At 45.7% G+C, this 57,671-nt stretch carries 59 protein-coding genes (1 of these 59 running past the window's edge); 19 read left to right on the top strand and 40 right to left on the bottom strand.

What is annotated here, in order from left to right; all coding sequences use genetic code 11:
• The 7 genes from KNP62_RS14280 to KNP62_RS14250 form a co-directional block, all read left to right on the top strand.
• Positions 1-50: the 3' portion of a GntR family transcriptional regulator gene (locus KNP62_RS14280; protein ID WP_214786144.1), read on the top strand. The gene continues 661 nt to the left of window position 1, outside the view; only the last 50 of its 711 coding nucleotides appear in the window; its start codon lies beyond the left edge, outside the window; its stop codon occupies positions 48-50.
• A gap of 153 nt (positions 51-203) precedes the next feature.
• The gene (locus tag KNP62_RS14275) at positions 204-551 is read left to right on the top strand and encodes a PTS lactose/cellobiose transporter subunit IIA (RefSeq protein WP_214786143.1); all 348 of its coding nucleotides are present in this window, start codon (positions 204-206) and stop codon (positions 549-551) included.
• Positions 548-856 carry a PTS sugar transporter subunit IIB gene (locus tag KNP62_RS14270; RefSeq protein ID WP_224863627.1) on the top strand — a complete coding sequence of 103 codons (309 nt, stop codon included), beginning with the start codon at positions 548-550 and terminating at the stop codon, positions 854-856. Before KNP62_RS14275 ends, KNP62_RS14270 begins: the two co-directional genes overlap by 4 nt.
• Before the next feature lie 15 nt (positions 857-871).
• On the top strand, positions 872-2,278 hold the full coding sequence (locus KNP62_RS14265; protein WP_214786141.1) for a GH1 family beta-glucosidase: 1,407 nt from the start codon (positions 872-874) through the stop codon (positions 2,276-2,278).
• 12 nt (positions 2,279-2,290) lie between these two features.
• Positions 2,291-3,619 carry a PTS sugar transporter subunit IIC gene (locus KNP62_RS14260; RefSeq protein WP_214786139.1) on the top strand — a complete coding sequence of 443 codons (1,329 nt, stop codon included), beginning with the start codon at positions 2,291-2,293 and terminating at the stop codon, positions 3,617-3,619.
• Between the two features lie 74 nt (positions 3,620-3,693).
• Positions 3,694-4,020 (top strand): hypothetical protein, encoded by a 327-nt coding sequence (locus KNP62_RS14255; RefSeq protein ID WP_214786137.1) that lies wholly within the window; start codon positions 3,694-3,696, stop codon positions 4,018-4,020.
• Positions 4,017-4,589 (top strand): hypothetical protein, encoded by a 573-nt coding sequence (locus KNP62_RS14250; protein WP_214786136.1) that lies wholly within the window; start codon positions 4,017-4,019, stop codon positions 4,587-4,589. Before KNP62_RS14255 ends, KNP62_RS14250 begins: the two co-directional genes overlap by 4 nt.
• A gap of 68 nt (positions 4,590-4,657) precedes the next feature.
• On the opposite strand, the gene KNP62_RS14245 is transcribed toward KNP62_RS14250, so the two are convergent.
• From KNP62_RS14245 to KNP62_RS14215, 7 genes are all read right to left on the bottom strand, one after another.
• Positions 4,658-4,903, bottom strand: coding sequence for a hypothetical protein (locus KNP62_RS14245; RefSeq protein WP_214786134.1), 246 nt, complete (start codon positions 4,901-4,903; stop codon positions 4,658-4,660).
• Between the two features lie 87 nt (positions 4,904-4,990).
• Positions 4,991-6,343 (bottom strand): GH1 family beta-glucosidase, encoded by a 1,353-nt coding sequence (locus tag KNP62_RS14240; protein ID WP_214786132.1) that lies wholly within the window; start codon positions 6,341-6,343, stop codon positions 4,991-4,993.
• A gap of 24 nt (positions 6,344-6,367) precedes the next feature.
• Complete coding sequence (locus KNP62_RS14235) at positions 6,368-7,297, bottom strand: carbohydrate ABC transporter permease (protein WP_214786130.1); 930 nt, start codon at positions 7,295-7,297, stop codon at positions 6,368-6,370.
• A gap of 3 nt (positions 7,298-7,300) precedes the next feature.
• On the bottom strand, positions 7,301-8,200 hold the full coding sequence (locus KNP62_RS14230) for a carbohydrate ABC transporter permease (RefSeq protein ID WP_015880663.1): 900 nt from the start codon (positions 8,198-8,200) through the stop codon (positions 7,301-7,303).
• 57 nt (positions 8,201-8,257) lie between these two features.
• Positions 8,258-9,559, bottom strand: a complete 1,302-nt coding sequence (locus KNP62_RS14225) for an ABC transporter substrate-binding protein (RefSeq protein WP_214786128.1) — start codon at positions 9,557-9,559, stop codon at positions 8,258-8,260.
• 202 nt (positions 9,560-9,761) lie between these two features.
• Positions 9,762-10,775: a LacI family DNA-binding transcriptional regulator gene (locus KNP62_RS14220; RefSeq protein WP_214696925.1), complete on the bottom strand. Its 1,014-nt coding sequence runs from the start codon at positions 10,773-10,775 to the stop codon at positions 9,762-9,764.
• Between the two features lie 146 nt (positions 10,776-10,921).
• Positions 10,922-11,794: a TetR/AcrR family transcriptional regulator gene (locus KNP62_RS14215; protein ID WP_214786126.1), complete on the bottom strand. Its 873-nt coding sequence runs from the start codon at positions 11,792-11,794 to the stop codon at positions 10,922-10,924.
• Positions 11,795-11,958: 164 nt separating this feature from the next.
• Here KNP62_RS14215 and KNP62_RS14210 point away from each other — a divergent pair, with 164 nt between their 5' ends.
• Entirely contained in the window at positions 11,959-13,455 is a 1,497-nt protein-coding gene (locus KNP62_RS14210; RefSeq protein WP_214786124.1) for a DHA2 family efflux MFS transporter permease subunit, read from the top strand.
• Between the two features lie 145 nt (positions 13,456-13,600).
• A complete protein-coding gene (locus tag KNP62_RS14205; RefSeq protein WP_214786122.1) occupies positions 13,601-14,224 on the top strand; it encodes a glucosaminidase domain-containing protein in 624 nt (207 codons plus the stop codon).
• Positions 14,225-14,422: 198 nt separating this feature from the next.
• Here the strand turns inward: KNP62_RS14205 and KNP62_RS14200 are convergent, their stop codons facing one another.
• Both KNP62_RS14200 and KNP62_RS14195 read right to left on the bottom strand, forming a co-directional pair.
• A complete protein-coding gene (locus tag KNP62_RS14200; RefSeq protein WP_214786120.1) occupies positions 14,423-15,436 on the bottom strand; it encodes an ABC transporter permease in 1,014 nt (337 codons plus the stop codon).
• Positions 15,429-16,157 carry an ABC transporter ATP-binding protein gene (locus KNP62_RS14195; protein ID WP_214786118.1) on the bottom strand — a complete coding sequence of 243 codons (729 nt, stop codon included), beginning with the start codon at positions 16,155-16,157 and terminating at the stop codon, positions 15,429-15,431. Before KNP62_RS14195 ends, KNP62_RS14200 begins: the two co-directional genes overlap by 8 nt.
• 171 nt (positions 16,158-16,328) lie before the next feature.
• Between KNP62_RS14195 and KNP62_RS14190 the strand changes: the two genes are divergently transcribed.
• A complete protein-coding gene (locus KNP62_RS14190) occupies positions 16,329-16,928 on the top strand; it encodes a TetR/AcrR family transcriptional regulator (protein ID WP_214786116.1) in 600 nt (199 codons plus the stop codon).
• A 40-nt stretch (positions 16,929-16,968) separates the two neighbouring features.
• Here KNP62_RS14190 and KNP62_RS14185 read toward each other — a convergent pair whose 3' ends face one another.
• The gene (locus KNP62_RS14185) at positions 16,969-17,352 is read right to left on the bottom strand and encodes a hypothetical protein (RefSeq protein WP_214786114.1); all 384 of its coding nucleotides are present in this window, start codon (positions 17,350-17,352) and stop codon (positions 16,969-16,971) included.
• 186 nt (positions 17,353-17,538) lie between these two features.
• On the opposite strand from KNP62_RS14185, the gene KNP62_RS14180 reads away from it, so the two are divergent.
• The 3 genes from KNP62_RS14180 (at position 17,539) to KNP62_RS14170 (ending at position 20,612) form a co-directional block, all read left to right on the top strand.
• Positions 17,539-19,035: a phytoene desaturase family protein gene (locus KNP62_RS14180; protein ID WP_214786112.1), complete on the top strand. Its 1,497-nt coding sequence runs from the start codon at positions 17,539-17,541 to the stop codon at positions 19,033-19,035.
• A 113-nt stretch (positions 19,036-19,148) separates the two neighbouring features.
• Positions 19,149-19,874 carry a hypothetical protein gene (locus KNP62_RS14175; RefSeq protein ID WP_214786109.1) on the top strand — a complete coding sequence of 242 codons (726 nt, stop codon included), beginning with the start codon at positions 19,149-19,151 and terminating at the stop codon, positions 19,872-19,874.
• Positions 19,875-19,883: 9 nt separating this feature from the next.
• A complete protein-coding gene (locus KNP62_RS14170; protein WP_214786107.1) occupies positions 19,884-20,612 on the top strand; it encodes an AAA family ATPase in 729 nt (242 codons plus the stop codon).
• A 110-nt stretch (positions 20,613-20,722) separates the two neighbouring features.
• On the opposite strand, the gene KNP62_RS14165 is transcribed toward KNP62_RS14170, so the two are convergent.
• From KNP62_RS14165 to KNP62_RS14100, 14 genes are all read right to left on the bottom strand, one after another.
• Positions 20,723-21,199: a hypothetical protein gene (locus KNP62_RS14165; protein ID WP_214786106.1), complete on the bottom strand. Its 477-nt coding sequence runs from the start codon at positions 21,197-21,199 to the stop codon at positions 20,723-20,725.
• Complete coding sequence (locus KNP62_RS14160; RefSeq protein ID WP_214786104.1) at positions 21,192-21,683, bottom strand: hypothetical protein; 492 nt, start codon at positions 21,681-21,683, stop codon at positions 21,192-21,194. The genes KNP62_RS14165 and KNP62_RS14160 overlap by 8 nt, the downstream gene beginning before the upstream one ends.
• Before the next feature lie 58 nt (positions 21,684-21,741).
• Positions 21,742-22,212, bottom strand: a complete 471-nt coding sequence (locus KNP62_RS14155; protein ID WP_214786102.1) for a hypothetical protein — start codon at positions 22,210-22,212, stop codon at positions 21,742-21,744.
• Between the two features lie 129 nt (positions 22,213-22,341).
• Positions 22,342-22,815 (bottom strand): DMT family transporter, encoded by a 474-nt coding sequence (locus KNP62_RS14150; RefSeq protein WP_214786100.1) that lies wholly within the window; start codon positions 22,813-22,815, stop codon positions 22,342-22,344.
• A gap of 12 nt (positions 22,816-22,827) precedes the next feature.
• Positions 22,828-23,487 (bottom strand): Crp/Fnr family transcriptional regulator, encoded by a 660-nt coding sequence (locus KNP62_RS14145; RefSeq protein ID WP_214786098.1) that lies wholly within the window; start codon positions 23,485-23,487, stop codon positions 22,828-22,830.
• 11 nt (positions 23,488-23,498) lie between these two features.
• Positions 23,499-23,924 (bottom strand): DMT family transporter, encoded by a 426-nt coding sequence (locus KNP62_RS14140; RefSeq protein WP_214786096.1) that lies wholly within the window; start codon positions 23,922-23,924, stop codon positions 23,499-23,501.
• Positions 23,925-23,936: 12 nt separating this feature from the next.
• Complete coding sequence (locus KNP62_RS14135; protein ID WP_251125736.1) at positions 23,937-24,875, bottom strand: DMT family transporter; 939 nt, start codon at positions 24,873-24,875, stop codon at positions 23,937-23,939.
• Positions 24,876-24,982: 107 nt separating this feature from the next.
• Positions 24,983-25,465: a hypothetical protein gene (locus KNP62_RS14130; RefSeq protein WP_214786092.1), complete on the bottom strand. Its 483-nt coding sequence runs from the start codon at positions 25,463-25,465 to the stop codon at positions 24,983-24,985.
• Entirely contained in the window at positions 25,440-25,940 is a 501-nt protein-coding gene (locus tag KNP62_RS14125) for a hypothetical protein (RefSeq protein WP_214786090.1), read from the bottom strand. Before KNP62_RS14125 ends, KNP62_RS14130 begins: the two co-directional genes overlap by 26 nt.
• On the bottom strand, positions 25,937-26,440 hold the full coding sequence (locus tag KNP62_RS14120) for a hypothetical protein (protein WP_214786088.1): 504 nt from the start codon (positions 26,438-26,440) through the stop codon (positions 25,937-25,939). Before KNP62_RS14120 ends, KNP62_RS14125 begins: the two co-directional genes overlap by 4 nt.
• 9 nt (positions 26,441-26,449) lie before the next feature.
• A complete protein-coding gene (locus tag KNP62_RS14115) occupies positions 26,450-26,908 on the bottom strand; it encodes a hypothetical protein (protein ID WP_214786086.1) in 459 nt (152 codons plus the stop codon).
• A 13-nt stretch (positions 26,909-26,921) separates the two neighbouring features.
• Positions 26,922-27,371, bottom strand: a complete 450-nt coding sequence (locus tag KNP62_RS14110) for a hypothetical protein (protein ID WP_214786085.1) — start codon at positions 27,369-27,371, stop codon at positions 26,922-26,924.
• A gap of 107 nt (positions 27,372-27,478) precedes the next feature.
• The gene (locus tag KNP62_RS14105) at positions 27,479-28,510 is read right to left on the bottom strand and encodes a flavin monoamine oxidase family protein (RefSeq protein ID WP_214786083.1); all 1,032 of its coding nucleotides are present in this window, start codon (positions 28,508-28,510) and stop codon (positions 27,479-27,481) included.
• Between the two features lie 5 nt (positions 28,511-28,515).
• On the bottom strand, positions 28,516-29,286 hold the full coding sequence (locus KNP62_RS14100; protein ID WP_251125735.1) for a nucleotidyltransferase domain-containing protein: 771 nt from the start codon (positions 29,284-29,286) through the stop codon (positions 28,516-28,518).
• A gap of 128 nt (positions 29,287-29,414) precedes the next feature.
• On the opposite strand from KNP62_RS14100, the gene KNP62_RS14095 reads away from it, so the two are divergent.
• On the top strand, positions 29,415-29,639 hold the full coding sequence (locus tag KNP62_RS14095) for a hypothetical protein (protein ID WP_074032549.1): 225 nt from the start codon (positions 29,415-29,417) through the stop codon (positions 29,637-29,639).
• A gap of 6 nt (positions 29,640-29,645) precedes the next feature.
• On the opposite strand, the gene KNP62_RS14090 is transcribed toward KNP62_RS14095, so the two are convergent.
• From KNP62_RS14090 to KNP62_RS14075, 4 genes are read right to left on the bottom strand one after another with little or no spacing between them, the layout of a single operon-like run.
• Entirely contained in the window at positions 29,646-30,110 is a 465-nt protein-coding gene (locus tag KNP62_RS14090; protein WP_214786081.1) for a hypothetical protein, read from the bottom strand.
• Between the two features lie 50 nt (positions 30,111-30,160).
• Positions 30,161-30,355, bottom strand: a complete 195-nt coding sequence (locus KNP62_RS14085; RefSeq protein WP_214786079.1) for a hypothetical protein — start codon at positions 30,353-30,355, stop codon at positions 30,161-30,163.
• Positions 30,352-30,672: a nucleotide pyrophosphohydrolase gene (locus tag KNP62_RS14080; RefSeq protein ID WP_214685677.1), complete on the bottom strand. Its 321-nt coding sequence runs from the start codon at positions 30,670-30,672 to the stop codon at positions 30,352-30,354. Before KNP62_RS14080 ends, KNP62_RS14085 begins: the two co-directional genes overlap by 4 nt.
• 15 nt (positions 30,673-30,687) lie before the next feature.
• Positions 30,688-31,062, bottom strand: coding sequence for a hypothetical protein (locus tag KNP62_RS14075; protein WP_214786077.1), 375 nt, complete (start codon positions 31,060-31,062; stop codon positions 30,688-30,690).
• A 135-nt stretch (positions 31,063-31,197) separates the two neighbouring features.
• On the opposite strand from KNP62_RS14075, the gene KNP62_RS15760 reads away from it, so the two are divergent.
• From KNP62_RS15760 to KNP62_RS14060, 3 genes are all read left to right on the top strand, one after another.
• Positions 31,198-32,178: a LytTR family transcriptional regulator DNA-binding domain-containing protein gene (locus KNP62_RS15760; RefSeq protein WP_214786075.1), complete on the top strand. Its 981-nt coding sequence runs from the start codon at positions 31,198-31,200 to the stop codon at positions 32,176-32,178.
• Positions 32,179-32,308: 130 nt separating this feature from the next.
• A complete protein-coding gene (locus KNP62_RS14065; RefSeq protein ID WP_074034792.1) occupies positions 32,309-33,157 on the top strand; it encodes an ABC transporter ATP-binding protein in 849 nt (282 codons plus the stop codon).
• Positions 33,154-33,861 carry an ABC transporter permease gene (locus KNP62_RS14060; protein WP_074034793.1) on the top strand — a complete coding sequence of 236 codons (708 nt, stop codon included), beginning with the start codon at positions 33,154-33,156 and terminating at the stop codon, positions 33,859-33,861. The genes KNP62_RS14065 and KNP62_RS14060 overlap by 4 nt, the downstream gene beginning before the upstream one ends.
• A 53-nt stretch (positions 33,862-33,914) precedes the next feature.
• Here the strand turns inward: KNP62_RS14060 and KNP62_RS14055 are convergent, their stop codons facing one another.
• Both KNP62_RS14055 and KNP62_RS14050 read right to left on the bottom strand, forming a co-directional pair.
• Complete coding sequence (locus KNP62_RS14055) at positions 33,915-35,549, bottom strand: restriction endonuclease (protein WP_214786073.1); 1,635 nt, start codon at positions 35,547-35,549, stop codon at positions 33,915-33,917.
• A 273-nt stretch (positions 35,550-35,822) separates the two neighbouring features.
• Entirely contained in the window at positions 35,823-37,982 is a 2,160-nt protein-coding gene (locus KNP62_RS14050) for a UvrD-helicase domain-containing protein (RefSeq protein WP_214786071.1), read from the bottom strand.
• 251 nt (positions 37,983-38,233) lie between these two features.
• On the opposite strand from KNP62_RS14050, the gene KNP62_RS14045 reads away from it, so the two are divergent.
• Positions 38,234-42,415: an AAA domain-containing protein gene (locus tag KNP62_RS14045; RefSeq protein ID WP_214786069.1), complete on the top strand. Its 4,182-nt coding sequence runs from the start codon at positions 38,234-38,236 to the stop codon at positions 42,413-42,415.
• Positions 42,416-42,451: 36 nt separating this feature from the next.
• On the opposite strand, the gene KNP62_RS14040 is transcribed toward KNP62_RS14045, so the two are convergent.
• From KNP62_RS14040 to KNP62_RS14010, 7 genes are all read right to left on the bottom strand, one after another.
• Entirely contained in the window at positions 42,452-43,567 is a 1,116-nt protein-coding gene (locus KNP62_RS14040) for a DUF456 domain-containing protein (protein WP_214786067.1), read from the bottom strand.
• A gap of 6 nt (positions 43,568-43,573) precedes the next feature.
• The gene (locus KNP62_RS14035; RefSeq protein WP_214786065.1) at positions 43,574-43,885 is read right to left on the bottom strand and encodes a hypothetical protein; all 312 of its coding nucleotides are present in this window, start codon (positions 43,883-43,885) and stop codon (positions 43,574-43,576) included.
• A 616-nt stretch (positions 43,886-44,501) separates the two neighbouring features.
• A complete protein-coding gene (locus KNP62_RS14030) occupies positions 44,502-45,779 on the bottom strand; it encodes a TIGR02679 family protein (RefSeq protein ID WP_214786063.1) in 1,278 nt (425 codons plus the stop codon).
• On the bottom strand, positions 45,776-49,870 hold the full coding sequence (locus KNP62_RS14025; protein ID WP_214786061.1) for a TIGR02680 family protein: 4,095 nt from the start codon (positions 49,868-49,870) through the stop codon (positions 45,776-45,778). Before KNP62_RS14025 ends, KNP62_RS14030 begins: the two co-directional genes overlap by 4 nt.
• Complete coding sequence (locus KNP62_RS14020; RefSeq protein WP_214786059.1) at positions 49,867-51,024, bottom strand: TIGR02678 family protein; 1,158 nt, start codon at positions 51,022-51,024, stop codon at positions 49,867-49,869. Before KNP62_RS14020 ends, KNP62_RS14025 begins: the two co-directional genes overlap by 4 nt.
• Positions 51,021-52,496: a TIGR02677 family protein gene (locus KNP62_RS14015; RefSeq protein WP_214786057.1), complete on the bottom strand. Its 1,476-nt coding sequence runs from the start codon at positions 52,494-52,496 to the stop codon at positions 51,021-51,023. The genes KNP62_RS14020 and KNP62_RS14015 overlap by 4 nt, the downstream gene beginning before the upstream one ends.
• 189 nt (positions 52,497-52,685) lie before the next feature.
• Positions 52,686-54,104: an RNA-binding domain-containing protein gene (locus KNP62_RS14010; protein WP_214786055.1), complete on the bottom strand. Its 1,419-nt coding sequence runs from the start codon at positions 54,102-54,104 to the stop codon at positions 52,686-52,688.
• Positions 54,105-54,284: 180 nt separating this feature from the next.
• Between KNP62_RS14010 and KNP62_RS14005 the strand changes: the two genes are divergently transcribed.
• Complete coding sequence (locus KNP62_RS14005) at positions 54,285-54,623, top strand: hypothetical protein (RefSeq protein WP_214786053.1); 339 nt, start codon at positions 54,285-54,287, stop codon at positions 54,621-54,623.
• Between the two features lie 88 nt (positions 54,624-54,711).
• On the opposite strand, the gene groL is transcribed toward KNP62_RS14005, so the two are convergent.
• From groL to KNP62_RS13990, 3 genes are all read right to left on the bottom strand, one after another.
• Entirely contained in the window at positions 54,712-56,346 is a 1,635-nt protein-coding gene (gene groL, locus KNP62_RS14000) for a chaperonin GroEL (protein WP_196431798.1), read from the bottom strand.
• Positions 56,347-56,385: 39 nt separating this feature from the next.
• Positions 56,386-56,670 carry a co-chaperone GroES gene (gene groES / locus KNP62_RS13995; RefSeq protein WP_015880602.1) on the bottom strand — a complete coding sequence of 95 codons (285 nt, stop codon included), beginning with the start codon at positions 56,668-56,670 and terminating at the stop codon, positions 56,386-56,388.
• A 248-nt stretch (positions 56,671-56,918) separates the two neighbouring features.
• On the bottom strand, positions 56,919-57,671 hold a 753-nt coding region (locus tag KNP62_RS13990), incomplete at its 5' end, for an RNA-guided endonuclease TnpB family protein (RefSeq protein WP_214786051.1).

Raw genomic sequence — 57,671 nt, 5'->3', positions numbered from 1 at the left:
ATCATTTTAAACATGTCAAAATGCTCAAAGTCTCGAACATCAAGTCCTAAACGCGCCCGAGAGATGCTTTTCTCGTGCGCATTTTTTTATGCATTTTTTCGAAAAGTAAGGGTTTACACGAAAACGCTTTCGTGCTACTATCAACATGTAGAAAATATTTGTACCTATGAATTTTAGTTATCCATACAAAAAGGAGAGATACTATGGTTTCTGAAACAATCGAAATCTCACCGGAAGATATTTTCGGTCTCATCGCCCTCTCGGGTGACGCCAAAGCGAGCTACCATCAAGCGATGCTCCTCATGCAAGAAGGAAAAAAAGAAGCAGCCGAGGCAGCAGTCGTTGCTGGTGACGCAACATTAAAAGAAGCACATGCGATTCAAACGAAATTCGTCACGCTCGAAGCACAAGGTAAATCGGCAACAGTCGGTGTCCTCATGGTGCACGCGCAAGATCACTTGATGAACACAATTCTCGTTAAAGAAATGCTTGGATATATGATGAACATGCAAAACGAAATCAACGAATTGAAAGGAATGGATCAAAAATGATTAAAATCGGACTCTTCTGTGCAGCAGGTATGTCAACAAGTATGTTAGTAGAAAAAATGAAAGCGGTTGCCTCTGAGCGCGGTATCGAAGCTGAAATCGCAGCATACCCAGAATCAGAAATGGAAACATACGTTAACAACATCGACGTTGCACTTCTCGGACCACAAGTGAAGTACCTTCTTTCAAAAGGGAAGCAAATCTGTGAACCAAAAGGTGTTCCAATCGACGTCATCAACACAGTCGACTACGGCATGATGAACGGTGCGAAAGTATTAGACCACTCATTAAAACTTGTAAATAAATAAACTGAGGTGATGACTTTGAAAATGCCTAAAGATTTCTTGTTCGGCGCTGCTTCGGCCTCTTACCAGGTCGAAGGCGCATGGAACGAGGACGGGAAAGGCCTCTCGAACTGGGACGTCTTCTCGAAAATTCCTGGTAAGACATTTGAAAACACAAACGGCGACGTCGCAGTCGACCATTACCACCGTTATAAAGAAGACATCGCGCTCATGGCGGAGATGGGACTCGAATCGTATCGCTTCTCGATCTCATGGCCACGCGTCTTCCCGAACGGTACGGGTGAAGTGAACGAAAAAGGACTTGAGTTCTACAACAACTTGATCGACGAATGTTTGAAACACGACATCGTCCCATTCGTCACACTCTACCATTGGGACCTTCCACAAGCACTTGAAGAAAATGGCGGCTGGAAGAACAAAGAGACGGTTGACGCATTCGTCCGTTTCGCGGATACTTGCTTCCAATCGTTCGGTGACCGTGTCAACCACTGGATCACATTCAACGAAGCGGTCATCTTCTGCTCACTTGGATACTTAACAGGCGCACACCCGCCAGGCATCGAAGGCGACGTCAAAGGTTATTTCCAAACGACGCATAACGTCTTCGTCGCTCACGCCCGTGCCGTCGAGCTCTTTAAACAAAACGGTCACACTGGCGAAATCGGGATCACGCACGTGTTCAACCCGGCGTTCAGTATCGATGACGCAGAAGAGAACAAGTTTGCCGAAATGCATGCGAACGCTTATGCGACACATTGGTTCTACGACCCGATCTTAAAAGGTGAATATCCAGAGTACGTCGTGAACGGTCTGAACGAACAAGGTCTTCTCCCTGAAATGACAGAGGAAGAACTCGACGTCTTGAAACGTACCGCTCCGATGAACGACTTTATCGGTCTCAACTACTACAGCCCGCAGCGCGTCATGAAAAATGACTCAGCGCTCGTCATGGCTGGTGGACGTGAAAACTCGACAGGTCGCCCTGGTAACCCATCGTTCGATGGCGTCTATAAGACAGTCAAGATGGACGACAAAGTGTACACGAAATGGGATTGGGAAATCTCACCGGAAGCGTTCCTCGATGGGATGCACATGTTAAAAGATCGTTACGGCGACGTCAAAATCTATATCACAGAGAACGGTCTCGGTGATGTCGACCCGATCATCGACGGTGAAATCATGGACACGCCACGAATCGAGTACATCGAAGGTCACCTTCGTGCAGTCAAACATGCTGTTCAACAAGGCATCAACGTTGCCGGTTACTACGCTTGGTCTGCAATTGACCTTCTCAGTTGGTTGAACGGTTATAAGAAACAATACGGCTTCATCTACGTCGACCACAACAACGGTCTCGAACGGAAGAAGAAACAGTCGTTCCACTGGTATAAAGAGATCATCGCCACGCGCGCTGAAGACCTATAAGGAGGTTCCCCTATGAGCCGCTTAGAAAGAGTATTTGAAAAGTTCACCCCTGCTTTTGTTCGCTTCGCGAACGCCAAGCCCGTCCTTGCGATTAAGGACGGGTTCATCCTCACGATGCCGATGACCATCATCGGGTCGCTGTTCCTTCTCATCCTGGCGTTACCGATTCCAGGTTGGGCTGACTTCATGTCAGGTCTATTCGGGGCAGACTGGTCACTCCCGCTCACGCAAGTCGTCGGTGCGACGTTTGACATTCTTGCTTTAATCGGTGTTTTTGGAATCGCTTACTCGTACGTCAAGAACGAAAAGATCGAAGGGGTACCGGCTGGTATTCTCGGAATCATCTCGTTCCTCATCATCACACAAGCTTCTGTCTTGTCTGAATCTGGGGAATTCGTCGGTGGCGTCATTCCAAAAGTATGGACAGGTGGACAAGGTGTCCTCGCTGCCATCATCGTCGGATTGACAGTTGGATTCATCTACTCGCAGTTCATCAAACGCGGGATCAGCATTAAAATGCCAGACGGTGTACCGCCAGGCGTATCGAACTCATTCTCTGCACTTGTTCCTGGTTTGGCAATCATCTCGCTCGCCGTTGCAACGTTTGCGATTTTCCAAGCGGTTGCAGAGCGTACGTTCACAGAAGTCATCTATGATGTGCTTCAAGCACCACTTCAAAACTTGACAGACACACTCGCTGGAGCCGTTATCATCATGGTGCTCATGTCTGTCATGTGGTGGTGTGGGATTCACGGTGCTGCAATCCTTATGGGAATCATGGGACCACTTCTCACAGCGAACGCGCTTCAAAACCAAGCCATCCTCGATGCAGGTGGTACGCTTGTCGCTGGTGAGAACGCAAAAATCGTTACAATCCAGTTCCTTGATGTGTTCACGAAACTCGGTGGATCAGGGATCACAATCGGTTTCATCATCGCGACACTGATTGTCGCACGTTCGGCACACTTGAAGCAGCTTGGTAAGTTATCACTTGCGCCAAGTATCTTCAACATCAATGAGCCGGTCATCTTCGGGATGCCAATCGTCTTCAACCCGATCATGTTCGTCCCATTCGTTGTCGTGCCAGCCATCGCTTCATTCATGGTTTACTTCGCCATCCTTTGGGGTTGGGTCGAGCCGTTCAACGCCCTTCAAGTACCATGGACGACACCTCCAGTCATCTCTGGATTCTTGATTGGTGGATGGCGTGCTGCGCTCTTACAGATTGCAACGATTGCCATGGCCGTTGCGGTTTACCTTCCGTTCGTCCGCATTCAAGACCGTGTTTCGTACGGTGAAGAATTGAAAGCACAAGAGGGTTCTGATCAAGCATCAGCCTGAAACAAAAACGACAGCCCTTCTCATTAATGAGGAGGGCTGTTATATTTAGGGAAAAGAGTTAAGGAGTTGGAAATTTGAAAGCATACTACCCTTCTATATTCGCTGTCATCGCTGGTCTGTCCGGAGTAATCGGACTGGTCTTTCAATCGGTCTACCCAATTATGTTGTCTCCCGTCTTTTTACTTATCGCGGGATACTCTGTGGTACATATGAATAAGCAGAAAACAACCGTCCGAAATTATACAGCGAGCTTTATGATCTTATCGAGTGCCTCCCTTGCATTCGGTCTTGGCTTCCAATCCATCATCCCGTACGCCATGCTCATCGGGATTGCGCTACATATGGTATGTCTAATTGCGGCGTTCATCGCGCTCGGAAGGTATCGGACGCACGTCTCATGAAGGTTGTGAACGGACTCGGTTGGGGCGCGTTGATTCTAGCGCTCGCTCTCACCCCACTACTTGCCGTCGACTTGATTCTCATCTATTTACTTGATGACACATCGTTCCCGATCCTATCGACGCTTGCTATGCTCGGTTGTTTCTATCTGCTCTCGACCACCTTGAGCTTCTTTGTCGATGGTCTAACGGGAGCCCTCCGTTCACTTCTTCATGTGCATGTACCGCGTCTATTCGATACGATTCTTCATGGAATCGTGAGCGGCATCAGTCTATACGCCGTACTCTCCTTCTTTCCATCCATCGATTTATCTACGTTCACCGTGATGGCGATTCTATTCGTGCACGTATTCGGTACATCGTTTTGGCTCAATCGGGAAGATTCGAAAGAAGATGTACCTTCCGAACTCGATTTGATCGATCAACAGATCGTTCACCTGTTACGTACGGAAACAATCTTTTCCTGCGTCGAACGCATACAGAGTGATTACCCGGAATTACCGAAGCGGGATGTGTTGAAACGGGTCAGACGGATCAGTCAATCTAATCAAGTCGCCACCAGCGAATCGTGAGATGTACCTTGGTGTTTAGTGGTGACCTAATATAAACAAATGCCAGCCCTGTATGAGGTGCTGGCGTTTTACATATCTTCTTTTCGGAGTGAGTATCCATCGACTTCCAGCAATCGCATCCGTCTCTGGTCAATCGCAGCATGGACAATCACGGTGACGCCCGGGTTGAGTTCCATCATCTTCTTGATTTTTCGTAAGTCGTCCCCTTTGATCTCGATCGGCAAGACGAACTCCCCTTCTCTCAAGTGAATAAATTTAATTTTCCCTTGGTCGTCATATCCCATCACTTCGTATGTCGAAAACTCTCGTTTCATGAACATCCCTCCCCTTCTTACAGTTCCCGTAACAGATACATTGCACACAAAAAAATCCATCCCCGTAGCGGCAGGGATGGATGCATGTTACGCCTCGACGCTATCCGCGTGTTTGGCTTTATGGTCGGCGATGACATCGGCATACCACTTCGCACTATCTTTCCAGATACGCTCTTGTGTCTCAAAGTCGATATAGAGGATTCCGAAGCGCTTCTCGTATCCGAAGCTCCATTCGAAGTTATCCATGAGCGACCAGAGGTAGTAGCCTTGAATGTTCATGCCTTCATCGTTCAAGTCAGAGACGGCTTCGAGGTGCTGGCGGACGTAGTCGATCCGATTATCATCATGGACTTCGCCATTTTCCAGCACGTCGTCAAATGCGGCACCGTTCTCTGTGATGTAGATGGGAAGGTCAGTATACTCGGCGCGTAAACGACGGATCAGGTCTTTGAATTCGTTCGGGGCGATATCCCAGCCCATGCCCGTCTTCTCATAGTCCGAGTAAGCGTCTGCCTTCAAGAAATCGTTTGCTGCGTTGAACTCGACAATGCCACGGCTGTAAAAGTTGATTCCGAAGAAATCGCAAGCTGTCGAGATCGTCTCCATATCACCCGATTGGATGAAATCGAAGTTATGCACATATTTGGAGAACAAGTTCATCATGTCGACCGGATACTGGCCTTTGAAGACCGGATCGAGGAACCAGCGATTCGAATACCCGTCGGCATTGTTCATCGCAAGGCGGTCATTCGCCGAATCCGTTTTCGCGTACATCGGTGACAAGTTGAGCGTGATGCCGATCGGGGTCGTGGATGTCATCTCTCGCTTCAACAACTCGACCGCTTTTCCGTGCGACAACAAGATGTGGTGCACGGCGCGTACCGCTTCGTTCATGTCACGATGACCCGGTGCGTGAACACCGACGTGGTAGCCGAGGAAGCCGGCACACCAAGGCTCATTGTGGGTAATCCAAGAGTCGACGATGTCATCAAGCTCTTCAAAACAGACTTTCGCATAATCGAGGAACCAGTCGACCGATTCACGGTTGACCCAGCCACCTTCTTCGTGAGCCCACATCGGAAGATCCCAGTGGTAAATCGTGACGGCTGGTTTGATTCCTTCTTCACGGAGACGTAGTGCCAAGTTTTTGTAGAACGCCATTCCTTCTGGATTATACTCTCCCTTGGCAGGGAAGATTCGTGGCCACGCGATGGAGAATCGATACGTGTCGACACCTAGCTTTTTGATGTGCTGAATGTCTTCCTCGTAACGATGGTAGTGGTCACATGCGACATCGCCGTTATGCTTTTCAAACACGCGCCCGTCGATGTCACAGAACATATCCCAGATCGAAGGAGTGCGGCCTCCTTCGTTATGTGCGCCTTCAATTTGGTACGAGGACGTGGCTGTCCCGAATACGAAGTCTTTCTTAAAATGCATAGTGTTTTCCTCTTTTCTCTATATTTATTCTTTGACAGCACCTGCCGAAATACTGCTGACGATGTACTTCGAGAGGAACAAGAAGGCAATCATGATCGGTACGACCGAGATCGCGATTCCTAGGTAAAGCGAGCCAAGGTTCTCTGCGACTTGTGATCCTTTCAAGAAGCCCATCAAGACAGGCAACGTGTATTTCTCAGGAGAGAATAAGAGGACAAGTGGCATCAAGTAGTTGTTCCACGAGCCGATGAACGTGAAGATCGACATCGTCGCAATCGCTGGCATCATCATTGGGAGCGCGATTGTGTGGAAAATACGCAACTCGCTTGCACCGTCAATCCGTGCCGCTTCAATCAAGCTGATGTGAAGCGTCGCTTGCGTGTACTGACGGATGAAGAAGACCGTGAATGGTGTCGCAATCGCTGGGACAATCAATGGAATGAACGTATCGAGAATACCGAGTGTCTTCGAAATCTCATAGAATCCGATGAGTCCAAGTTGTGCAGGTACCATCATCATGACGAGCATGAAGATGAACATCGCATTTTTCCCTTTGAAGTTATAGAACGTGAATCCGTAAGCCGTAAGGGCTGAGAAGTAACCTGACAGTACCGTAACCGATACAGAGATAATCAAGCTGTTCTTGAATCCGTTCCAGATGTTGATGTACTCACTAAGCGTCGCATAGTTCTCTGTGAGCGCTGTTCCCGGAATTAGTGAGAACCCAGCCATGATTTCTCCATTCGTCCGTGTCGCATTGACGATCATCATGAGAAACGGAATGAAGCAGACGATTGCTAGGAGGATGAGTACTGCATAGATCAAGCCTCGTACGACACGTTTATTCGTTTTTTTCTTTGAAGGAGGCGCCATTTTTAACGGGCGCTCCTCTTTTCGTTTCGGCTGCGCTTCGCTATCTGGAAGCATACGCCGCGATTCTGCATTTTGTTCCATTGCTTACGCCCCCTTCTGTGTCGCGCGCTCTTTGCGGAACATACCCTTGAAGACGACCGCTGAGAAGATGAGCGTAATCAAGAATAGGCCGTAAGCGACTGCTGACGCATAGCCATAGTTGTTATATTTGAAGGCTTGGTTGTATAAGTAAAGCACCATCGTATTCAACGAACCGTCTGGTGAACCAATTCCGTCTGTAATCAACATCGGAAGATCGAACAATTGGAGTCCACCGATGAGCGACGTGATCATGATATAGAGAAGGATTGGTTTTAGGAGCGGCAATGTCACTTTCGTGAACATCTGCCAACGGTTCGCACCGTCGATGTGAGCGGCTTCGAAATAATCTGTCGAGATTCCCGACACCCCTGCCATGACGATGATGAAGGAGTGACCGAACCACATCCATGTCAAGATAAGTGAAACGGATAACTGTGCCGTCACTGGTTCTGCCAACCAGTTGATCGGATCTGAAATCAAGCCGATTTTCATCAACACCATGTTGAGTGAACCGTGCTGCCAGTCGAGCAAAATACCGAACAAGAGCGCGACCGAGCTGATCGTGATCAAGTTTGGAAGATAGAAGAACGAGCGGAAGAACGAGAGTCCTTTTAACTTCAAGCGAAGATCCGAGAAGATGAGTGCTAATAAAAGTGCCAACCCGATCTGCAAGACGAAGTTAATTCCCCAAATCTTGATGGTGTTGAAAAACGCCTCGATAAAGTACGTATCCGTCAACAACCGTGTATAGTTCGCAAACCCGACAACTTCCTCACCAGGACTCCCCGTATAGTTCGTGAAGCTATAGTAAAGTGTTAAGAGAACCGGATAGATGCTGAACGTCAAGAAGACGACCCAGAACGGGGCGATGAACAGATAGCCGTAACGATCTAGTTTTTTCACGTGTATTTCTCCTTCCATAAGAACCGAGGGGGGAGTTCCCCCTCGTGTTGGTCATCGTCAGTTTACTACGATGTCTGGGTAAGCGTTTTTCGCTTGTTTCTTGAATTCTTCAATCGCTTCTTCTTTTGACTTCTTACCTTCTACGTATTGAAGGACTGATGCTCCGTAAAGCGTATCGAGCTGTTGGTCGTATTTCGTGACGATTCCTGGTGTGATTTCATCCGCTTCATCGAGGAAGAACTCATAGTTGTTCTGTCCACCGAGGAACTCTTCACTGAAGTCGTCTTTGATTTTGTCTGTAACTGGGTTGAAGGCAAGTACATCTCCTGTTTCTTGTGCCCAGTCTGTCAAGAACTCTTCATCTTGCGTCATGAGTTTGACGAAGTCGTAAGCTGCTTCTTTATTTTTCGATCCTTCATAAACACCGAGCCATGTACCACCCCAGAAGTATGGGCTTGGTCCGCTTGTGACAGCCCAGTCACCCGCAGTTTGCTTCGCGTTTTCTTTCAATACAGAGTGGAGACCCCATGTTGGGAGGACGTATGAGAAGACTTGTGTCTCTGTCTCTTTTCCGTTCTCTTTTACTTTGATTGGCTTATCCATTCCTTCGAACCAAGATGGTGACCATTCTGGTGCGAGAGCCGTGTATTGATTCTCACGAAGTTCTTTTGCATAGTCCATGTAGTTGATTTTATCTTCCGTTAAGACGAGTTCGTTTTTATCGTTGACCCACGCTTCTGGGTTTGCTCCTTGTGAGAACCAACGGATGGCACCTTCGTCTGGGAACATTTTATATCCTTTTTGCTTCATCTTCTCCGCAACTTCGAAGACGCCGTCCATCGAGCTCATCATTTCGCCGATTTCAGTTGGGTCATCTGTACCGAGTACTTCTTTTGCTAAGCTACGTTTGTAGTAAATTCCACCTGGTGTCGTTTGCCATGAAAGAGCGCGAACGTTTCCATCCTTGTCTTTTCCAAGATCAAACACGTAAGGGACATAGTTGTCTGCAATTTCATCAACGCTATATGGTTCGTCCGAAAGATTTTCCCAATATCCAGCGTCTACCCATTGTTTGAGGAACGCGATTTCTCCTGTGAAGACGTCAGGTGCGCCAACGCCGCTTTCAAGTGCTGGCTTTAATTTTGTTGGATAGTCAGCGATTGGAACGATTGTCAATTCAACTTTGACACCGTTTTTCTCTTCATATGTTTTAATTGGTTCTTTTAATTCGTCCGTAAACGACCAGACTTTTAAGACGTCATCTTTTGATTCTGAAGCTCCGCCTTCGCTGTCTGAGCAACCGCTCAAGACGCCAACTGAAAGTGCTCCGAGTGTAAGTAAGCTGACTAATTTACGCATGTGTTGTTCCCATCCTTTTTATAAGTAGTATTAGAAAGCGCTTGCAAAAAGAGGTAAATAATTGTCGAAAGCGCTTTCGGTTTATCCGAAATAAAATATCGAAAGCGGTTTCGATTTTCTCTAAAAATGACTTTCGAAATCGCGCTCCCCTCTCCATCCGCTGAAGAAAAGAGAGCGACTTCGAAATATCATTGGCTATAAATCACTGTTTGACCGGCGCACAAGATGCCCGTTCTACTAAGCGTACCGGAATGATGCGACGTTCGGTGAGTCGCTCTTTCGCGGTCATTTGTTCAAGTAAAAGTTCTGCTGCCGCTTCCCCGATTTCATCCGTATCTTGGCGAATCGTGGTCAGTTTCGGCGTAATGTATTGGATCATTTCAATGTCGTCATATCCGATGACAGAGATGTCATTCGGGACGTGAAGACCGTGTTCGTGAATCGCTTCGATGACGCCGATTGCCATCTGATCCCCGGCCACAAAGACAGCGGTCGGTTGATCGTCTAATTCAAGCAATCGTTCCATCGCTTGCTTGCCTTCCTCAACCGAAAAGAAGCCGGCGTTGACGAGGTAGCCTGGTCGAATCGGAAGGTTCAACTCTTGCATCGCAAGTTCATATCCTTTGATCCGTGCCGCTCCAGCGTCAATCGTCTCATCCCCAGCGATGTGGGCAATTTTTCGATGACCGAGTTCATAGAGGTAATTCACAGCGAGACGTGCCCCTTCGATGTTGTCGGAATAGACGACGCTACAATTGGCGCTGTCCATATCGACGACGACGATTGGGATGTCGCTTCGCATGAGCTCCTGAACTTGCTCATCCATTCGGTCCGAGCAGATGACGACGATGCCGTCGACCGCACGGTGTTTGAAGTGTTCGAGATAACTCATGTCACGATTGCGCAGGTTACGCGAGGCGAAGATCAAATCATAGCCTTGCTCCTCTGTCGCGTGACGAAAACTTTCGATGATCCCGTTGAAGAACGGGTGCTTCATCCCAACTTCATTCGCCTCTGAGAACATGACCCCGATCGCCCATGATTTTTTCGTCGATAACGACTGGGCATGTGCGTTCGGCAAGTAGTCCATCTCAGCAGCGGCTTGAAGAATCTTTGCTCTCGTCTTGTCGCTCACGTCTTTGTAGTTGTTCAACGCTTTGGACACTGTCGTGATTGAGAATCCTGTTTTTTTGGCTAAATCATAAATCGTACCCATGTTATTCTCCTCTTCCCGAAAGCGCTTTCGGTAATTTGATTGTAGCGCATGAATTTGTAGGAATCAATTCTTTTTCGAGGAAACTTTTTGATTCTTTTTTCCATTCCTTGTTTCTTCTATATTACTGCATCGGGAAATTTTTGTCCTTAATGTGTCCGTGTATACAGCCAAACGAGATTCGTAAACTTTTGGACTTCCGTCTCGCCTGTCACGCCTTTAAATAGACGCTGAAACGGCTTCAACAATTGCTCTAAGACAATTTTCCGAAGGCGTTCTTGTTTCAGTTCATGTGAGATTGCATCGAACAAATCTCGTTGTTCTTCCGTCATCTCGACATGCTCTTCGATGCGAGCAGCCATCTCAATCAATTCTTCAATCGTAATGAGATGTTTATCTGTCGTTCCACGCATTTGCTCGACCGTGACCGGGTTCAAGACGTGCTCCCCTGTCTCTATCATTCGTGCAGCAATCAGTTCTACGTACGCATATAAACTCCTTACGACTTTTTGAGGAGAGTAAGCGGCATTCGTGATCCGGTTCGTGAACAAGATATGTTGCAACATTCCGTTGAAGAGCACCGTCAATTCCATCGAATACGGTCTGACAGCCTCTCCGATGATTTCCGTCAAACGCATCGCAATCCATTCAATTTCATAAATGCGATGTTGAAGTACGAGTTTCTTCAGTTCATTCTCGTTTGACGACATGATCGATTCAAATAACGCGTGCAAGTTCCGTTCTTCGTTCAATTGAATCAATATCGAGATTTGCTCGATAAAGACATCACGATCTCGTTTGTCCCGTCCCATCTGCATCTCAATCCGGCGCTGTCCTGCATCATATCGTAAGTTCTCGAGGATACTGGCCACGCAATCCGTCTTCGATGAGAAGTAGTTATAAAACGTCCCTTTTGAGATATTGGCACGGTCGATAATCTCTTGCACCGATGTGTGTTGCACTCCATTTTCGATGAAGAGAGACATGGCAATATCTGCGACTTTTCGCTTTTTCTCTTTCATTCTCTTATGACTCCGTTCTATCTAATTTGTACCTTTACTATAGCACCGAAAACCATTTTAGACTAATAGTACAAAATGGTTGCTTTATTTATACAACGGGTATAAAATCATTTCATCGACACTTACCAACACATAACTATTTAGAAAATAAAGGAGCCATCCATATGAAACCAGAATTCCAAAAGAAACCGCCTTACGTCATGTTGGCGGTCCTCTTTGCGGGTGCGTTTATCGCATTTTTAAACAACTCATTACTCAACGTCGCGCTCCCATCGATCATGGTCGATCTCGAGATTGCAGACTACTCGACCGTACAATGGCTTGCGACAGGCTTTATGCTCGTGACAGGTGTACTCGTCCCGGCATCCGCCTATTTAATCACTCGTTTTTCTAACCGAAGCTTGTTCATCACCTCGATGAGTATCTTCGCCATCGGTACGGCGATCGCGGCCTTCTCGCCAAACTTTGGCTGGTTGTTGAGCGGTCGGATGATTCAGGCCGTCGGAGCCTCCACGATGGGGCCACTCTTAATGAACGTCATGCTCGTCAGCTTCCCGCGTGAAAAACGGGGGATGGCGATGGGAATCTTCGGGCTCGTCATGATCTCGGCACCTGCGATTGGACCGACACTCTCGGGTTATATCGTCGAGTACTATGATTGGCGCGTCTTATTCGAAATGATTTTACCGCTCGCCATCATCGGTCTCGCGCTCGCTGTTTGGAAAGCGGAGAACGTCATGGTCCAAAATAAAGATCAGTCACTCGATTACTTGTCACTCGTCTTATCGACGCTCGGATTTGGCGGGATTTTATATGGTGTCAGCTCGGCAAGCTCGGACGGCTGGGACAACCCAATCGTCTTGGCGACGATGATTGTCGGTGCCATCTCGTTGATCGCATTCATTTATCGTCAGCTCCATATGGAAAAACCATTGCTCGACTTGCGTGCTTATAAGCATCCGATGTTCGCACTCGCGTCAGTCATTGCGATGGTCAACGCGGTCGCGATGTTCTCCGGTATGATTTTGACACCGGCGTACGTCCAAAGCGTTCGTGGCATCTCCCCACTCGATTCAGGGCTCATGCTTCTCCCTGGTGCGATCATCATGGGAATCATGTCGCCGATCACAGGGAAACTGTTTGACCGATTTGGACCAAAATTATTGGCACTTACCGGATTGACAATCACCGCCGTATCGACGTACATGCTCGCAAACGTCCAACTTGACTCGACCTACACATACATCGTCTTAACGTACACGTTGCGTATGTTTGGGATGTCAATGGTCATGATGCCCATCATGACTAATGGATTGAACCAATTACCGACTCGCCTCAATCCGCATGGAACGGCTATCAACAACACGGCCCAACAAGTATCTGGTGCGATTGGTACGGCAGTTCTAGTCACTATTATGAATTCGGTGACACGCGCAGAAGCTGAATCATTGATGACAGGCGTCGATCCTGCGACGCTCACAGAGAGCTCGATGGGTGCCATCACTCAGCAAGCCCTCTTGTCTGGGATTCAATACTCGTTCTACGTCGCACTCGGGATGAACCTCTTGGCACTCGTCCTTGCGTTCTTCGTAAAACGAGTGGATGTTCGTAAGTTTGATGATCAAGTAGAGACCGTCGAAGAATTGAAACAAGCGAATTAATATTAGGAGAAAGCCGTTCTGAATAATCGATTCAGAACGGCTTTTTAATTTCTCATTTCCTTCATGCATAAATATGAAATTAAATTTTAATACATATATGGTATTATTTCTCAATGGATAGGATTCGTTTAGGAGGGTACATATTATGAAAAAAGTGTTCGGCTTTATCATTGTTGTTCTTCTGGTCACTTCATCTTTCGTCTCGACTGGATCAATCGTTGAGGCGGCCCCAAAGAAGCAGAATCGTGCTATCATGGGAGTATCGGCTTTGACTCCGCAACAAATGGCGGATTACGTAAAACAAAAGAATCCTCGTAATGTCCGGCTCGCCAAAACGTCTGTCGAAGATTTAGCGAAACTCTTCGTCATCATCGGCGCAAAAGAAGGTGTCCGTGGTGATGTTGCGTTCGCACAGGCGCTGAAAGAGACAGGGTATTTCCGTTATGGCGGCGATGTCCTTCCAAAGCAGCATAACTACTCAGGGATTGGGACGACTGGGAACGGCGTGAAGGGACACTTTTTCCGTTCACCACACCAAGGCGTAACCGCTCAAATTCAGCATCTAAAGGCATACGCCTCAAAAGATGCGCTGAATATGACAAAAGTCGATCCACGCTTCCACCTCGTCAAACGGGGCTCTGCGACGACTTGGCCATCACTGCATCGAAAGTGGGCCATGCAGCCAAAAGGAAATTACGGGAATGAGATTCTTTCGATTTATCAAGAAATGTCGAAAACACCGAAACGTGTCGCTAAAGCAAAACGATGAAGAAATTTAGGGGTGAAAGAACGTGACGTGCAAACAAGTTAGACTCGCGAGCGGAATCGCACTATTCGTGACCGGCGTGATGTTGTTACTCAAGCGCTAATGAGCATTTCGGGCAATTGTCCGAGTGCTTTTTTTGTGGATAAACAAAAAGCCATGGCGCTCTATAAGTACCACGGCTTTCGCTAACGTTTATTTAACTCAATGTCCTCTGTATTTTCCGAGCGCCCGCATGTTTAAGAGATACAAGACACCTGCATAGAGAATCAATCCGAGTAAATACACCCAGATGCCTGAGAAGCCACTTCCGTAGACCATCACTTCCTTGATTGCCGTCGCCCCGTAAAAGATTGGCATGACGTAACTCAAGTTCCCGAGACCATATGGAATCAAGTCAAGTGGGATGAGTCCCGAGAAGAATACTTGCGGGATGATGGTAAACGGAATCATCTGCACGACCTGTAATTCCGAACGGGCAAACACCGAGATGGTCGCTCCGAAGAGCACCGCCGTACCCGCCATGAGTAGCATCGTCAACATGACCCACGCCATATTCCCAAGAGAAGACAAACCGAGCACATAAATCGAATAGAGTACGATGAAAATTGACTGAACGACCGCAAACGTCCCGTATCCGAGCGTATATCCTAAAATGACTTGTCCTCGCTTGATTGGAGTCATTAAGAGTCGTTCGAGCGTACCCCCACTGCGTTCTTTGACGAGCGCCATCGCAGATAGGATGAACACGAAGAAGAACGAAAAGAGAGAGAGGAAAACGAATCCGAACGAATCGAATGTGGACTGGTCTTCTTCCCCATAGACGAATGACTTGTCAATCTCGGCTGCGGGGTTGAGTGTCGTCAACGCATCCTGAATTTCACGAACGGCTTTCGACGACTTCGTCGACGGCTCACGTAATGTGATGGTCGTTCCTGCTTGATCCATTTCAAAGACAGCATCGACGCCTTCATTGTCTTCGATGTATGCTTTCGGATCATCGAACGTTACTTGTTCCACCTCGAGCGTCTCATCTTCAAATGCATTGACGAGCTGTTCTGGTGCGTTGTCATCAAGGACGACAGTTGGCACGTAATCCGAGTCACCGAGTAAGAAGTAGACGAGTGTCAAAATCAGAAGCGGTGCAATCAAGATCAAGGCCACACTTCGTTTATCATTCAACGTTTGGAAGATGACACGTTTCGCTAAGTTACGCATGACCATCCACCTCCTCTTTTCCAGCAATCAAGAACAATTCTTCCACGCGACCATTCTCGGTCTGATCGAGCAAGTCCTGTACATGGTCATAGGCAATCAACCGTCCATTGTAAACAAGCGCGGCACGGTCGCACTCGAGCACTTCATCCATGACGTGTGTCGAGACGATGATGGTCGTACCCTCTCTCCGAATCACTTGAAACTGATCCCAAATTTGACGACGTAAAATCGGGTCAATCCCGACTGTCGGTTCATCGAGGAACAACACATCTGGCTTATGCAAAATGGCAATGGCTAATGACAGACGTTTTTTCATCCCTCCTGAAAAATTACGGACGAGTTTATGTCGGTCGTTCGTTAAATCGACAAGGTTGAGCACTTCGGTGATCCGTTCCTGGAGCGCTTTTTTTCCTAACTTATAAATTGAACCGAAGAAAGCGAGGTTCGCCTCAGCCGACAAGTCTTCGTATAAGCCATCGTTTTGCGGCATAAATCCGATTTGCTGGAGCATATCCATGTTTGGCATTTTCGTTTCACCGATGTGGACACTTCCTTTGTCCGGTGCGAGGGCGCCGATCATGAGTCGGATGAGCGTCGTCTTCCCCGATCCAGAGGGTCCGAGCAAGCAGCAAATCTCACCGGACGGGATCGTGAAGTCGATGTTGTCGATGGCGAGCTGGTCACCGAATGACTTGTCGACGTGTTGCAGTTGAATGTTCATGCTTATCACTCCTTTTCGGCGCCTCATCGTGTATACTCAAGATAATCGACACCGTGTTGGTTTATAAGTTCAGTATAGACCTGGTTCACAGTAGCAACAATCGTCAATATCAAGCATCGTGTCGGTTTTCCGACAGATGAACTTCATGTGTTGAGGAAAAGGAGAAATAATATGGAACAAACCGATTTACGCGTCATCCGGACGAAGAAATTGATTAAAGATGCCTTCTTCAGCCTTATCGAAGAACAAGGATTTGAAGCCGTCACCGTCAAGCAATTGACCGAACGGGCCGGCATCAATCGGGGCACCTTTTATAGCCATTATGTAGATAAGTTCGAGTTGATGGAGAAATGTGTCGATGAAATTTTTGAGGAAGCCGAACAGAAATTGATTCATCATCTCCCGCACATCTTTGGAGACGAGCGAACTGACAACTCCTATCATTATCTCGTCCCGTTCATCCGCTTTATCGAAGACAATCAAATCATCATGAAACCGCTCCTCGGACCGAACGGAGACCCGACGTTCCAGGCAAAACTTCGAAAATTTATGCAAGCTGCCTTGTTCCAGCGCTCGCCTGTAACCTTGTTTAATCCGAATAAGATGATGGTGCCGCCTCCATATCTCGTCGCCTATCTTTCTTCGGCTCACATGGGCGTCATCTACGAGTGGTTGAACAATCCGTCTTCGGAAGAAACGGCGGAAGACATCGCCCGCATCATCTATACGATCACATTTGAAGGACCGCTCGTCGCCGGTGGTGTGAAGTGAAACAATTAAAGCCTCACGCACACGTTGCGAGAGGCCCTTTTTACGGAATGCGAACATGCACATGCAAGTTCCCATTCTCTTCAGTTGTCGTCTGGTATGCGTTCTGTACTGCCTCTAAATCATGCCACGCGACACGATATGACTTTCCTCGCATCCCTTCAAACTCGAAGGCGAGATGTTGTAAATCCGACATACCTAGGATACGGTCAAACGGTCTACCTGGACCATCCCATTCTAGTTGGTTTGCTGAATCCTTTATCACGAGGTCGAGTCCATGCATCACTTTTTCTTTGATCAATTGTCCATCCGCCGCAACACGCATCCCGTCTTGAATATCATGCATCCGACACGATTCGATATCATCAAACGGGATGGTGATTTCATCCCCGTTCGCAAAGTGAAGCGTGATTGTTTTTACGATCATCTTATATTCCTACTTTCGTTCAGACTCTGTTCCCTTACTATACAAGACTTTTCCCCGTTCAGGGATGACATCTTTGTGGATGTGGCAAATCCGTAAAAGCATGTTCGATTCATTTAGAAACGGGAATAGAAGAGGTAGCAATCATTCTGTTTTTTGAAAATAATACTTCGGAAAGGCGGCGAATATATGCAATCAGTGGATAAATCGGTCATCGTCATCGGCGGAGGGCTCGGTGGATTGTCAGCGGCCATCTCGCTCGCTCAAAAGGGATACGACGTCTCACTCTACGAAAAGAACGACCACATCGGAGGGAAAGTGAATCGTCTCGAACAAGACGGATTCGGCTTCGACCTCGGACCCTCGATTTTAACGATGCCCCATATCTTCGACAAACTGTTCCGCGGAAGCGGCAAACGGATGGAGGAATATGTTTCCATCCAGCGGCTTGAGCTCGAATGGCGCTCGTTCTTCCCGGACGAGACTGTGCTCGACCTTTATCATGACCTCGAACAGATGCAACGCGCGAATCCCTCCCTCTCTCGAAAAGACATGCAAGAATATCGTGAACTGTTGAATTACGCAGCCCGCATTTATAAGACGACCGAGAAAGGCTACTTAGCTGAAGGGTTTGAGTCACCTTTAGAAGCCGTCATGAAGACGGGGATCTTCCCAACGCTCTTTGGGTTCGATTTGACGTCGACGATGTATAGCGCCATCAAGAAGCGCATCAGTAATCCGCATCTTCGGGACATGCTGTCGTATTACGTCAAATATGTCGGGTCGTCTCCTTATAACGCACCAGCCGTCTTAAACATGATGATTTACATGCAGTACGCCCAAGGCTGTTGGTACGTCGAAGGTGGGACCCACAAGCTCGCGGAAGGATTGACAAAGCTTGCCGAAGAAATCGGTGTGAAGCTACATACCGGTCAGGGCGTCGTCCGTGCCCATACGGTGAATGAAAAGATCTCAGCGATCGAACTTGAGGATGGACGTCTCCGTTCGGCCGATTATTTTGTCTCGAACATGGAAGTCATCCCGTTCTATCAGAAAATGGTCGACGCGGACGAACAGTACGTCGACAAACTCGTCGATAAATATGAACCGGCGAGCTCCGGATTCGTCCTCCATCTCGGGGTGAAGAAAGCCTATCCTCAGCTCGCGCACCATAACTTCTTCTTCTCCGAAAACTTGCATGAGCAGATGGATAAAATCTTTGAGAAACACGAGCTTCCAGACGACCCGACGATTTATCTCGTCAACGTCAATAAGACCGATGCGACTCAAGCGCCACCGGGACATGAGAACATTAAGATTTTGCCACATATCCCGTATATCCAAGACAATCCGTTCACCGAAGAAGAGTACGCCGCCTTTGAAGAACGTGTACTCGATAAGTTAGAACGGATGGGTCTCGATGGCCTGCGTGAACATACGGTGACGCGTGACGTATGGACGCCTCATGATATCGAGCGGACGTATGGATCGGACCGAGGAGCCATTTATGGAACGGTCGCTGACAAGAATCGGAACGGTGGCTTCAAGCATAAGAAGCAGAGCGAACTCTATCATAACCTCTACTTTGTCGGGGGAACCGTCAACCCAGGTGGCGGTATGCCGATGGTGACGCTCAGCGGTCAGCAAGTGAGCGACAAAATCGCGAAACGTGACAAAGTGAAATGATTCTCTTCAATCCCTCATTCAATATGAGGGATTATTTTTTGAAACTTTTTCCAATCTCCTTCCGTATATTGTGCTACGATACAAACAATCAAATAGACAAACGGAGGAACAAGATGCATCAAATCACAAGTTATTTATTTATGTATGCCAAAGTTGTCGTCACAGATAAAGTTCCATTCATCTGGACATTCGTAATTCCACTCATTATCGCCTTGACGCAGTCATCTTCAGATATTCGCCAAGTGACGACAGCGGAATACTACCCAGGACTCTCTTATTTCTGGGTGTATATTATTCTTGCTACATATGTGAACGGTGTCGGCATCGAACTTGCCCGCATGCGCGAATATGGACTGATGAAAACGTACGTGATGATCTCAGGCAACAAACTGACATACGTCATCGCCGTCATCTTGGCGCAACTTCTATTCGCCTCCATCAGCCTACTTTTATTCACAACGGTCGTTACGCTCGTACACGGGTTCTTTTCGTTCAAGTTGATTGCAACGTCTCTACTCGTATTGATTGGGAGTATCCCGTTCGCGGTTGCCAGTGTCGCCATCACGACGCTTCCAGTGAAAGTATCGAGTCTCGGAACGTTCGCAAACATACTGATGTTCCCACTCTTTTTATTGGCAATCAAGTCACCTGATCAATGGTTCAGCTTCCTCAACCCGTTCTACGCGCTCCATGAATTCGCGCTCGGGTTGCTGCATCTGACGACTCAAGTCGATCTCTCGTTCGGAGTATGGGCGACATTCCTTTCCGTACTCGGTTACTTCATCATCGGTGCGATTGCATTGAAACGCTTCAGTCTCGTCTCACTCATCACACGCTAGGAGGTTCTTATGCACGTAAACCAACTCACTTATCGCTATCCAAAAGCGACACGTCCTGTACTCGACGGTGTCTCGTTCACCCTGCAACCAAATAAGCTGAACGTGTTAATCGGACAAAACGGTGCCGGGAAGACGACACTGTTTGATTGTATGACGGGTACCCTTCCCGTTGACAAAGCGTCACTCGACCTCGTTCCGACGACGGACATGCTCTATTTGACACAACTCATGTATAACCATCATGAGTTGACAGGGAAAGACTTCGCCTATTTCATCGGACGCCTATCAAAGCGCCCCGACTTTAAGAAACTCGAGTCTTATGTGAATAATCTCTCGACGTCCCGAGAACAAGAACTGTTCGAACATCTATGGACGATGAAACTCGGAAAGATGTCGGTCGGGGAGAAGAAATGGCTCTTCGTGACACTATTGTCTTCGATCAAACGATCTCTCTATTTATTTGATGAGCCGACAAGCGGAGTCGACCCGGCATCACGCATTCAAATCATGCGTCGCCTGCAACGACTCGTCGAAGAAGGCAAGACGTGCCTCATCTCGACACATCAGTTGCATGACTTAGTTCAACTCGATGCTCACGTCATCTTCTTACACGGTGGACGTATTTTGTATGAAGGGGACTTCCAAGACTGGCTCAAAGAATCTGGAACGACCGACCCGGATGAAGCGTTCGTTCGGATGGTCGACACACCACTTGATGATGTGGCGGTGACACGATGAATGACTCGTTTTGGGAACGACACCGGTTCACATTCTATACACTCGGCATGGTCGTCTGCGGCTTTCTCATCTCCATGTTTTCATGAAAAAACTCAGCCTCTGACGCTCTGTCAGGGGCTGAGTTTCTGTTTACGATGTGCTTGTCGTAACTCTCGATTGGTCACATGCTCAGGATCCGCTTCACGTAATTTACGGTCCATCGGGATGTACAAGATGAGAAGCGGGATGACGCCAATCAATGCAACACCGAGTAGTTCCTGCATCGAATCGAGTACGAACTTCGTGAGGAAAGTGAATACACCAAGTGACACAAACATAGTGACGATGATTAGAAATTCTCGGCGCACGAGGCGTCGGTATTCCTCGTCTTCGTTGAATGTACGCAACAGCTTCATCCGTCGCCACGCTTGATAGAGCATCGGCAGTTGGGTCACGAGGAATGAGAAGGCAACCGTCGTCACCGTGACACCTTGTATGACTGAAACGACTAGAAATAAAAATAGGCCGCTGATGCCAAATATCGCGCTGACGCCTCGGGCGTCGAGGTCATGTTCCACCATTTTGGGGAGACGTTCTTGTTTACCCATTCACTTTCCTCCTTTTTTGTTTCTTCCGCTCAAATTGGACATGGCCGAGCTCGACACCCGTCACATGTAACGGGTCGATTTCTTTTAGCTTGCGGTCTAAGCGAACGCTTAACGTCAACAAGCTGATGATTCCGATAAACGCTGCAATGATGAACGTGAGTAATGTAATCCATTCAAGCTCTATACAAGCAATCAGGATGAGAAGCAGAAGCGGCTGAGCAAAATTCAATAAAAACTCGAACCGCACAAGTTGTTGGTATCGCGTGTCCTCGTTAAATAAAAGGAGTAACTTTTTGCGATGCCAAGCGTGATACAGGAGCGGAACTTGTCCAACGATAATCATTGGTAACAATAAGAGGATGTCTGTCTTCCAAAAATATAAAAAGAAGAGCAACATGACGCCGATTAACGGAATCACCATTTTTCTCTTTCGTTTCTCATCATCTTTCAACATTCGTTCTAATCTAACTTCATGGTCTACCATCGAATCCCCCTCGAGTGTTCTCGTTATTTTTATGTACGAAACCTATTCTCGATTCGTTTCATCCCTTACGCTTCTCCCGATTCATCAGTCCCAATAAACTCTCGACGACATGTTCGTCATCAATCTTCAGAACCTTCCAATCCACCCATGACTCAAGAAGTAGGCAACTCGCGATGAGAACAGCTCCCCCAAGACTCATCGTGTCTAGCGTAATGTACTTCAGTGAGTAGAGCGCCAACATCGACATGACACCAATCAAGAGAACGAACTGTACGGTGCCTTTCAAGTAGATGAATCTTCGGTATATAGTCGAGTCATTGAATTGTAAAAATAACTTAAGTTTGTGCCACGTCGCAACCAGAAGTGGCATGAACACTGCCGCACAAATGATGAACAAGGACAGGTTCATTCTTGAGTCATTGAACCATAACCAAAGTGCTGTCACTACACCGACTATCATCACAAAGAGCGGACCTTTTTTATTCCACGATTTGTCGTACAAATACTCCATTCGTTCTTCTCGTAACACATCACACACCTCCAACAGTAAAAAACATCCAATTCTCTCTACATGTTTATCCTAACAATCTAAAAGCAAACTTTCGAGGATTTTCCATTAAAAAGAAAAAAGCACCTGATGTGGATCAGATGCTTTTCGTTATCCGGCTTTTGAAACTTTCGCTGATGTGACGGGTGTCTTCCCACTCAACTGAAACACGAGCACCCCACCAACAATCAACACAATCCCGACGACCGTCTTCCAGGTGAACGGAACGGCCGTCAAGCCGAACCATCCTAACGTATCCCAGAGGAGCGCGAACAAGATTTGAGACACCATGACAATCGAGATGGCATAACTCGGTCCGAGTCGCTCGACACCTTGCGTCACACTCATGACGACTCCGACGCCGAGGATTCCGCTGAACCAGTACCATGTCTCCATCTCCTCTACTCGGAACAAGGCACTCCCTTCTTGGAATAGACCAATCAGGAGCGATGCTAAAAATCCGAGTCCAAGGACGAGTGTCGTCGTCGCCCACGCCCCGACACGCTTCTTGACGTTGGCGTTAAACGTGTTTTGCATACAGACGAGCATTCCGCCGATGACAGCAAGCATCATCCCAATCGCCATGGTTCTCCCCTCCTATTCATAAATACTCTCCCCGACAATCTCCAACAACCCTTCCCGGTCGATGATGGTAATCATCCGTCGATTGCGCTCGATTAAACCGGCTTCGACGAAACGCCGAAGCGTCCGGTTCACATGACGATAACTCGTCCCAATCAAATCAGCGATATCCGTCAATTGATCGACGGTCGAGCCGAGTGTTTGGTCATCTGGCGTCATCGACAATAAATAACTCGCTAAGCGAACCTCAACGGGATAGAACAAGTTGAAGCTGAGGGATTGCGACTTCCGTTCGAACTTTCGCGTGATTTCTTCTAATAAATAGTGTAACCACGCAACATTTTGGTGCGCATAACGAACCAAGTTCTCGAATCGGATGACAAGCATCTCAACTTCTGTGACCGCTTCGACCGTATTCAAATAAGGAGTCCGCTGAATATATTCGATATCCCCAATCAAATCGAGCGGAGATTTGAAGGAAAGGACGAGTCGCTTACCGGTAGCGGAAGTATGAGAGACGCGAATCTTCCCTTTCACTAAGAAGCGGAGATGCCCTGCTTCATCACCTTGCGTACAGATGACGTCTCCTGGCTCGTATCGGACGAGCTTCAATTCGTTCTGCGCAGCGACAGGTAAGACAGACAATTCAAATTGCTTCACATACGCCTCGACCATGTACGTTCCCCCTACCATTTTAATAAAATGACTCCTGCGATCATCATGAACACCCCGAACAACTGCATCCCGTTCAAGTTCCGACGCACCATCCCGAACCATCCACGCCAGTCGATGACGAGCGCGAGTGCCAGCTGTGCGATGAGAAACAAAGAAATCGTGAGCGTGACCCCGAGCTCGTGGACGGCTGTCATATTACTGAACAAGATGATTGCCGCGAACGCTCCGCCAGATAAATAGAGCGGGTTCACGTGACGCATCTCGATATACGTGCGGTCGCGTAACGCCAACATGACGAGGAGCGCGACGATGAATCCCGTGAACTGTGTCAACGTCGCCGCTTGCCACGTCCCAATCTGTGAACTGATTCGCGCATTCGCAACACTTTGTAACGTCAAAAAGAAGCCTCCACTAATTGCAAACAACACTCCTCGCATCGTTTTCCCCCCTTAAGATAGACGAATCAATACAATCCCAAGCACCATGACGATCAAGCTCACGAGTTGAACACCGGTGACCGGGTTCTTCTTCGCTCCGAACCAACCGAAACGATCGATCAGTAAACTTCCACATAACAGTCCGACAATGACGATGATGACAGCAATCCCCGTCCCGACGATCGGAACGATAAAGACGTTTCCTCCGATGAAGAGCGCCCCGATGATCCCACCGAGCCAGATCCACCACGGTTGACCTTTCAGTTGACCGAGTGGAACGGGTTGACGTGAGACGAGTAAAATGAGTAAGAGCGCCATCGTCCCGACAACGAATGAGACCAATGCTCCTTTCAGTGCCGATTCGAGCACCGTACCCAAATAGCCGTTAATGGCCGTTTGCGTGGCACTCATCATTCCTGTGAAAATCCCAAACAGTCGCCAAAGGTTCAGATTCTCGGTGTCCGTTTCCATCGAGACGACCAACTTGCCTCTTCGGCGGTTGAGCCAGTCGGATAAGGCGACCGTTCCGATGACGCCAAGTAAGACGAGCACAACTCCGAACAAACGAAGCGCTGTAATTGGATGTTCGACAGAATTGAACCAACCAAAATGGTCAATCAACAAGCCCATCAAAATCTGTCCAAAAATCGGCATGATGACCGTCTGGACACTTCCGAGCCTCGGGAACAGCAAGATATTCCCCGTTAAAAATAAAACACCTAACAGTCCACCAATCCACATCCACCCTGGACCTTCCTGAATCACTGAGCTATCAAACCCGAATGACTGTCCGGTCAAAAGGAGTAACAGAGATAAAAAGATGGTCCCAACGGTAAACGATAAAAACGATGCGACGAACGGGGAGCCGACCACTTGGCGCAAGCGTGAGTTCACACTCGTCTGCATCGGTAGCAAAATCCCAATCGTCAATCCAATCAAAATAGCTAACATGAATGTCTTCCTCGATTCTTCTACTAGTTCTCTATACATTGTCAGCTTACGCCTCGGCACCCAAGAAGAAAAGGACCGATGTCCTCAAATAAAAACACGAACCCTTTTCAGGTGTTCGTGTTGGATTCATGGAAACGCTGATTGCGCGCTTCACGCAACTCTTTCCCAAGTACGTGATGCACATCGAACGTATGAAGCTTTTGATTGATGAGGTATGGTGCCAAAATCGACAGCCCACCAATCCCGAATAACCCGGCAATGGCAACGACGGGCGACAACGAATCAGCATAATAGGCGGCTAGTAGGCAGATGGTCGAGACGAAGCAGAGCCATTGGATTCCAAAGTCTGTATACACCAGACGTTGATAACGGGCATCCTCGTTAAAGGTAAGAAGCAGTTTTGTCTTCCGCCACTCGAGACAGAGATATGGAAAAAAACTGATGAACACGATGAGCGGAGCGTACAGTCTGTACTGCGCAGCGATGAGGAATGTCATCACGACGGTCGCGACGGCGACGCCCCACCGCCAACGCCAATGACTGTCATCCTGTTTGAGCAACTGTTCAATTCGCTTTTCTTTCGTCAGCATATGTACTCCCTTCGTAAGATCGATAGTGCTTCGTCACCTCATCCCGTGTCGGTTGATTCGGGTCGGCTTGTCGTAATTGCCGGACGGTCTGATAGTGGGCCCATGCTAACAGGACGATACCTAGACCAATGATGCCCAGGACAATGAAGCCTAGACCGATTGATGAAACCTCAAGACGACTGAGAAGAGTCGCTCCTATGACCACTCCAATCCAATAAGAGTAGAGGCGATACAAGCGCTTCGTGAGTAACTCGGCTTTTCCGGACGTCAAGGTTTGCAATTGTTTACTTTCTTGACGTGTGAGATACATGAGTCCAGTCGCTGCTAGCGTCGACCCGATTCCCCATATCCACCATGTGTCCAAGCCGAGCACGAAAATGTTACAGATAACTAATGCCGCTGTAAGCCAGATGTTCGTATTTTGATGCATTTTCCGATATGCGCCGATATATTGAATTCGTTCTTGTTTCGTCATGACTCTTTACGACCTTTCCTTGAAAAATCATCTAACGTATGTTTCAAACGTTCTCGATTTGCCCGGGTCCATTCGCCCGATGTGACGTGGTGCTCGTCAAGCGCGGACTGTTTTCGGTCAATCCAGCGTGGAATCAGTATAAGACAAGGTCCGCCAATGAGGAGCGTCCAACTCATCCAAGGTAAGAGATCGATTCCGTTAAAATGCATCGTAATCAAAATCAGATACCACATCAAACTGGTCAACATGATAGTAAAATCCATTCGTAACAGACGATGATAGCGTGTCGATTCGTTGAACGATTGCTGTAATCTCATCTTCTTCCATTCAAGCCATGTCGCATAAAGAAGTGAGACACCTGGTAGGAGAATGCTATACGGACTCCATGTCGACAGAAAATAAATCGATACGCCAAACATGACCACGCTTGCGATTATATTCAGACGATTGAAGCGCTTCTCAAACTGCTCAATTCGTTGAAGTCGTTCCGCCTTGTCCACGCTGTCACCTCAATCTTTCACGAAGTCGAGTTTGATTTCGCGGCGCATCGGTTGTTCCGCGTCGTACTCGGAAATCTGTCTGTCGAGCATCTTTTGTACGAAGTGTAATAAGATGACTCCACTTAAGAAGACAACAAAGAGCGACCATCCCGGCCAACCGATCAGAACGATTAACGGAAAGAGGATGGCTAATAGGACGAGGAGCCCCATTTCCGATACATACTGCCAGTCGATGATGCGCTTGGCTTGTTCCACACTGGTCAACTTTCTGACGAAGCGACGTTCTCGTCCGATGACGTAAAGCATAATCGTGAGTGTGAACGCTAACGGGATGGTGAACATCGGTTCTCCGTTAGACTGAAGCGTGAGAACGACAAGTGCTCCCGTCAAAATTGCTAAGATTGAGCGCAGCAGGAGCCAACGCTGTTGATAACGATAAATCGTATTGATTCGTTCTTGTTTATTCATCCCATTCACCCTTTCAGAATCGTCGAATCTCGCGACGTGTCGGTTGTTCCGGGTCGAGCCAGCGGATTTGTTGATCGAACTTCTCTTGAGCCCATAAGATATAAAGCAATGCTCCACCGATGAGGACCGCAGGGATCCAAGACCACTCTATGATTCGAATGGCCAACGGATTCACCAGTCCGAGCAATGCGATAAAGAGGAAGTCCAGATGATACTGCAGTGTCACGACACGTTTCACCTGTTCTTGCTCCGACAATTGACTGATTGCCTCTGCTTCATTCGAAAAGAAGTAACGCGTCGCAAGTAACACCCCACCGATGATTGTGAACCCAATCCAAATGTTCCCGTCCGTTCGCATGAGGAAGTAAACTGCAAGACCTGCCGGAAGCGCTAAGAGTAAGCGTTGCAGGAGCCGCTTTCGATTTGATTGTTTGATTATATGTAGTCGTTCTTGCTTGTTCATCTCATTCACCTCTTATTTCACTATACGGGATGCGCATGAGAAAAGTTCCGTTATTTTACAAATTAAAAAGGAAGGATCAACCCTCCTTCCTTTACTTTCGATTCGCTTCAAAACTTCTGGAGCATCACCTTGACAGACCGTAATGCCCCTTCGATATGTCCCCCGAACTGCGCATCCGTTTCTGAACCGATCAGATGGAGATGGTCCCCGAGTTCGATCGGACCGTAAGCCGGGAATGCTGTGAGCGGCATGAGGTCATCAGGTGTCGTCGTCTCTGATTCTGTCGACCAGTCCATGTAATGAAAAGCCAGAAAACCATTCGCTTTCGGACCATATAACTTCTCTAGTTGCTCAATGACGCGCGTCTTCACTTGTCCTTCCCCTAGCGCTTCTCGGTCTCCCGGTGACAGACGGAAGAATCCGAATAGCGCACCTTTACCATCTATCGGCGAGGCGTCATGAATCTCTTGGAGCGGACCGACCCAGCTCATCCCAAAGCCAGACAGACCATCTTCTCTCCAGAACGGTGTCTCGTATACGATCAGCGCCTTCGCCTGGGATGCCATCCACGTCGGAGTCGTCTTGAGCGCATTCCGTGTCGATGCTGATAATTCAGGCTCGATTGTCAGATTGGCGACAAGGCGTGGAGGAAGTGCGAGAATCACGTCATCCGTGTGATGCACCGCACCATTTTGGAACGTCAATCGGACTCGGTCTGACTGTCGGTCGATGGATGTGAGGCGATGCCCAATCCGAACGATGTCCTCGGGTAACTTTGCGTATAATGCTTCCACTAAACTCGTCATCCCACCGACTAAACGTTTCGATCGGACGATGCTTTCCTCCGGCAACATATGGCGTTCCGGCGCAGTCGTCGTCTGGCGTTCGAGCACCATTTGTCCTGTCGTATGTTGAAGGAATGACTCGAGTCCGAGTGTATCCACGAGTTCCGAGATGGTCCTCTCCGTATCCGGCCAATACCATGTCGGTCCGAGGTCATAGCCATCCTTCGTGAAGATGCGTCCTCCGACTCGGTCACGTACTTCAAAGACCGTAACGTCATATCCTTTTTGTTGAAGTTGGGGCGCGGCATAAAGCCCGCTGACACCAGCTCCGATGATGGCGATTTGTTGTTTCATCGTACTCACATCCAATCTATTTCATTCAAATAGTCTAGAAGCTGTTGATTTGTAATGTCGCCTTGCCTTAACAACGTTTCCCCTTGCTCTACACGCTGATCTCCCGGGAAATAGAGTTTTAGAATCAATAAGCACGCTTCTACAGTCGTTGCGAAACTCTCATCCTTCACGTTAATCGTCAAATACCAACCTCGAATGACTCGCTTTACGATGGAGCGCTTCTCGATATGTGACATCTCTCCATGAAGTAATTTGGCCTTCGTCGTTTCAATCGAGGAAACTAAATCCTGATTCAGTGCCATGCTCACACGAGCATCAGGCTTCATGAGTGGAAATCGTCTCGAGATATCTTCCCCGTCAACACATGTGCAAAGGTGGCGGAGCCAAAATCCCCATTCAAAACGATTCGATGGATCCAGTGCCACATCGATGCGCCCGATATCATAGTCGATTTTAATGATTTCCGGATGTTCCGTTAGCAATAGCTCAGTCTGTTTAATTAATTCTGTCGCATCAACGTCCTCGTGTACGAGCACCGTCAAATCTAAATCAGATTCACCAGCAACAGCCGTCCCGCGACCGATGCTTCCATATAGGTATATGCTATGTAGCCGTTCTCCGAATGCTTCTTTCACCAATTCAATTGATTTGAAGAGGACTGCTTTAAACTCAGGCTGAATATGTTTGATGGACGTTTGGTTGATGACGTAACCTGCCTCGTCTGTTCCAAGTCGAGTCGGACACTTCAAAGTACGCTGTCGATTTGTTGAATTCATTCTGATCAAGACCTCTTTTCTATATGCTTAGCCTACCGAATGTTTGATATAAAATGCTACTGTCGACCCTGTTACGATGGATGTATTTGGAAGTATAATGGAGTGTACAGGTAAAGGAGGAAGTTCTCGTGAATATTATCATCAGTTCATTATTTGCAAGTCTTGCGTTTTTCTTACCCATCATCGCCATTGTCTTCGGAATTGTATGGCTTGTCAAAGTGGTTAATCGATTTGAAAAACGCGCAGCAGAAAAACTTGAATTGGAGCGTCAAAACACTGAACAGTTTCGAGTGTTAATTGAACGTCTCGATCGAATTGAACAACAATTGGACTCGAACACAAAACGCAGCTGACTCAGGTCAACTGCGTTTTGTCTTATATTGAGCCATATCTAAATAGGTCACATGTTCCGGGTCATGTTGCTTCATCCGCTGATCAACATGTCTGGATATCATCGACACAACGAACATCAATAAGAACGAAATAATCGTGAAGCTATATATTTCGGTAACAATGATTGCAATCGCAATCCCCATATTTAAAAGCACGACAATCAGCGCGCAAATCAACTCAAGCCACACGGTATGACGATATGCAACGTCCTCATTGAAACGTAGCAACGTCTGTGTGCGTTTCCACATCGGAAGCATCAAAAGGAGTGGAGCGAGCAATATACTTCCAAACAATGCTTGGGCAACGGTGAGCCACCCTAACCACCAAACCAGCAATCCACTCATAATAAAAATCACGGAAAAAATGAAACTCAAATGAATGGCATGAACATGGCTTCGACTTAACTGATCTAGACGTTCCTCGTGTGACATCGTTATCTCCTTTTCACTCAATTGATTTTCTATGGCTACAATCGATTTTATTAAGCTTTATTCTGCTTAATCCCTCTCCAATGCACAAACGCATTCGCAAACCAAATGATTGTTAGTAGCGGAAACATGACGTTCATCCAGTTCGAACGTTCTATGTAGAACAAAGGAATCGCAAGAAAGAGAGCCAAACTCAATATGCCTGCTCCAAGATACATGACGAATAACAATCGATGATTGGATTTCACCGTGAATCTTCTGCACTCAAAACCGGATACTTCACTGAGTTTTTCACGAGCTTGTCTTCAATCGCTTTCGACACATTGATGTTAGCAGCATGCGCGAACGTCAGCGCATAGATCAACACGTCGGCAAGCTCCTCTTCCATCTCCGTCTTTTTCGTCTCAAGCGCTTCTTCACTCGAGATCCACTGAAATACTTCAAGTAACTCACTCGCCTCGAGCGACAAGGAAAGTGCCAAGTCTTTCGGGTTATGGTGAAACGCCCAATCGCGCTCATCTCGGAATTTAATGACCTCGTCCATTAATCGTTGTACTTCGTTCATACATACACTTCCTCACTATTTATATTCAATCATGTTACCCACAGTAAAAACTCCACGTCTTACATACTCTTGAATCAGTCGAACGGAAACCTCTTCCGATAAGTCTTCTAATTCAAGTACTTGTTTCAATTCTTCATGAAATGAAATCAATGTTGGTATTTTGTTTTCAAACTTATACGCCTTTTCGAGACGAATCAGAAAAAATGAAACGTCATGTCTCTTTCCGACTGGTAAATCATGCTTTAGTAAGACGTATTCTAATTCAGTTTTTAACTGATCATGTAGTATTGAATCTTGCTCAATCACTCGAAGTAGAAGGGATTGAAGCATCTCAACTTGAGATTCTAACTCGAACATGCGTGTTTGCATCTCTTCGAATTGCTTATCCATTGAATAGAGTCACTCCCCTTTACTAATTCGACATACATCTCATTTTACCAAAAGATGTAACTTTCATATGTAATCATCTTCCTCTTAAGCCCTTCTCTGTAAAATGTTATACTCCAACTAAAAAGGAGGGATTCGGTGCTTACTTTCCAAAGCGTCTCGGTTCGTCAACAAGACACACTCATTCTCGAAAACATTTCTTTTACGATCCAACCTGGTGAGTTGGTCGCCATTCATTGTGGCGTCATTTCTCGGGAAATCATCTTCGGTCTCATCAGTCAGGAGATCTCGACATACACCGGGAACATCGACCATGCTTCAACATTTTCTCTCTTCTCCGTCCGGGACGGCTTATACGACAGACTCACCGTTGAAGAATATTTACGCTTCACTAAGCGTCTTTATGACTCATCCGACTCAGTCGAATCGGTCATTGAGCGTCTCCAACTCACCACATATCGAAAGAAGCGCCTCCATCGTCTCAGTCGCTCTCTTGTCAGACGCACGCAGTATGCTGCGATGCTTCTCCAGGACCGTGACCTGTATGTGTTTGAAGAACCGGACCAAGACGTGGACCAAGAGACACGCCACCTTTTACGCGATGCGTTACAGACATTGACGTCGAGACAAAAAGCCGTCCTCGTGTTGACGAGCAACATAGAGAGTGCGCTCTTCATGACATCGACCGTTTATCGGATCGACCATCGTCACTTGCGCCTGTTAGACGTGGAACCAGAAGAAACGGATGAGACAGACATCTCATCTGAGGTCATCCATGTCCGTTTCGAGAAAATCCCGACGAAAGTGAATGAAAAAATCATTTTACTCGATCCTCCTGAAATCGACTTCATCGAAAGTCAGGACGGACAGTCGATTTTACATAGTCAATCGGATCAGTTCCCGAGCGTCTTCACGATGAACGAGCTCGAGACGCGTTTGACTCCGTACGGTTTCTTCCGCTGCCATCGGTCCTATCTCGTGAACTTACAACGTGTGCGCGAAGTCATCACCTATACGAAAAACAGCTTCAGTCTCGTCTTGGATGATTCAGAGAAGACAACAATTCCGTTATCTAAGACAAAAATGGCAGAATTGAAGACGATGATGGGGCTCAAATAGTCTCCATTCACAGTTCTATTCGCTTCATTCAACTCCTGATAAGCGCCATTTATCGCCATTCGAGTGCGGTCTTTCCCCATTCCTTATACGATAGAGGCAAGCAAGATGACATCGACAAGGAGGAACGGGAATGGAACCAATCATTCAAGTGAACGGGTTGAAGAAATTGTTCGGAAACGAGGAAGCGTTACATGATGTGACGTTTACAGTTGGAAAAGGAGAAGTGTTCGGCTTCTTGGGACCGAGTGGTTCAGGAAAGACGACGACGATTAAAATTTTGACGTCACAACTCGCACAGACAGCTGGGGATGCTACTGTCTTCGGTGTGCCGGTTGCCGACTTGAAACAAGAACAGTACCGTAAACGCATCGGCGTGTTGACGGACAATAGCGGTCTCTATACACGACTTTCTATAGAAGAGAACTTGAGCTTATATTGTGACCTCTATGATGAACCAAAGACTCGGATCGATGAGGTATTGAACATGGTCAATCTTAGCGGGGAACGGAAAAAGCGCATCGACAAACTCTCTAGAGGGATGTTGCAACGGGTGACGCTCGCACGCGCTCTTCTTCATGAGCCAGAGCTCCTGTTTCTAGATGAACCGACCTCGGCTCTTGACCCGGTCAACTCTCGACATATCTATAAAGGGATTGAACGGTTGAAGGCAAACGGAACGACCATCTTTTTAACGACCCACGACATGCAAGAAGCCGAAGAACTGTGTGACCGTGTCGCTTTCTTACATCAAGGGTCGATTCAACTGCTCGATGCTCCGAACGTATTGCGCAGGAAATATGCGACAGGATCGATGCGAGTTGAATTGAACAACGGTCAGACGCATGAAGTGACACAAACCGACGAAGGCGCGGACTGGCTCCATAAACAGATGCGTGCTAAAAATATCGCATCGATCCATTCCAACGAGCCGACACTCGGCGATATCTTTATCGAAGTGACAGGGAGGAAATTATCATGACTTTTTCAATGAAACGTGCACTCGCTATTTTCCAGAAAGACTACAAGGACTTGTCTCGAAACTTGTTCGTCTCGTCGACCTTGATCATGCCGCTCTTCTTCGCCGTCTTCTATTCACGAATCGGTGACGGCGGCGTCGATATCACGTACTTCGTCATCAACATCACGTTTAGCCTCGTGGCCATCTTCGTACAATGTGCGTTGATCGCCGAAGAGAAAGAGAAGAACACGCTTCGCGGGCTCATGTTGTCCCCGGCGAGCACGCTCGACATCTTGCTCGGAAAGAGTGCCCTCACGTTCGTGACGACGATGATCCTCATCGTAGCCTCGTCATTTTTGATGGATTATGCCCCGCAAAATCTGGCTGTGATCGCCCTCGCGCTCATCGTCTCGACATTCTTTTATATCGGGATCGGAACGATGTTCGGCTTGATGACGAAGACAGTCATGGAAGCTTCATTGATTGTCATGTTACCGTTCTTTTTCTTCTCGTTTTCACCGATGTTATTGCCACTACAAGACCGTTTCGCCATCATCGGATTGCTTGAGTATTTACCGAACGTGCTCTTGATTGATGTGGCTCATCAAGTGGAAGACGGTGCGAACTTCGGTACCGTCGGGCTAGAGCTTGGGTTGCTAACTGCTTGGGCGCTTGCTGCATTCGTCGGTAGCGTTGTGATGTATAACCGGAAACAGACGGATTGAGTGTTACGTCCATATAAAAACAGGGCTACGATGCGTAGTCCTGTTTGTCGTCGCTATTCATTCAAACGACGACCTTCTTTAGCTGCTTTTAAATCAATCACAGCTTTATGCCCATGATTTTCTAACAGATATAAGAGATTACTTCCATTTAGTAACGTCAGAGGTTTGTCTTTTGCAAAGTTGTAAGCGTCAGGTCCGTAATCAGCAGTGGAAACTAAAATCCCTTTGATTGCTCCTTCATTCATAACGGTTCCATATAAATCGCGAACTGCAGCTACTCCCACTGTATTCGTATATCTTTTTGCTTGAATGACAATTTTCCCACCTCTCAAAGGATCAGGATCAAAAGCAATGGCATCAACTCCACCATCACGACTAGCTTGAGTAATCTTTACTTCTCCACCGTTTTTACTGAATTCTCTTTCAAATACTTCGCGAATTAAGTGCTCAAAATCTTGCCAATCCATTGCTGCCAAATTTGTGGTGTCATCCATTTGACTTAGTGTTTCTTTTCCATCAATAATTCGATCATCATCCCAGTCCATTTTGATGACAGGTGGTACAGAGGTTAAAGTGTGTAATTTACTACTTCCAACTCCTTTCAATTGTTTAAAACACGTCTTAGGATTAACAAATTCTAAATTAATACTCTCAAACTCTTCTCGTGAAACGAAAATCGAAGCGATACATGGAGTTTCCGAATTTCCAGTTCCTTTGTTAATCGTATCTACATAGCCATTAAAAGCGATTGAATCAATTTTATTCCGCTTGTCATTTGAAAAAATAAGGTGTAGATAACTTAGTATTAACGAATAAATGAGACGATCGTAAAATTCATTTAGGAATTTGTTTGATAATGGAATCTCGACAAATTCATCACCTTCAACTACATATTTAATCTCTTTTGTACTCGGTAATTCCTCAATTGAAGGAAGATACTGTTCAATATAAAGCGTCTTCGTATCTATCAGATATTTCATATTTCGTTGTATAGGAATGTAATCTAATAAGGTAAATCGGTTTAACAAATAGTCAAAATAGCCTTCAATCGAACCCTCTTTCTGTGTTCGATAATTATCGAATACCGATTCTAGAAATTCTAATCGTTCTTTTTCATTTTTCTCAAAAGATTCCTTATCATTTTTCCATTTCAAATAATTTGATTGATACTCATTCCATTTCCCTTCGTTTCTTGATTCAATTTCCTCTTTTTCATTCATCCAAATACGATGCTCTCTGTCATATCTTTTTTTAGCCTCTTCTTTTTTATTAGTAGCTAAAAACGGAAGTATTTGCTCAATAATATTATAAATTGGTTGATACACTTTCGCCTTCGGATCCGGCATTTGTCGAATCGATTCTAATTCTGGTGCAATCGGTTCTTCAGCATCAAATGTACGGCGTTGTAAATCCCTTCTTAAGTCTACAGTCTTGTTTCTTTTAATCGTAAGTATTAAATACTCTTCCGCTAGTTGTCTTTCTTTTTTTAATTGATCACTTAATTGTTGAGCAGTAGCTCTTTTGTTAGATTTCAGCTGTGCTTCTTCGTGCCTTTTTACCACGCGATTCCATTGATCTTCCCAAACACGCAATTGCATTTCAGCTTTTTGATCGACCTCATACAATGATTTCCCTCGAATTACCCTAAACTTATTCAACCCATCGTGACGAATCTCCCGGGAATACATAATAACTCTCCCTCCTCAATAATTTTCCTTTATATATATTCCCCATTTATGTCCAGATTTTCTGTAGAAACAAATATTATTTGATTTATAAACTGAAACGTAAAACGCATTGAAACACATGTAAAGCTGAAGTGGGATAGTAATTGGTTTATTGATGGGGTCTTACATCTTATATTTTCTATCTTCGCTTTTCAACGACATAAGATTTTACTACGCTTGATTTTGTCAAAAACTACTCACACTTTGTTTTTTCATATCATGTAATTCGATTTTCTATTTTCTGAATTGTATGCTGCGGAATAGCAATGAGTAGTCTTCTGTCGTATGAACAACTACTTCATGTAAGGCTCGTGTCAATGAGACATATAATCGCCGCGCTTCCTGTGGAAATTCAGGATAGTTTTCTTGATCGACATCCATTAAAAGCACTGCATCAAATTCCATTCCGCGCAAGTAGTCTACTGTAGAAATAACAATTTCTTCTCCAACTTTAGTAGTATCAGATACAATGAGTTGAGTACGTAAATTAAGTTTTGCGTGTAAGAACTGTGCACGTTCTAATGTTGGTGTGATTATACAAATCGTAAATTGTTGTTTTCGCCAACGAGCTAGTACGTCTTTTATTTCTCTACTTTTCTTTGTCACTAGAAATTCGATAGGTTGCCCATCTCGGTTAAATGGATCAATCCATGTTGTATCGTGATCTGAGTCATACAGTATTTCTTTAGCAAAATTAATAATAGGTTTCGTCGTTCGGAATGCTTTCGTTAAATACTCGATGCGCCATTTTGACTTTCCATGAGTTTGAATTGAATCCCATGATTCCATGTCAAACGCTTGATAGCTTTGTAACGTATCTCCGAATACCGTCATCCCATGACAGATTTTTTCGAGCACCATTAAATCGAGCGGACGAAGCGTCTGTGCTTCATCAACAAAGAGATGGCTCCATTTTTCAGGATACCCATTAGTTTCATAGTGAAGATACATCCAGAGGAAGAGATCTAATCTAGTCGGAGATTTATATTTATGCCATGCCTTCAATAGGGTCTCATCCACATCTACTTTCATGTGTTCAAGCATCAATGGATTTTTTAGCATTTTCCAAACCGTTTCGGCATCAATTCGTAAGATCTCACTCCAAAAGTTTAAAAATGCTTCTCGCTTTTTCTTTTCGGATCGTAATCGATTTTCAAAATTCTCTTTCATCAATTCACTTAACTTTTGACGTTTTTCATCATACAAGTATTTTGTCCAATTCGAGGCTGTTTCAAAATATTCTACTTCATATTCCTTTTTATTTAAAATATGGATTTTTTCAAGTTCACTTCGAATCGTTTGAAGAATCCTCAATCTCTTTTCGTGAAACGTCCCTTTTCCCGATATCCACATATCAATTGCTTTTTCATGTACGTTGACTAACTCATCCATCGGTTCATAACTAAAAAGTGTTTCACAGATGTCCTCGTTCCATTCTGCCAGTGCCTCATCAACCCACTTGATCAAATGGCTCGATTCGTAAAGCGGAAGTAATTCCAAATGGCCATTCTGATTTAAAAACTTTTTGTTCAATTGAACCGCAAAATCATCAAATGCCATTGTGGAAACCGATTGAATTTGTAAATGCTCCGCATCCTTCAACAGTTGATGAATCGTCGCTTCGTTCGGAGCTAAATAAAGCATCTTTCGGCGTTCATCTTGATACTGCAAATAAGACATACGATGTAGCGCCGTTAACGATTTCCCAGTTCCCGCCGCCCCTTGGACAATCATATATGTATTCACGGGTGCCTGAATAATGTTGTTTTGTTCGGCTTGCCGCGTCGCAATGAATCCATCAATAGAACGATCTTTTTGCTTCTTCGTCAACTCTTTCTCCATAAAACTATCTTGTGGGACGTCAGGCACCGTCGACGGCTTTTTAAATGTCGATTTGATTTGCTCGGTAAATCGCTTTGTCAGTGAGCTCGGTTGCCGTTTTGGAGCACGACGATGATTTGCCTGAACGACACGTCGCTGTCTTCGATCAAGCTCGAGCTGTGTCATCCCGATGATGTCACCACCTGGCGTTTCAATCGCCTCCCCGTTAAACATAGACGCACGCATCGCCATCTCACTCCGCCAATCTAAGATGAGCGGGATCTCAGGTGAACGAGGGTGCGCTACTCCGAACTTCCCTACCGGATAAATCTCTTCTTCACCTTCACCCTCAATTACGAATGTGAACGAATACAGTTCTTTCAGGGCATCCTCATACTTTCGACGTTCCTGCGCGCTCTCCGATTGACGTGAATGTCCTCGCATGTCAATCATTTCATAGTCGCTTGATTCAAGACCTGGCTTGCCCCCTGTTTTCTTCCCATTTAGATGAGACTCGATCACCATACAAAAGTTATCAAGTCGTTGCTGTTCATTTTCTAAAATCCCTTTCATAATATGCACCCCACATTTTTATATATCCTCATTTTACCAAATATTCCAGACCGAAAATTACGTTTTCATTTTAAAGAGGTAAATTCTTTAATTGAAGTTAGAAACACAGACCACCCATTATAATTTTTATCTCCCTTTCTTTTAAAACGGACGTTATAATGTTAGTTGATTCCTAAATTAAGGGGAAACATTCCCTTTGTTTGGAATGAGACGAATGCTACATCATCGTTTTAAGAAGGAAGGACTACATCATGAATCCAACAACTCAACAAAAAACAGCTGACTTATTTAAATTTTTAGCCGCTGTTAAACGGATGGATATCCGTACTGAAACCGATACAAAAAGCTATGAACTTCTTTTATCTCCAGAAGCGTTAGCCTATCCAAACGTTCACGTCACCCAAGATGAAGAACTCTTTATCGAAGTGCATTTTCTCTCGCCATTCGCAGAGAAACGACCGAGTTTACCACGAGAACTCTATGAATACGTCCTCCAAGATGGCGAAACATATAAACGTACGGAATTGTTTCCTGAAAAGCTAGATAAGACCTTCAATGATTTTCTAGCTTCAATTGAAAATTGGGAACAAAAGAAAACAGCACACGAGTCTGCTCGGAAACTATACGATACGATGTATCGGACGATGCAACTTTTATCGACCGAGAGCGATACATACGAACTCGTCTACTCCTTCGGAATGCTGCACTGGCCGAATGACAAAATCGAGCGTCCACTATTTACAAGAGCTGCCGTACTTGAATTTGATCAAGAGAAGAGTCTGTTCCGCATTGAAGCGTCAGCCATACCGACAAAACTTGAACTCGATATGCTCGACCGTGACCACGTTTGGATGTCATCTGAACTATCCCGATATGAGGTCGATTTCAAAGAGGAACTCACTTTTGACTTTAAGCCGTGGATTGAGACAGAACTAAAGGATCAGTCCGAGCGCGTACTGAAACTGTTACACGACGATCACGTTTATGGAGAAGTCGCGACTGTCTACGCGATGCCAGGCATGCGCTTATACGTTCGCAAAAAATCCGCCCATGCGTGGGTCGAAGAACATGAGAACTTGGCCACGTTGATTGAAGACGGGCTATCTCCCTCACCTGCACTACAGCAATTCTTAACATCAAGCGATGAAGAAATTCATGCACTTGATGCGCTCGATCGAGACGCGTGGAAACCTGTCGGGGAAGAAATTCTGTTTCCACTCCCTTACAACGAGGAACAAAAACGAATTTTAAGTCAACTCAGTAATCATGCTGGCGTGGTTGTACAAGGTCCTCCTGGAACAGGGAAAAGTCACACGATTTCTAACTTAATCTCACATTTGCTTGCTCACGGAAAACGCGTTCTCGTCACCAGTGAAAAAGAACATGCGTTAAACGTCTTGCGCGATAAACTCCCTGCCCAAATTCGTCAACTCGCGGTATCCGTCCTCGGGTCGGATTCAAAGACGACAAAGCAGACGGAAAGTTCCCTTCAAGCAATCGCTTCGGAGTTGAATCGCACGACTGCTTTAGAGTTAGAGAATAAAGGAAAACAAAAGCAACAAAAGCTGTATGAAACACGAGAAGAGATTGCCCGTTTACGCCGAATAATGATTGAACAAGCTGCCAGTGAACACACAGAGATTCCGTATCTTGACGAGACTCGTTCCCCGACCGATTGGGCTAAATGGACGAGTGAACAAAAAGTCACGATGCAACTTCCAGTCCCTATTTTGACGGATACTTGTCCGATGACGGCAGATGAGTTGGCGGACTTTTATCAACTCATGGCGGAGCGAAATGAAATTAATAATGGTATCGATACAGATGCGTACCCAAGTACGCAACAGTTTTTAGATAGTGATTCTTATGCACGAAAAGCTAAACTGTATCATCATTATTCAAATTTAGCAGATCAATATGCTTCGCTAGAGTGGTTATTTAAAAAACCAATTACGACTCGTCAAGAATTACTTCAACATATTGAAAAGTTACTACTCACGGTGGAAGAATCGCCAGGATGGGTACGAAACATCTATCAACGCTGGGTCAGTCACCGAGATGATTATGATCAATGTGAGCGAGATTTGAAACAGTTCGAATCTGATGCTCTTTCACTTGAAGAAATAGAACGTCAAATTACCCTCCATGAGGTAATTATGCCATCTACTTTACCGGAAAACTTTTGGACACTTGTTGAAGAATTAGGACCACTTCTCGATCAAGGGAAGACGAATGGATTTTTCTTTAAACTCATGCAACGAAAGCGATATACCCTTATTCTTGATGAAGTAAAGATTGATGGAAAAGTACCTAAATCATCCGAAGATTTGATGCTGTTGAAACAACTTGATGAATACAAACGTAACTTGACGAAACTTACAAGGCAGTTCAGCTATATATGTGATCATTACCAGTTTGAACTCGAAACACCGACGTTCACGTCTTATCGTATGGTACGACAAGCATTCCGTGAATCGAATTCCATCCTACCAAATTATATTGAATCCATCGTTCCAGTCATTCAAGTGTATGGAGCACGTGCTTTCCGTTACGATGAGAAATGGTTACGCCAAGCCAAAGATGATCTTGAACAATCTTTTGTGCTTGATGAGTTAAAGCAACTTCAACAAACAAAAGAGAAGACATTACAATTGTTCACAGTGTCACACACTCATCAAGCTGCACTCCGTTTGAAACAAGCAGTTATGACTTGGGATGAAGGACTCTACACTACTTCACTTAAAGAACTTAAGTTGCTTGAAGAACAAAACATGAAGGCGACACGCTTAAAAGAACTGACAGAGCGTATCAAACAAGTTGCTCCGGGTTGGTTGAATGCATTTTATGACGGAACTGCCCCGACACTTCAACTTCAGACGTTCGAACTCGATTGGAAAGTGGCACGTGTCTTGACGCTGCTCGAAGCACTTAGTGATGATGATTATCGAGAGAAAATGAAACGATTGGAGAAAGAGGAAGGAAGAGCGACAGCGGACTTGTGTGCGACATATGCTTGGAAAGAACAATTGACGCGGATGACGCCGTCGAAACAAGAACGCTTGAACAGTTGGGCGAAGTTGATTCGCCAAATCGGGAAAGGCACTGGGAAACACGCGGCGCGTCACAAGCGGGAAGCTGCCCGTCAAATGGCTGCGGCTCAAGACGCGATCCCAGTTTGGATCATGCCGGTGAACCGCGTGCTCGAATCGTTCAAAGAAATCGATGAACTGTTCGACGTCATCATCTTCGACGAGAGCTCACAAAGCACGATGGATGCCATCTCGCTTTTGTCGCGTGCTCGAAAAGCCATCATTGTCGGGGATGACCGCCAAATCAGTCCGACGACGTTCCAAGACCAAAACGCGATCCAAGAGAAGAAAAAGACATACTTTGGTAACGATACGACGATGACGTTATTCGATGGTTCATCAAGTCTATACGATCTTGCCTCTGTTAAGTTCAGTGCGACGGTCGGCCTCCGTGAACACTTCCGTTGCGTACCAGAAATCATCGGGTTTAGTAATGCTCATGTGTACGAAGGTCGCATTGTCCCACTCCGACTACCGCAACGCGCCGAGCGATTAACGCCAGCGGTCCAGCACGTCTTTGTCGAAGATGGGAACGTTGCTGAAACAACGAAAGACAAGTTCAACGTCCCGGAAGCGAAAGCGCTCGTCAATCATTTGAAACAGTTGATTAACGATCCACGCTACGCGAAGCGAACGTTCGGAGTTATTTCGCTCCTTGGGAAAGCCCAGACGGACCAAATCGAGCGAATGGCGACTGACTTGATTGGTATTGATAAGCTGATTGAGCACAACGTCCGATTCGGTGACGCCTATACGTTCCAGGGTGATGAGCGTGACGTCATGTTGCTATCACTCGTCATTGCACCGAACCGTCGCTTTACGGCACTTACGAAAGAGACTGACAGCCAACGCTTCAACGTCGCGGCAAGCCGAGCTCGAGATCAGATGATTTTGTTCCACTCTGTGACGCTACAAGACATCGGCAATCAGAACTGTATGCGCTATAAACTTGTCAACTACTGTCAGAATCCACTCGGTGATCAAGAGTCGTTTGAAGCGGCCCAACATTTATTCGACTCTCCATTTGAAGAGGAAGTGTATAAGCGCTTAACGAACCGCGGTTATCTCGTCCGCCCACAAGTTCAAGTGAACGGGTATCGTATCGATCTCGTCGTCGAAGGCGAATCGAACCGCCTTGCTGTCGAATGTGATGGGGAGCGTTGGCACGGACCAGATGTTTACGAACAAGACATGTTCCGGCAAAAAGTGCTCGAACGAGCCGGTTGGACGTTCTGGCGCGTTCGGGGTCGTCATTTCTATCGTGATGCGGAACAAGCAATGGAGCCACTATGGACATTGCTCGATGAGATGGGGATTGAGCCGATACGGTTGTATTCCGAATAATTACTATTAGACCACTGACATTTCTTCATAAAAGCGTCAGTGGTCTTTTGCTATTAAATTAGATTGACTTTTTAGTGCATAGTACTCGAGCAAAAGTCGATTTATCCTTTCAAAATTTTTGAAATAGAATATATCTGTTTCGGATAATTGTAATAATTGATACGCCAATTTTAACGAGTGTGGTGCGATCTCTTTGTTAATTTTTCTGGCAACAATATGCCCAGTAAATCCTCCAGCTACTCCCGCAACTGGATGGACAGCAAAGCCTGCTAATGAACCAATCTTTACAAAAAATACGTTTACTCCAAATTTTGAAATTAGAATAAGAACTTTCGCTGCAGCTAATCTACTTTTATCTGTTGTTTTAACTTGCCCAAAATCTCTTTGAACTTGAGCAATGTCGAATAACGTACGGACACCTAACATTATTTCTGGTGCAAAATCGACTAATTCAAAGACTTTATCAGGTAAATCCAATCCGTAGTTACCAGCTAACAATGCAAGTCCTTCTTCGACTTCTTGAGTGAAAGTATATTCTGATATATCAATGGGTATAAATTGTTCCATCAACTCCGGGCTATGTTCCAAAATTTTTTCTCTAATTTCCGTACTAGTTGCATAATATATATCTGGGTTTTCTTTCATAATCTCTTTTAAATCGTGAACACGTTTTGAATTCATCATTTTGACTTGAATAAAGAGTTCTTCACCTGTACCGTTGTGTATTCCCTTTATGTCCCAAATAGGTTGATTACTAAGTTCAGCTATTTGAAATTTATATTCCGGATATTGATCTGATAACTGCTCATGTACATGTTGCTCAAAATATTTACCTTTTAGACCATTAATTAATCCTTGTACCGATTGCTCACCTGACTTCTCCAATTCTACGTATTTACTATATAGTGAAGTACCATTTTCAAAAAGTCTGGGGTATTGCAGCTCAAATGATTTGCTTAACCCGTCTGGAACATTTCTTAACTCTAATAACTGATATCCCGCCAAGCCTGATTGAATACCTGCCTCGAGCATCGCATCTCTATTTTTTAAACTTACTAGAGTATTAAATGCCTGAAATTTAAAGTCATCACCACTAATCGTTTCTGTTTTAGGTAAACGCTCTAATTCATTTAATAATTTAATGGATTCCATATGAGATCACACAAATATGCCAACTAGCGATATAGTGATTGCAATAATTACTCCAATGAAAGAAAGTAAATCAAATTTCTTCTCATTGTTGTCTTCATTACCATTATTCTGATTTACGTCTATTTTTTTATTCAACTCTTCAATTTTTTCTTCAAGAAGAACAACCGCTTTAAAATTTTGATCGAGTTGCTTTGTCAAATCTGTAATCATTTCATGATTTTTAATTACTCTTGGAATTAATGCCTGATTAATTTGATCTTGTTCTTCCCAAAATTTCAATTTTTCGGCCAAGTCTTTTTCCTCTTTCGTTATCTCCATAATCAATACCTCCAATATTAATTAAATAATTGAACATTTTGTTATTATCAAAATTATACACCCTTTAAATTACAAATAAATCTTTTTATATACAAAAAAGTTATGATGTTGTATTTTTCAATACAAATGCGGTTCTTACGCAATGTTAGTGAACGATGACAAGCGATCGCCTGAAGGTGGTCGCTCATTTTTTTGCAATTTCAGTGAGCACAGCTCGGGATCTCGACAAAGCACTCGAATCCTGAGCAACTCAAAATTTACCCTTCTAAATAACCGTTGCGTTCTTCAAACCGACAAGCCGCCAGGATCACCTCTATGTTTTGTTTGAGGTGACCCACAAAGCGCTTCAGTCTGGGACATGACCTGTGGATTGGTGATTAACTAAAGGAGATGTTCCGCGTCCCGTTCTCGAATCGCTTCCCGAAATCCTTGAATAAAACAGAACGGGATGGGTACCCATCGTAACATCCTGAGTAGCGTGTCATGACTGATTCGAAAACTTAGGAAAATCGTTACACGCTCGGCTTCCTTTGCACTCATGGTCAACATTAAAGTTGACAACTTGCGCTTCGCACGGAGCGTTCTCTGCGATTGTTTTCTCTGAAAAAGGCATTATCTATTCACTCCTCAAATTATTTAAAGTGTTTGTCATTCTTTTCACCAAAGCCTCCTGATACCCCGCTCGCTTCACTTGCCGCATCTCATCTACTACGTTTTGCAGTTCCGGGTCTGTCATTCGGTCTAGCTTTACGAGTCGTTCCGCAGATAAGTCGACACTCGGATCAGATGCCACATAACTCTCCAAGTTCATGCACCAATAGTCGAGCTTGTCGCCATATCGTTCTTTCAACCGTGCCGCCATTTGTAGTCCTTCCGGGTCAAAATCTCCTGCATACTTCAATCGACATCCAGATGCGACCAACATGTCCAACAAGCGATAAGCAGCGAGTTTAAATTGACCGTGCGTACAGACGAGCGGTGCATCTGGGACGTCATCGAGTAGACTCGAGAACACCCCAGAATTCTCTACAATCCATACAGTATGCCCTCGACTTGGTCTCACTCGATTCACGCGCAATAGTTCCCGCATCGGTACGTTCAATACACTGTGAGTCTCTATCGCCCCTCGCCACATCGGATGCCTCGCATCATTCTGGTCTGCCACGAGATTTGCGCACGTCACGAAATTCGTAATGTCATCACGAAGCAGTTTAAACTCGAGCAACAGTTCGTTCACTCGCTCCGTGTCACTCGGTGGCGGTCCGCCTTGTCCACGTTTGATATGGAGGACGTGAATCCACAACCGACCTAAATCAGTCGTTCGGTCGAACGCATGTGGATTGCCGAGGATGCGTTGCCCGAACATTGGGAGGCGTTCGTAATCTAGCGGGAGCCCTTCTAATGCTCTAACCAGTTGGGCACAGAACAGATGAAAGTCATCCGTCTCAAGCATCCGATTGATCCAATGCGTATCAGCTGACTTTTGTTCGATGTAGGTGAACCAAAATCTGAGACTCGGATACGTCAATGTGAGCTCACGAAAACGTTCCGCTCGCTCTTTCTCTATTTGGGCAAGTACTTCTTGTTTCGTCACGAGTGACTCTCCAAAATAGGTCTCAAGCAACTCGACCAACGTCACCCCTTCAAACTTGGTCGTCTGCAGTTTCTTTTCAAACGCACGCAGTGTCACCGTCTTTTTTAAACGGATGGCGGAAACATCTTCTCCAAAAAAGCGAGCGATTGCCTCGAGTTCTTCTTCTTTAAAGGCTTGAATCGAGACCGACCCGCCGACTTTACCGAGCGAGGCGTATTTCTTCCGAAATTGTGTGAATAAACGCAAGAATTCTGTTGACGCTTTAAAGTACTGTGCGGCTTCATCGACTAGCCGCTTCATTGAATCGACTCTTCTTTTGCATACCGCTTTTCCCCATCCCACACGTAGTGTAAAACCGTGACGAAGTCCGCATTCTTCGGTCGCAACAACTCACAAACGGAAAGAGATGAAATCGTATCATAGTCCCCCCACAAAATTTGCGAGTTCATGATGTAGTCAAAGCCAAGTTGCTCGACAATCTCAAACATTTCACGGATGTTATTCTCATCGACCCCGGCAAACGCCTCATCGAGCGAGATGATATACGGTGCCGTATCCGCTGCTTCTTTATACCGCGAATAACAGGCAGCGAAGAGCGGGATATACATCGCCATCGCTTTTTCTCCACCGCTGAATTTAAAAAAATGGTTGTTCGATAAATCACGCTTCGGTTCATTCGTTCGTTCAAAGTATAGGATGAACGAGAACCATTTCCGATAATCGAGCATTTCTCGGAGAACCTGTAAGAGTGTTTGTCCGTCTCCACTCTCTTTGATCATCTGTTTGGCCTTATTCAATTTTGAACGGAAGTGACGCGTAATCCGCTCAAAGTCTTCGTCTTTCAGAAGCTTGGCATCCTGTTTCAAAATATGGACCAAGTCTTTCGTATCGAGTTCTTCCTCGCTCTGCGCCGTGCGTGGTTTCCATTTGATTGAAAATGTTAATCCTGACGATGTATTGCGACTTTCCATCAACTTATTCATTTCTCCAGTCCATTCTTCCGCACGACGAATGCGAGAACGGAGTTTTGTTCCGACCGACTTGAAAAGGATTTCTTCGTATAACTGTTGATCACTCTCGTTCAAAATGCTCTCTTGACGTTCGAACTCTTCTTCAACCGTTCGTTTGACTGCATGAGGACTCGCCTGTTGACCACGCAAGTCGAGCGAGATGATACGTCGCGCCGTTTTTTGTTGCCACGTTTCGACCTCTCGTCTGAATTGGTCATCGACGTCATTCATCCACTCTTCAAGTATCGGCTCTTCAGTAAAGTTTCGCATCCGATATTCCATCAAGTCGTTCTGTTGCTCGATGAACGCTTTCGATAACAATTCGTCCGCTTTTGAGGCACTACTTATGAGTCGCTTCTCGTACGCTATTTCAATCTTCCGAGCCAACGTGATTGGGTCGTCATTCTCTGCTTCTAAAGAAACAATCCCTCGTTTCCATTCCGCTTTTAATGCCATTTCCCAAGCTTCTCTCATCTGTACTGACAAGATGTGGCGGTTTTGCTTTTCATCTAACTTGGTTGCGTCCGCATCGAACTGTGCCTTTCGAGTCGAGATGAGCTGTAACGATTCTTTAGATGCTTGTTCTATGCGCACCAAATCTGCTTGAACGGACTGAATCTGGCGACGGATGTCGTCAGCGCCTTCTCTCGCCAACTGTTCTTCGATTATCGCGATGTTCTTTTGAATCCGCTCCATCTTATCTTCGAGTTCATTTAGTTCACCCATCAATTCGATGAGATCTTCTTCTAATTCTTCAATGTTCTTTTCTCTCATAGCGAGTTGTTTCTGCGATACCATCGCTTTTCCATGTTGAAATTCCACATCACGCAATACATCCTTATAAAGAATCATCGACCGCTTCGCATGTTCGAACGCCACTTGGTTTTTTTCCAAATTGAACGGTTCGGCCAACGTATACACTTCACGCTTCAACACGTTGTATCGGTCACTCGTCTGTTTCAATCGTTCTTCAATTTGCCAGCATCGACGCTCTAAACTCTCAATCTCGAATCCGACATTCTGAATCTGTTGATAACCTGTTCGCAAATCGCGGTCTGACGGAAACATCGTCCATGCCGCATCCGCTAATTCAATGTGTTGGCGCAACTCCGCTTGTTCTCCGCGCAACGTCATGCGCTCGATTTGAAGTTGTTCAATCTCAGACTGCAACTGCTCAATTTTTTCTTCACGATATCGCTGTCGGGCAGCTTGTCCAAGGAATCGAACGCGCTCGACAGGTACCGCATGTCCTTTTAATTGTCCGAGTCGATACGTTCCGTCTTCTCCAATCGCTGTCTCTCCATCATCCATGAGGATGCTTCGGAGTACGTCGTCAATCCGGTCTGAAGTGATTCCTGTTTCTCCTGGGCTAGGTTTTAAATAATCTGCTAACGTGTGCACCATCATTTGAGGTGCAGGCAATAAGACCCGGTCATATGTGACGTCCACATCGGTAATGAGGGCATCCAACATCCCACTGTCAATCAATGCTGCCTCAATTCGTTTTTGAACGTCTTCTTCTACCCCGTCTCTAAATTCAACGAGCGCATAGAGTGGTGCGAAGATAACACCATCATCCCGCATTCGTTCCCGAGATTCCTTTGTCGCCGGATGAGTATCGGGTTCAGGGTCCGTTTTTTCTTTCCATTCAGATAACATCGTCTCAACGTTTTGAATGTCCTTCTGAATCGCATCTTCAGATGCTTTTTTGGCTGCGGCTTTTTCACGCAACCGGTTTTGATAATGGACCACGGAAGGTTGAACGAATCGCGATACTTCCTCATACGTTGACGGTTCATAGTCATTACGCAGAGTGCGCTCGACTCGACTAATCGTCTCTCCTTCGATATCAAACTCAGGATGCGCTTCAATCCATTGATAAATATCTGTGAGATGACGGTCAAGATCTTGCTCGAACGTCCGTTTCCAATCATTCAGTTCGTGTTTTTTCTGATCTCGCGCTTGTTGTTCGTCGGCGAGTTGTTTATTTTCCACTTGAAGTCTCTGCTTTGTTTCTTCAAACGCTCGCATCTGTTCGACTATTTTACCGAGCTGTTCCGTATGTTCGTTTACTTCCTGTTTCCACGTGGCAAAATCAAAACTTTGCTTGAGACGGCGATAGTCGGAGACGTTCAATTCATGACGGTCAAACGCCGCCTGTTCCGCATCATATGCCATATCTTCAATAAGATCATCAATCGTTTGAAGCGTTGTACGATAGTTTGACTGTTCTTGATCTTGCTGCTGTTTCACATCAAAGATTCTGTTAGCCGTCTTCGACCGACGTTCTTCTTGACGCTGATGATTGCCCTCAATCCGTTGTAAAGCTCCTTTTTCATCCTTCAACTCGTCTTCTAAATTCCAAACTTTATGTGATGCCAAGCGTTGACGTTGACGTTCAGCCGTCGCTTTGTCTTGTTCCAGCTCTTGAATAGACCGCTTCAACGTCTCAATCTCATGCGTCATTGAGGCTTGGAGTTCACGTAATTCCTCAAGTTCTTGTGCCTCTATCGTCTCTCGTTCGGTCGCCATCCGGTACTCAGCAGCAATGTCTGCCATGTGACGCTCGTTATAGATGTCGTATGTATGACTCAACTTTTGTAACGCCTTCAGTTCACGTTCGAGCTGTTCGAGTTGTTGCTTCGTTTGATCCATCTGCTCAATCGTATCGGACAAATGACGTAAATCTTCATCTGACAACGGCGGAAGTGCCGCCTCGAGAATCTCGTAAATGACGGTCGGTCGGAAGTCTTTAGACAGCTTTGGACTACGTAATTGAATAAGCAACTTAATTAATTCTTCATACGCATCGATTGATTCGAATCCGAACACATGCTTGTTGACGAGCTGCATATAGTCACCTTGTGTCGTCACAACTTTCCCACCGTCTCCGATGATCCGCTCCAGTTCGACCCGCGAGTATGGAATTTTACTAGTCTGCGTCCCTTGACGGTCTCGCTTATATAACTCCATATCAATATTGATTCGCCGATTATCCGTGATCACAAATCCCCAAAATTTAAGTGGCTTCCCACGTTTTGCTTGGAGTCCGATCCCTGTCGTCACATATTGATTTGTCTCGGCCTTCTTGTATTCGATAAATAGATAGCCCGTTCGTTCTTCACGGTCGACGACTTCCTTCTCACCGAGTAAGTAATCTTCCATTCTACGGGCCCTTGACCCGAACGGATCGAGCCGGTCCGGTGACTTCTTCCCATCGAGTAGTACCGGTAGAAAGCTCTGCATTGTCACCGATTTCCCTGACCCGTTACTCCCCCTGAGCAACAACTTCCCGTCTGAGAAATCAAACGTTTCTTCTGTGTAATACCAAAAATTGAGCAAACCTGCTCGGTTCATTTGCCAACGATTTTTTGCTCTCATTGATTCATAATCTCCTTTACGAATTTTTCTGGATAATAACCTGTCGTTCGACCGAATCCGGATTGAATGACGAGTATCCCTGAATCCGTCTCCACATATCCGAACTCCCATTCAAGCAAAAGAGAGACAAGTTCGTTCGCAATTTTTTTAGGGGAATCTTCCCGATATTGTTTCGCCCAACCCAATCCCCACTCAAGCTGAACCGCCTCGACAATTCGTTCGAATTCGAGCATCGTGATTCGAATCTCCCCCATCTCGTTAACAGGCAGATTACGTTTCCGAATGTGAGCCGCTACATGCAAAGCGACACTTGTCACTCCTTTTTGATTTGGGAATAGCGTATACCGCTGTTTTTGTTCAGGCAAGACCAGCATCGCTGCATTTTTGAACACTTCTAATCTGAAGGGTGTATATTTTTCAAATTCGTCTGTTAATCGGTTTCGTAAGTTTCGGATATAGGCAAAATCCGGATCGTCTTTTGACTCTCGATACACGATAGGCGAGAACATGAGTTTACGATATACACGTTTGCGACGTTCGTCTTCTTTTTGACGACTCCATTCACTCGTTAAGATGTCTTCCATCGTTTCATAGTTAAACAAGTCTTCTGGATAGGAACGCATAAAATAGCGTGCGTGGACACTCACTTCGTATAACACTTCTTCCGTCTCATTTGTCGCAAACAGTTCGACATCCCCATCGACCGCTCGAATCAATTTCAATTCATCCAATTGCTTTAGAGCACGTACGAGTGATCGTCGGTGTCGATAGTTCGTCCAGTCAAGTGGTAAGTCACCTGGATACATCTCCTGAATATCTTCTGTGATGTGTGACAATAAAAACTGTTCGTCAACTGATTTACTTTCGGTAAATGCGAGCGCACAACAAAAAATAGCGTAGTCCATCGGTTCAGTGAACGCCTGAATGCCCATCCATGGTTTCGGGTCGACCGGTAGTTTCTCGAGTTTGATGAAGTGTTGATGAACAATCAAATCAAAACCGAACTTTTCTGTCACGTATCGCTTCAGCTGATGTTCACGTTCACGAATCTTTTGATAAACAACAGGTTGCTCGGTTCGTAATACCCAAAATTGTTCGAATAGAATTCCGAGTGCATCCTGCATCCGTTCATCTACTTTTCCTTCCTCGCTCATGACATCACCTCTTCATCAATAAACTGATACTCTACGTTCGGCATCTCAAGCGAACCGTCTGTCGCTCGCAAGACGACACGTTCTTCCTCAACCATTACTCGCACGCGTCCACCGTACTCTGTTTTGACAATCCGATCTTCTCGCACCATTGCTTTACCGAGCCAAGACAACAATAGTTTTCGTACATGCGGCTCAATGACTGGAAGAGTTTTGATTGAAATGACACCTTCCTTGATGTAGCGTTCAATAGATTCTCTTTCCTTTTCGAGTTGCCTTAGATGGAGTTGTCGCATCTCTGCAATCTGAACGGATCGATCGATGATGGCCCCCGCTTTGGTTGACTCTTTATATTGTTTCGTTCGAGGTTGTGTCACATGTTGCATTGGTGCCTCATCCCATATATCTACATACATATCATCAGTCGGGACCTGTTCTCCGTAAAGATGACGTGTATGAAAGACGCCGAATATGACCGATGACAGCCGATGGGCTTCCTCAATCGTCTCGATGCCGTCGAACCATGTTGCCAAATGCTCATAATCGCGACGCCTACTTCGGAATTGTTGATGCCGTTCGCTCATTCGTTGCACCATTCTTGTGATTCGACGGATGGCCTCATTCGTTCGTTCCTGAAGACGTTCAAACTCACTTTCGCCATGTGTCGTCCCGAGGAACCATCCTCTTAAGTTTTGCCACTTTTCCATCAACTCCGTGCTTACATCTTTCTGATCTTCTTCCAGACGACCTGCTTGCTGTTGATGATTCATCACCTGTTGAAGAAATGGTGCCATCCGTTTTGTGGTCAACTCGGTTAATACATCCTGAATTTGCATCGCTGTTCGTTGCAGCGCGATGATGAAATCCCGTAAGTAGGTTGTGAAACGGTCTTTATAGACAAGAAACGCCTCTGTTTTCATTTTTTCAATCACTTTTTCACTATGGATATAGGCCATATAATCCGAAGTATTTTGTGTAATTTCTCGGAAATATACCATGACATCATTCCAAAGTTGCGCGCATTCTTCATTGGATTGCCCACTCGCCTGTTCAATTTTTTCAAGTACTTGATAAAGACGTTCAAACCGGGTCTTCTCAAGCGAACCACCGAAACTGTCCCCAAGTTGCTCTAGTTGAATCATCATCCGTTCGAATTCGACCGTGTAAGGGGTGCATTGATAACGGAAATTCTTTTTCTTATACTCTTCAATCGTTCGAGCTTTTCTGTGTTCTTGCGTCGCAATGATGTTGCCCCACTTCGTAAGTGAATCTAAGTCTTGGTGAAGCATATCCATTGTATATTCCTGAAACTCTACGAATTGTTGAAGATGTTCATAAATCTCTTCTGGATATAGAAACTCGCGCATCCGTTCATGCTGTATGTAGAAATACCGTAATATCGGACGATAGCTCCATGCCTTTTCTGCCGTCAAATAAGTCGCTTCTTTGATTTTTTTCTGCAAGTCTCGTTGCATGAGGTGGCTCCTCTCGAGTAGTATCTATCATTAAGCATAATACAGATCCGTGAGAGCGGAAATAGAAAATCCCTATTTTTGGAAGGTGATAAACATTTTTGTGCTAGGTCTATGAATGACAACTAAAAAAACCTAAAAATTCAGCATTGAACTGAATTTTTAGGTTATCCCAAAATTAATTCTGTTTTATCAAAAGTATTCTTTATTGATTTTATATTTTTGGTTAGGACTCGTCGGCTTTCCCGGAATCGTTCGATTGACGAGTCGTAGCTCAATTAAAGGATTTAAAACACTTTTTCTAAAAGTTACAGGATCTTTTAATCCAACGACTTGCATGAGATATTTTGAAGTATACGCTTCGCCGTTTTCTAAATAGTGCACTAATGCTCTCTGAGAATCACTTAAGTGAAGAAGATTCAACATCGCGTCTAAATCTCCTTGACCATCAATTTGCACTTTAAAGATGTCTTGATTCGAGATGATAGGAGATGATCCATACATGATTTTCGTGTATTTAAAAATTTTGTTAACACCCGATCCTAACTCATCAATCAACCCTAAAATGTTAAAAACTCTGGCGATAGTCGGATTTTTTGGATATGGCGCAATCATTCCTTCAGTGATGATGCCTGGGTGAATCGGTTTGTTCGCATTCTCAAAGGTTAAATGATCTTCGTAGACAGTGATTTTCGATACAAAAGCATTCGAATATTCCCGATGAACAAGCATATTTACTATCAGTTCTCTGAACAAAATGTCCCGGATATTAATTCGCTGGTCACCCTCTAGATGGAATTTGTCAGACGTATGCTTTTTAATAAAACTCATCAATCGACTATAACTCTCAATCAAATTTGTTCTTATGTTTTCACGATCGTCATATCGTTCTATGTCTTTCTTTTTCACTAGAGCATCAATTCTAAAATATGGAAGTACAGCAGAGATAACTTCGTCTTTACCGAATGTGATGACAGCTGCCAAGGTAAAACCTTCTTCACCAGTTGTATAATCTTTACTATACATACCTAAAGATTTAAGGATTTCAAGGTAATCAAACGTCGTCCAAGCTCTATAATCTTCTTGTGCTAATGCCGTTTTTCTCAGTTGCTCAATCAAATCGATTCTTAAGTCATCCATGCTCACATGAGAGAAGATTTTTCTCTCGGTATAGTCAGCTTGTTTTCGATTATACATTTGTTGTACTTGAATCGTATTATGTGTAATGTCGATATCAGCGTCTTCATTCCGATCGTAAATTTTTGTACGGTTCAATCGATGAACTTGAGAACTACTCGGTACAAAGATATGTAAAATCGTTTTATCCTCGATTTGATACTCCTGTATATCAAGGTAGAGAGGCGGTTCAATTTTTTGAGCTGACTGAGTGGTTGTTACAAAATCTTTTTTCATTTGTGCAACTGCTCTGGGATCAACGCCAGTGATATTACCTTCATCAGACACTCCTAAATAAATATTTCCCCCTTGTCGATTAGAAAAAGAGCAAACTGTATCGTATAGATTTTTTGGGAGTTTATTACGCGCCTCTTTGAATTCGATAGTAATACTTTCATTGCCCATACTAATTTCATCTATTAGCTCTTTCCTCATCTTCCGCTCCCCTTACCGGTTTCTTTGTTATTTTTCACAAATCGTAATAATCGATGCAAGACTATTATACCTTCAATTATTTTACCATTGGGTTCGCAAAAGTTTAAATTCTTCTTGTTTCCTCTAACATAAAACGATTGTTACTTAATCTAATTTGATGAGTAAGTAAATGATAGCTTAGTGGATCTTGATGGGTACTTGGCGGCTCCTTTGTTCAGCTTAGTGGAGCTTGATGGGTACTTGGTGGCTCCTTTGTTCAGCTTAGTGGAGCTTGATGGGTACTTGGTGGCTCCTTTGTTCAGCTTAGTGGAGCTTGATGGGTACTTGGCGGCTCCTTTGTTCAGCTTAGTGGAACTTGATGGGTACTTGGCGGCTCCTTTGTTCAGCTTAGTGGAGCTTGATGGGTATTTGGTGGCTCCTTTGTTCAGCTTAGTGGAGCTTGATGGGTACTTGGTAGCTCCTTTGTTCAGCTTGATGGGTCCCACTAAGCCGAACAAGATTTTTTTGACTGTAACATGAAAGATGTTAAGGTTTAAAAATTCAAGTTAAAGACAAAAAACCACCCACCAGCTTTCGCTGATGAATGGTTCTCATTAAGGCGTATGACTTACATCATGCCGCCCATTCCACCCATGCCGCCCATATCAGGCATTGCAGGAGCATCTTTTTCTGGCTTGTCTGCGATGACGGCCTCCGTTGTGAGGAACATCGCTGAGACAGATGCTGCGTTTTGAAGAGCTGAACGCGTCACTTTCGCTGGGTCGACGATACCATGTGCGATCATGTCGACATATTCGCCAGTTGCCGCGTTGTAGCCGACACCGACTGACTCGTTCTTGAGTTTCTCGACGATGACCGAACCTTCTTCACCCGCGTTTTCCGCGATTTGACGGACCGGTGCTTCGAGGGCACGAAGGACGAGTTTCACACCTGTCGCTTCATCCGCTGTCACTTCTGCAAGCAACGCACGAACGGCTGGGATGACGTTGATGAGTGATGTACCACCACCCGCAACAATTCCTTCTTCAACTGCTGCACGTGTCGCGTTGAGTGCGTCTTCGATGCGAAGTTTACGCTCTTTGAGTTCTGTCTCCGTAGCTGCACCGACTTTGACGACGGCTACGCCACCTGCGAGTTTCGCGAGACGTTCTTGGAGCTTTTCACGATCGAAGTCAGATGTTGTCTCTTCGATTTGGTTGCGGATCGTTTGAACACGTGCTTTGATCGTTTCTTCGTTTCCTGCACCTTCGACGACAGTCGTTGTGTCTTTTGTGACGACGACTTTCGATGCGCGACCGAGCATGTCAAGTGATGCTGATTTAAGATCGAGACCGAGGTCTTCTGTGATGACTTGACCACCTGTAAGTGTCGCGAGGTCTTCAAGCATCGCTTTACGACGGTCACCGAATCCTGGTGCTTTGACGGCTACCGCGTTGAACGTACCACGGAGTTTGTTCAAGACGAGTGTCGCGAGTGCATCGCCTTCGATGTCTTCTGCGACGATCAAGATTGGCTTCCCTTGTTGCACGACTTGCTCGAGCACTGGGATGATCTCTTGAATGTTTGAGATCTTCTTGTCTGTGATCAAGATGTACGGGTTGTCGAGTGACGCTTCCATCTTGTCAGAGTCTGAGATCATGTAAGGTGACAAGTAGCCACGGTCGAACTGCATCCCTTCGACGACGTCGAGTTCAGTCGTGAAGCCGCGTGATTCTTCGATTGTGATGACACCATCGTTCCCGACGCGCTCCATCGCTTCTGCAATCAATTCGCCGACTTCTTCGTCCGCTGCTGAGATGGCTGCGACTTGTGCGATCGCTTCTTTCGACTCGATTGGTTTCGAGATGGCTTTCAACTCTTCAAGCGCACGTGTGACCGCTTTGTCGATCCCTTTACGAAGGATCATCGGGTTCGCGCCCGCTGTGACGTTTTTGAGCCCCTCACGAATCATCGCTTGTGCGAGGACTGTCGCTGTTGTCGTACCGTCCCCTGCGACTTCGTTCGTCTTCGACGCGACTTCAGCAACGAGTTTCGCGCCCATGTTTTCGAAGCGGTCTTCGAGTTCGATTTCTTTCGCGATTGTCACACCATCGTTCGTGATGAGTGGTGAACCGAATTTCTTCTCGAGGACGACGTTACGTCCTTTTGGTCCAATCGTTACTTTGACTGCGTCAGCGAGTGCGTCGACGCCGCGAAGCATCGCGTGACGTGCGTCTTCTGAGAATTTGATATCTTTTGCCATCGTTCATTTCCCCCTAAAAAAGTTTTTGAATAATGGTGCTTAGCCTACGATTGCGAGAATATCGCTCTCGCGAACGATTAAGTACTCTTTTCCATCATGCTTCACTTCGGTACCTGCGTACTTCGAGTAGATGACCAAATCATTTTCTTTCACGTCGAGATCGATGCGCTTGCCTTCGTCCGTCACGCGGCCTGTACCGACTGCGACGACTTTCCCTTGTTGCGGCTTTTCTTTCGCCGTATCAGGAAGCACGATGCCCCCGATCGTCTTTTCTTCTTTCTCCACGACTTCGATGATGACACGATCGCCTAGTGGTTTTAACATGGAAAAACCCTCCTCCGAATATGAATGATGTAATGTGTATCGTAAGGTTTTAGCACTCAGTCAAAAGGAGTGCTAACATTAATAAGTGTAGTATGCGACGATTAAAAAATCAAGTAGGGAACAGTGAACTACTCGCCACTTATTTGTTTTACAAATTGAAGAGGGAGCTTCTTGGGAAGATCGTACTTTTATTAGCCACGATTGTTTACCAAGCTCGTCGGGTGGTCCCCACCCTGAAGGAATTCGTTTTAGTTTGCCAACATCAACAGGTTGATGCTCGCGTTGATGTCACGGTCATGATGCGCGCCACAAACACACGTCCATTCACGGACATCCATCGCCTTCTTCTCGCCTTTTACGCCGCAAGTGGAACAGATTTGAGTGGATGCGTACCAAGGGTCCGCCTTGATGAGCGTCCGTCCGTAGAAGTTTGATTTGTACTCGAGTTGCCGGACGAACTCGTACCAACTTACGTCTCCAATAGACTTCGCCACCTTGTGATCCTTCATCATGTCCTTCGACTTCAATGTCTCCACGACGATGACTTGATTCTCGTCAACGATCCGTCTTGACAGTTTGTGAAGGAAGTCCTTGCGTTGGTTGGCAATCTTTTCGTGTTTCTTGGCCAAAAGTAATTTGGCCTTTTCACGGTTTTTGCTCCCGATCTTCTTTCGCGACAGCGCCCGTTGCGCCTTCTTGACCTTCGCCTCAGATTTTCGGAGAAAGCGAGGGTTATCAATCTTTTCGGAGACCATCGCGTCGTTCGTCATGACGGCGAAATGTTCCAAACCGAGATCGATCCCGACCTTGTTCTCGGCTGGGATCCATGGTTCATCCTCCTGTTTGACGAGGATGGAGATGAAGAACTTGCCCGTCTTGGTCATCGACACCGTCGCCGACCGGATGACGCCTTCGAACGGGCGATGTTGTGTGAACCGCACGAACCCGACCTTCGGCAGACGGACCTTGCCCGCCTCGATGCGGATCGTGCCATGCTGGTT

The sequence above is a fragment of the Exiguobacterium sp. s183 genome, assembly GCF_018617655.1.
Taxonomy (GTDB): domain Bacteria; phylum Bacillota; class Bacilli; order Exiguobacteriales; family Exiguobacteriaceae; genus Exiguobacterium; species Exiguobacterium aestuarii_A.
Note: the sequence above shows the minus strand (reverse complement) of the source record. Positions and strands in the feature narration are given on the sequence as shown.

What these genes read in the sequence shown, in the direction of transcription:
- KNP62_RS14145 (WP_214786098.1), bottom strand. Translation starts at nt 23,487, where the DNA reads ATGGTCGAGGCGTATGTGAAGCAATTTGAATTGTCTGTCTTACCTGTC.
- KNP62_RS14275 (WP_214786143.1), top strand. Translation starts at nt 204, where the DNA reads ATGGTTTCTGAAACAATCGAAATCTCACCGGAAGATATTTTCGGTCTC.
- KNP62_RS14040 (WP_214786067.1), bottom strand. Translation starts at nt 43,567, where the DNA reads ATGGAATCCATTAAATTATTAAATGAATTAGAGCGTTTACCTAAAACA.
- KNP62_RS14020 (WP_214786059.1), bottom strand. Translation starts at nt 51,024, where the DNA reads ATGAGCGAGGAAGGAAAAGTAGATGAACGGATGCAGGATGCACTCGGA.
- KNP62_RS14215 (WP_214786126.1), bottom strand. Translation starts at nt 11,794, where the DNA reads ATGAAAGAGAAAAAGCGAAAAGTCGCAGATATTGCCATGTCTCTCTTC.
- KNP62_RS14200 (WP_214786120.1), bottom strand. Translation starts at nt 15,436, where the DNA reads ATGCGTAACTTAGCGAAACGTGTCATCTTCCAAACGTTGAATGATAAA.
- KNP62_RS14270 (WP_224863627.1), top strand. Translation starts at nt 548, where the DNA reads ATGATTAAAATCGGACTCTTCTGTGCAGCAGGTATGTCAACAAGTATG.
- KNP62_RS14150 (WP_214786100.1), bottom strand. Translation starts at nt 22,815, where the DNA reads ATGGCGATTGGGATGATGCTTGCTGTCATCGGCGGAATGCTCGTCTGT.
- KNP62_RS14175 (WP_214786109.1), top strand. Translation starts at nt 19,149, where the DNA reads ATGCATCAAATCACAAGTTATTTATTTATGTATGCCAAAGTTGTCGTC.
- KNP62_RS14250 (WP_214786136.1), top strand. Translation starts at nt 4,017, where the DNA reads ATGAAGGTTGTGAACGGACTCGGTTGGGGCGCGTTGATTCTAGCGCTC.
- KNP62_RS14050 (WP_214786071.1), bottom strand. Translation starts at nt 37,982, where the DNA reads ATGAAAGGGATTTTAGAAAATGAACAGCAACGACTTGATAACTTTTGT.
- KNP62_RS14115 (WP_214786086.1), bottom strand. Translation starts at nt 26,908, where the DNA reads ATGAATAAACAAGAACGAATCAATACGATTTATCGTTATCAACAGCGT.
- KNP62_RS14190 (WP_214786116.1), top strand. Translation starts at nt 16,329, where the DNA reads ATGGAACAAACCGATTTACGCGTCATCCGGACGAAGAAATTGATTAAA.
- KNP62_RS14090 (WP_214786081.1), bottom strand. Translation starts at nt 30,110, where the DNA reads ATGTCACACGAGGAACGTCTAGATCAGTTAAGTCGAAGCCATGTTCAT.
- KNP62_RS14225 (WP_214786128.1), bottom strand. Translation starts at nt 9,559, where the DNA reads ATGCGTAAATTAGTCAGCTTACTTACACTCGGAGCACTTTCAGTTGGC.
- KNP62_RS14110 (WP_214786085.1), bottom strand. Translation starts at nt 27,371, where the DNA reads ATGAACAAGCAAGAACGACTACATATAATCAAACAATCAAATCGAAAG.
- KNP62_RS14210 (WP_214786124.1), top strand. Translation starts at nt 11,959, where the DNA reads ATGAAACCAGAATTCCAAAAGAAACCGCCTTACGTCATGTTGGCGGTC.
- KNP62_RS14240 (WP_214786132.1), bottom strand. Translation starts at nt 6,343, where the DNA reads ATGCATTTTAAGAAAGACTTCGTATTCGGGACAGCCACGTCCTCGTAC.
- KNP62_RS14075 (WP_214786077.1), bottom strand. Translation starts at nt 31,062, where the DNA reads ATGGATAAGCAATTCGAAGAGATGCAAACACGCATGTTCGAGTTAGAA.
- KNP62_RS14065 (WP_074034792.1), top strand. Translation starts at nt 32,309, where the DNA reads ATGGAACCAATCATTCAAGTGAACGGGTTGAAGAAATTGTTCGGAAAC.
- KNP62_RS14010 (WP_214786055.1), bottom strand. Translation starts at nt 54,104, where the DNA reads ATGAGGAAAGAGCTAATAGATGAAATTAGTATGGGCAATGAAAGTATT.
- KNP62_RS14135 (WP_251125736.1), bottom strand. Translation starts at nt 24,875, where the DNA reads ATGTTAGCTATTTTGATTGGATTGACGATTGGGATTTTGCTACCGATG.
- KNP62_RS14245 (WP_214786134.1), bottom strand. Translation starts at nt 4,903, where the DNA reads ATGAAACGAGAGTTTTCGACATACGAAGTGATGGGATATGACGACCAA.
- KNP62_RS14035 (WP_214786065.1), bottom strand. Translation starts at nt 43,885, where the DNA reads ATGGAGATAACGAAAGAGGAAAAAGACTTGGCCGAAAAATTGAAATTT.
- KNP62_RS14180 (WP_214786112.1), top strand. Translation starts at nt 17,539, where the DNA reads ATGCAATCAGTGGATAAATCGGTCATCGTCATCGGCGGAGGGCTCGGT.
- KNP62_RS14100 (WP_251125735.1), bottom strand. Translation starts at nt 29,286, where the DNA reads ATGAATTCAACAAATCGACAGCGTACTTTGAAGTGTCCGACTCGACTT.
- KNP62_RS14080 (WP_214685677.1), bottom strand. Translation starts at nt 30,672, where the DNA reads ATGAACGAAGTACAACGATTAATGGACGAGGTCATTAAATTCCGAGAT.
- KNP62_RS14165 (WP_214786106.1), bottom strand. Translation starts at nt 21,199, where the DNA reads ATGGGTAAACAAGAACGTCTCCCCAAAATGGTGGAACATGACCTCGAC.
- KNP62_RS14105 (WP_214786083.1), bottom strand. Translation starts at nt 28,510, where the DNA reads ATGAAACAACAAATCGCCATCATCGGAGCTGGTGTCAGCGGGCTTTAT.
- KNP62_RS14140 (WP_214786096.1), bottom strand. Translation starts at nt 23,924, where the DNA reads ATGCGAGGAGTGTTGTTTGCAATTAGTGGAGGCTTCTTTTTGACGTTA.
- KNP62_RS14025 (WP_214786061.1), bottom strand. Translation starts at nt 49,870, where the DNA reads ATGAGAGCAAAAAATCGTTGGCAAATGAACCGAGCAGGTTTGCTCAAT.
- KNP62_RS14060 (WP_074034793.1), top strand. Translation starts at nt 33,154, where the DNA reads ATGACTTTTTCAATGAAACGTGCACTCGCTATTTTCCAGAAAGACTAC.
- KNP62_RS14205 (WP_214786122.1), top strand. Translation starts at nt 13,601, where the DNA reads ATGAAAAAAGTGTTCGGCTTTATCATTGTTGTTCTTCTGGTCACTTCA.
- KNP62_RS14235 (WP_214786130.1), bottom strand. Translation starts at nt 7,297, where the DNA reads ATGGAACAAAATGCAGAATCGCGGCGTATGCTTCCAGATAGCGAAGCG.
- KNP62_RS14125 (WP_214786090.1), bottom strand. Translation starts at nt 25,940, where the DNA reads ATGACGAAACAAGAACGAATTCAATATATCGGCGCATATCGGAAAATG.
- KNP62_RS14030 (WP_214786063.1), bottom strand. Translation starts at nt 45,779, where the DNA reads ATGAAGCGGCTAGTCGATGAAGCCGCACAGTACTTTAAAGCGTCAACA.
- KNP62_RS14260 (WP_214786139.1), top strand. Translation starts at nt 2,291, where the DNA reads ATGAGCCGCTTAGAAAGAGTATTTGAAAAGTTCACCCCTGCTTTTGTT.
- KNP62_RS14130 (WP_214786092.1), bottom strand. Translation starts at nt 25,465, where the DNA reads ATGCTGACGAAAGAAAAGCGAATTGAACAGTTGCTCAAACAGGATGAC.
- KNP62_RS14015 (WP_214786057.1), bottom strand. Translation starts at nt 52,496, where the DNA reads ATGCAACGAGACTTGCAGAAAAAAATCAAAGAAGCGACTTATTTGACG.
- KNP62_RS14170 (WP_214786107.1), top strand. Translation starts at nt 19,884, where the DNA reads ATGCACGTAAACCAACTCACTTATCGCTATCCAAAAGCGACACGTCCT.
- KNP62_RS14185 (WP_214786114.1), bottom strand. Translation starts at nt 17,352, where the DNA reads ATGATCGTAAAAACAATCACGCTTCACTTTGCGAACGGGGATGAAATC.
- groL (WP_196431798.1), bottom strand. Translation starts at nt 56,346, where the DNA reads ATGGCAAAAGATATCAAATTCTCAGAAGACGCACGTCACGCGATGCTT.
- KNP62_RS14045 (WP_214786069.1), top strand. Translation starts at nt 38,234, where the DNA reads ATGAATCCAACAACTCAACAAAAAACAGCTGACTTATTTAAATTTTTA.
- KNP62_RS14195 (WP_214786118.1), bottom strand. Translation starts at nt 16,157, where the DNA reads ATGAACATTCAACTGCAACACGTCGACAAGTCATTCGGTGACCAGCTC.
- KNP62_RS14160 (WP_214786104.1), bottom strand. Translation starts at nt 21,683, where the DNA reads ATGGTAGACCATGAAGTTAGATTAGAACGAATGTTGAAAGATGATGAG.
- groES (WP_015880602.1), bottom strand. Translation starts at nt 56,670, where the DNA reads ATGTTAAAACCACTAGGCGATCGTGTCATCATCGAAGTCGTGGAGAAA.
- KNP62_RS14055 (WP_214786073.1), bottom strand. Translation starts at nt 35,549, where the DNA reads ATGTATTCCCGGGAGATTCGTCACGATGGGTTGAATAAGTTTAGGGTA.
- KNP62_RS14220 (WP_214696925.1), bottom strand. Translation starts at nt 10,775, where the DNA reads ATGGGTACGATTTATGATTTAGCCAAAAAAACAGGATTCTCAATCACG.